Annotated in this window: 52 protein-coding genes and 7 tRNA genes (2 of these 59 only partly in view); 33 read left to right on the top strand and 26 right to left on the bottom strand. The window is 33.1% G+C overall.

The annotated features are described in order from the left end of the window. Window positions 1-776, bottom strand: the 5' portion of a protein-coding gene (locus SOM12_RS01775; protein ID WP_320492176.1) for an SRPBCC family protein. 412 nt of this gene lie to the left of the window's left edge; only the first 776 of its 1,188 coding nucleotides appear in the window; its start codon is at window positions 774-776; its stop codon lies off the left edge, out of view. Between the two features lie 416 nt (window positions 777-1,192). Between SOM12_RS01775 and SOM12_RS01765 the strand changes: the two genes are divergently transcribed. Beyond that, entirely contained in the window at window positions 1,193-1,573 is a 381-nt protein-coding gene (locus tag SOM12_RS01765; RefSeq protein WP_057116704.1) for a nucleoside triphosphate pyrophosphohydrolase family protein, read from the top strand. 289 nt (window positions 1,574-1,862) lie between these two features. Here the strand turns inward: SOM12_RS01765 and SOM12_RS01760 are convergent, their stop codons facing one another. Then, window positions 1,863-2,933, bottom strand: a complete 1,071-nt coding sequence (locus SOM12_RS01760) for a branched-chain amino acid aminotransferase (RefSeq protein WP_095928928.1) — start codon at window positions 2,931-2,933, stop codon at window positions 1,863-1,865. A 308-nt stretch (window positions 2,934-3,241) separates the two neighbouring features. Between SOM12_RS01760 and mnmD the strand changes: the two genes are divergently transcribed. Continuing rightward, the gene (mnmD, locus tag SOM12_RS01755) at window positions 3,242-3,904 is read left to right on the top strand and encodes a tRNA (5-methylaminomethyl-2-thiouridine)(34)-methyltransferase MnmD (protein WP_095928927.1); all 663 of its coding nucleotides are present in this window, start codon (window positions 3,242-3,244) and stop codon (window positions 3,902-3,904) included. Window positions 3,905-4,070: 166 nt separating this feature from the next. Further along, window positions 4,071-4,268, top strand: a complete 198-nt coding sequence (locus SOM12_RS01750; protein WP_095928926.1) for a hypothetical protein — start codon at window positions 4,071-4,073, stop codon at window positions 4,266-4,268. A gap of 30 nt (window positions 4,269-4,298) precedes the next feature. On the opposite strand, the gene SOM12_RS01745 is transcribed toward SOM12_RS01750, so the two are convergent. Further along, on the bottom strand, window positions 4,299-5,243 hold the full coding sequence (locus tag SOM12_RS01745) for a LysR substrate-binding domain-containing protein (RefSeq protein ID WP_095928925.1): 945 nt from the start codon (window positions 5,241-5,243) through the stop codon (window positions 4,299-4,301). Between the two features lie 107 nt (window positions 5,244-5,350). Here SOM12_RS01745 and SOM12_RS01740 point away from each other — a divergent pair, with 107 nt between their 5' ends. The 4 genes from SOM12_RS01740 to can all read left to right on the top strand — a co-directional run bounded on the left by SOM12_RS01740 (window position 5,351) and on the right by can (window position 8,715). Then, window positions 5,351-5,830: a Dps family protein gene (locus tag SOM12_RS01740; RefSeq protein WP_095928924.1), complete on the top strand. Its 480-nt coding sequence runs from the start codon at window positions 5,351-5,353 to the stop codon at window positions 5,828-5,830. 122 nt (window positions 5,831-5,952) lie between these two features. Further along, window positions 5,953-6,234: a hypothetical protein gene (locus tag SOM12_RS01735; protein ID WP_253251777.1), complete on the top strand. Its 282-nt coding sequence runs from the start codon at window positions 5,953-5,955 to the stop codon at window positions 6,232-6,234. 83 nt (window positions 6,235-6,317) lie between these two features. Next, on the top strand, window positions 6,318-7,964 hold the full coding sequence (locus SOM12_RS01730) for a SulP family inorganic anion transporter (RefSeq protein ID WP_320492175.1): 1,647 nt from the start codon (window positions 6,318-6,320) through the stop codon (window positions 7,962-7,964). A 115-nt stretch (window positions 7,965-8,079) separates the two neighbouring features. After that, window positions 8,080-8,715 (top strand): carbonate dehydratase, encoded by a 636-nt coding sequence (gene can, locus SOM12_RS01725; protein WP_095928921.1) that lies wholly within the window; start codon window positions 8,080-8,082, stop codon window positions 8,713-8,715. 40 nt (window positions 8,716-8,755) lie between these two features. Here can and SOM12_RS01720 read toward each other — a convergent pair whose 3' ends face one another. Together SOM12_RS01720 and SOM12_RS01715 are read right to left on the bottom strand one after the other, a co-directional pair. Continuing rightward, the gene (locus SOM12_RS01720; protein ID WP_320492174.1) at window positions 8,756-9,958 is read right to left on the bottom strand and encodes an LETM1-related biofilm-associated protein; all 1,203 of its coding nucleotides are present in this window, start codon (window positions 9,956-9,958) and stop codon (window positions 8,756-8,758) included. Window positions 9,959-10,067: 109 nt separating this feature from the next. Further along, the gene (locus tag SOM12_RS01715; RefSeq protein WP_095929096.1) at window positions 10,068-10,595 is read right to left on the bottom strand and encodes a superoxide dismutase family protein; all 528 of its coding nucleotides are present in this window, start codon (window positions 10,593-10,595) and stop codon (window positions 10,068-10,070) included. A gap of 213 nt (window positions 10,596-10,808) precedes the next feature. On the opposite strand from SOM12_RS01715, the gene SOM12_RS01710 reads away from it, so the two are divergent. From SOM12_RS01710 to SOM12_RS01695, 4 genes are all read left to right on the top strand, one after another. After that, complete coding sequence (locus SOM12_RS01710; protein ID WP_320492173.1) at window positions 10,809-11,234, top strand: META domain-containing protein; 426 nt, start codon at window positions 10,809-10,811, stop codon at window positions 11,232-11,234. A 4-nt stretch (window positions 11,235-11,238) separates the two neighbouring features. After that, the gene (locus tag SOM12_RS01705) at window positions 11,239-11,751 is read left to right on the top strand and encodes a DUF4251 domain-containing protein (RefSeq protein ID WP_320492172.1); all 513 of its coding nucleotides are present in this window, start codon (window positions 11,239-11,241) and stop codon (window positions 11,749-11,751) included. Window positions 11,752-11,795: 44 nt separating this feature from the next. After that, window positions 11,796-12,710, top strand: coding sequence for a transporter (locus SOM12_RS01700; protein WP_320492171.1), 915 nt, complete (start codon window positions 11,796-11,798; stop codon window positions 12,708-12,710). A gap of 82 nt (window positions 12,711-12,792) precedes the next feature. Then, window positions 12,793-13,278, top strand: coding sequence for a hypothetical protein (locus SOM12_RS01695; RefSeq protein ID WP_095928916.1), 486 nt, complete (start codon window positions 12,793-12,795; stop codon window positions 13,276-13,278). Window positions 13,279-13,332: 54 nt separating this feature from the next. Here the strand turns inward: SOM12_RS01695 and SOM12_RS01690 are convergent, their stop codons facing one another. From SOM12_RS01690 to SOM12_RS01650, 9 genes are all read right to left on the bottom strand, one after another. Continuing rightward, complete coding sequence (locus SOM12_RS01690; RefSeq protein ID WP_320492170.1) at window positions 13,333-14,424, bottom strand: glycoside hydrolase family 18 protein; 1,092 nt, start codon at window positions 14,422-14,424, stop codon at window positions 13,333-13,335. A 228-nt stretch (window positions 14,425-14,652) separates the two neighbouring features. After that, window positions 14,653-16,458: an acyl-CoA dehydrogenase family protein gene (locus SOM12_RS01685; protein WP_320492169.1), complete on the bottom strand. Its 1,806-nt coding sequence runs from the start codon at window positions 16,456-16,458 to the stop codon at window positions 14,653-14,655. Window positions 16,459-16,513: 55 nt separating this feature from the next. Beyond that, entirely contained in the window at window positions 16,514-16,864 is a 351-nt protein-coding gene (locus tag SOM12_RS01680) for a four helix bundle protein (protein WP_095928913.1), read from the bottom strand. Window positions 16,865-17,020: 156 nt separating this feature from the next. Beyond that, complete coding sequence (locus tag SOM12_RS01675) at window positions 17,021-18,202, bottom strand: acetyl-CoA C-acyltransferase (protein ID WP_320492168.1); 1,182 nt, start codon at window positions 18,200-18,202, stop codon at window positions 17,021-17,023. Between the two features lie 32 nt (window positions 18,203-18,234). Then, window positions 18,235-18,615 carry a four helix bundle protein gene (locus SOM12_RS01670; protein ID WP_180858257.1) on the bottom strand — a complete coding sequence of 127 codons (381 nt, stop codon included), beginning with the start codon at window positions 18,613-18,615 and terminating at the stop codon, window positions 18,235-18,237. Window positions 18,616-18,645: 30 nt separating this feature from the next. Further along, entirely contained in the window at window positions 18,646-21,036 is a 2,391-nt protein-coding gene (locus tag SOM12_RS01665; RefSeq protein ID WP_320492167.1) for a 3-hydroxyacyl-CoA dehydrogenase/enoyl-CoA hydratase family protein, read from the bottom strand. Window positions 21,037-21,155: 119 nt separating this feature from the next. Then, window positions 21,156-21,614: a MarR family winged helix-turn-helix transcriptional regulator gene (locus SOM12_RS01660; protein ID WP_095928910.1), complete on the bottom strand. Its 459-nt coding sequence runs from the start codon at window positions 21,612-21,614 to the stop codon at window positions 21,156-21,158. A gap of 221 nt (window positions 21,615-21,835) precedes the next feature. After that, window positions 21,836-22,873 (bottom strand): WYL domain-containing protein, encoded by a 1,038-nt coding sequence (locus tag SOM12_RS01655; protein ID WP_320492166.1) that lies wholly within the window; start codon window positions 22,871-22,873, stop codon window positions 21,836-21,838. Window positions 22,874-23,150: 277 nt separating this feature from the next. Further along, window positions 23,151-23,765, bottom strand: a complete 615-nt coding sequence (locus tag SOM12_RS01650; protein WP_320492165.1) for a hypothetical protein — start codon at window positions 23,763-23,765, stop codon at window positions 23,151-23,153. A 288-nt stretch (window positions 23,766-24,053) separates the two neighbouring features. Here SOM12_RS01650 and SOM12_RS01645 point away from each other — a divergent pair. From SOM12_RS01645 to SOM12_RS01610, 8 genes are all read left to right on the top strand, one after another. Next, window positions 24,054-24,170 (top strand) — tRNA-OTHER (locus SOM12_RS01645). Window positions 24,171-24,417: 247 nt separating this feature from the next. After that, window positions 24,418-26,658, top strand: coding sequence for a hypothetical protein (locus SOM12_RS01640; RefSeq protein WP_320492164.1), 2,241 nt, complete (start codon window positions 24,418-24,420; stop codon window positions 26,656-26,658). Window positions 26,659-27,038: 380 nt separating this feature from the next. After that, window positions 27,039-28,460: an RtcB family protein gene (locus SOM12_RS01635; RefSeq protein ID WP_320492163.1), complete on the top strand. Its 1,422-nt coding sequence runs from the start codon at window positions 27,039-27,041 to the stop codon at window positions 28,458-28,460. A gap of 484 nt (window positions 28,461-28,944) precedes the next feature. Continuing rightward, on the top strand, window positions 28,945-29,745 hold the full coding sequence (locus SOM12_RS01630; RefSeq protein WP_320492162.1) for a TatD family hydrolase: 801 nt from the start codon (window positions 28,945-28,947) through the stop codon (window positions 29,743-29,745). Between the two features lie 197 nt (window positions 29,746-29,942). Continuing rightward, the gene (locus SOM12_RS01625) at window positions 29,943-31,730 is read left to right on the top strand and encodes an ATP-dependent nuclease (protein WP_095928904.1); all 1,788 of its coding nucleotides are present in this window, start codon (window positions 29,943-29,945) and stop codon (window positions 31,728-31,730) included. Further along, window positions 31,720-33,792, top strand: coding sequence for a UvrD-helicase domain-containing protein (locus SOM12_RS01620; RefSeq protein WP_172426865.1), 2,073 nt, complete (start codon window positions 31,720-31,722; stop codon window positions 33,790-33,792). The genes SOM12_RS01625 and SOM12_RS01620 overlap by 11 nt, the downstream gene beginning before the upstream one ends. Before the next feature lie 4 nt (window positions 33,793-33,796). Continuing rightward, complete coding sequence (locus tag SOM12_RS01615) at window positions 33,797-34,018, top strand: hypothetical protein (protein ID WP_095928902.1); 222 nt, start codon at window positions 33,797-33,799, stop codon at window positions 34,016-34,018. A 304-nt stretch (window positions 34,019-34,322) separates the two neighbouring features. Then, complete coding sequence (locus SOM12_RS01610) at window positions 34,323-34,604, top strand: hypothetical protein (protein ID WP_320492161.1); 282 nt, start codon at window positions 34,323-34,325, stop codon at window positions 34,602-34,604. A 62-nt stretch (window positions 34,605-34,666) separates the two neighbouring features. On the opposite strand, the gene SOM12_RS01605 is transcribed toward SOM12_RS01610, so the two are convergent. The 12 genes from SOM12_RS01605 to SOM12_RS01550 all read right to left on the bottom strand — a co-directional run bounded on the left by SOM12_RS01605 (window position 34,667) and on the right by SOM12_RS01550 (window position 44,091). Beyond that, complete coding sequence (locus SOM12_RS01605) at window positions 34,667-35,149, bottom strand: hypothetical protein (RefSeq protein ID WP_320492160.1); 483 nt, start codon at window positions 35,147-35,149, stop codon at window positions 34,667-34,669. A gap of 70 nt (window positions 35,150-35,219) precedes the next feature. Continuing rightward, on the bottom strand, window positions 35,220-35,744 hold the full coding sequence (locus SOM12_RS01600; protein ID WP_320492159.1) for a hypothetical protein: 525 nt from the start codon (window positions 35,742-35,744) through the stop codon (window positions 35,220-35,222). A 488-nt stretch (window positions 35,745-36,232) separates the two neighbouring features. Beyond that, window positions 36,233-36,466 (bottom strand): hypothetical protein, encoded by a 234-nt coding sequence (locus tag SOM12_RS01595; protein ID WP_095931884.1) that lies wholly within the window; start codon window positions 36,464-36,466, stop codon window positions 36,233-36,235. A gap of 312 nt (window positions 36,467-36,778) precedes the next feature. Further along, a complete protein-coding gene (locus tag SOM12_RS01590) occupies window positions 36,779-37,219 on the bottom strand; it encodes a hypothetical protein (RefSeq protein ID WP_320492158.1) in 441 nt (146 codons plus the stop codon). A 97-nt stretch (window positions 37,220-37,316) separates the two neighbouring features. Then, window positions 37,317-37,874 carry a hypothetical protein gene (locus tag SOM12_RS01585; protein ID WP_320492157.1) on the bottom strand — a complete coding sequence of 186 codons (558 nt, stop codon included), beginning with the start codon at window positions 37,872-37,874 and terminating at the stop codon, window positions 37,317-37,319. A gap of 104 nt (window positions 37,875-37,978) precedes the next feature. Further along, window positions 37,979-38,578, bottom strand: coding sequence for a hypothetical protein (locus tag SOM12_RS01580; protein WP_320492156.1), 600 nt, complete (start codon window positions 38,576-38,578; stop codon window positions 37,979-37,981). Between the two features lie 11 nt (window positions 38,579-38,589). Beyond that, the gene (locus SOM12_RS01575) at window positions 38,590-40,110 is read right to left on the bottom strand and encodes a hypothetical protein (protein ID WP_320492155.1); all 1,521 of its coding nucleotides are present in this window, start codon (window positions 40,108-40,110) and stop codon (window positions 38,590-38,592) included. A 27-nt stretch (window positions 40,111-40,137) separates the two neighbouring features. Continuing rightward, the gene (locus tag SOM12_RS01570) at window positions 40,138-40,356 is read right to left on the bottom strand and encodes a hypothetical protein (RefSeq protein ID WP_320492154.1); all 219 of its coding nucleotides are present in this window, start codon (window positions 40,354-40,356) and stop codon (window positions 40,138-40,140) included. 180 nt (window positions 40,357-40,536) lie between these two features. After that, window positions 40,537-41,241, bottom strand: a complete 705-nt coding sequence (locus tag SOM12_RS01565) for a hypothetical protein (protein ID WP_320492153.1) — start codon at window positions 41,239-41,241, stop codon at window positions 40,537-40,539. Further along, a complete protein-coding gene (locus SOM12_RS01560; protein WP_320492152.1) occupies window positions 41,238-42,122 on the bottom strand; it encodes a hypothetical protein in 885 nt (294 codons plus the stop codon). The genes SOM12_RS01565 and SOM12_RS01560 overlap by 4 nt, the downstream gene beginning before the upstream one ends. Further along, the gene (locus SOM12_RS01555) at window positions 42,106-42,276 is read right to left on the bottom strand and encodes a hypothetical protein (protein ID WP_320492151.1); all 171 of its coding nucleotides are present in this window, start codon (window positions 42,274-42,276) and stop codon (window positions 42,106-42,108) included. The genes SOM12_RS01560 and SOM12_RS01555 overlap by 17 nt, the downstream gene beginning before the upstream one ends. Before the next feature lie 12 nt (window positions 42,277-42,288). Beyond that, window positions 42,289-44,091 carry a type VI secretion system Vgr family protein gene (locus SOM12_RS01550; protein ID WP_320492150.1) on the bottom strand — a complete coding sequence of 601 codons (1,803 nt, stop codon included), beginning with the start codon at window positions 44,089-44,091 and terminating at the stop codon, window positions 42,289-42,291. A 567-nt stretch (window positions 44,092-44,658) separates the two neighbouring features. On the opposite strand from SOM12_RS01550, the gene SOM12_RS01545 reads away from it, so the two are divergent. The 14 genes from SOM12_RS01545 to SOM12_RS01480 all read left to right on the top strand — a co-directional run. Beyond that, window positions 44,659-45,093 (top strand): hypothetical protein, encoded by a 435-nt coding sequence (locus SOM12_RS01545; protein WP_320492149.1) that lies wholly within the window; start codon window positions 44,659-44,661, stop codon window positions 45,091-45,093. Between the two features lie 157 nt (window positions 45,094-45,250). Then, window positions 45,251-50,317: a DUF4132 domain-containing protein gene (locus SOM12_RS01540; RefSeq protein WP_320492148.1), complete on the top strand. Its 5,067-nt coding sequence runs from the start codon at window positions 45,251-45,253 to the stop codon at window positions 50,315-50,317. A 146-nt stretch (window positions 50,318-50,463) separates the two neighbouring features. Continuing rightward, on the top strand, window positions 50,464-51,180 hold the full coding sequence (locus tag SOM12_RS01535; protein WP_320492147.1) for a DUF434 domain-containing protein: 717 nt from the start codon (window positions 50,464-50,466) through the stop codon (window positions 51,178-51,180). Window positions 51,181-51,235: 55 nt separating this feature from the next. Continuing rightward, the gene (locus SOM12_RS01530; protein ID WP_320492146.1) at window positions 51,236-52,615 is read left to right on the top strand and encodes an SDR family oxidoreductase; all 1,380 of its coding nucleotides are present in this window, start codon (window positions 51,236-51,238) and stop codon (window positions 52,613-52,615) included. A gap of 77 nt (window positions 52,616-52,692) precedes the next feature. Further along, window positions 52,693-52,765: transfer RNA gene (locus tag SOM12_RS01525), tRNA-Trp, on the top strand. A gap of 122 nt (window positions 52,766-52,887) precedes the next feature. Then, window positions 52,888-52,961, top strand: a tRNA-Ala gene (locus SOM12_RS01520). Between the two features lie 109 nt (window positions 52,962-53,070). Next, window positions 53,071-53,141: transfer RNA gene (locus SOM12_RS01515), tRNA-Ser, on the top strand. A gap of 894 nt (window positions 53,142-54,035) precedes the next feature. Beyond that, window positions 54,036-54,109, top strand: a tRNA-Arg gene (locus tag SOM12_RS01510). 20 nt (window positions 54,110-54,129) lie between these two features. Further along, window positions 54,130-54,202 (top strand) — tRNA-Asp (locus SOM12_RS01505). Window positions 54,203-54,434: 232 nt separating this feature from the next. Beyond that, a tRNA-Leu gene (locus SOM12_RS01500) sits at window positions 54,435-54,520 on the top strand. Window positions 54,521-54,547: 27 nt separating this feature from the next. Further along, on the top strand, window positions 54,548-55,120 hold the full coding sequence (locus SOM12_RS01495; protein WP_320492145.1) for a hypothetical protein: 573 nt from the start codon (window positions 54,548-54,550) through the stop codon (window positions 55,118-55,120). Window positions 55,121-55,259: 139 nt separating this feature from the next. Beyond that, window positions 55,260-55,808, top strand: coding sequence for a 3'-5' exonuclease (locus SOM12_RS01490; protein WP_320492144.1), 549 nt, complete (start codon window positions 55,260-55,262; stop codon window positions 55,806-55,808). Between the two features lie 12 nt (window positions 55,809-55,820). Further along, complete coding sequence (locus tag SOM12_RS01485; RefSeq protein ID WP_320492143.1) at window positions 55,821-56,606, top strand: hypothetical protein; 786 nt, start codon at window positions 55,821-55,823, stop codon at window positions 56,604-56,606. Between the two features lie 766 nt (window positions 56,607-57,372). After that, window positions 57,373-57,671: the 5' end (the start) of a slipin family protein gene (locus SOM12_RS01480; RefSeq protein ID WP_320492142.1), read on the top strand. It continues 799 nt past the right edge of the window; 299 of the gene's 1,098 nt are visible here — the first part of the coding sequence; the start codon lies at window positions 57,373-57,375; its stop codon lies off the right edge, out of view.

Below are 57,671 nucleotides of genomic sequence, written 5' to 3'. Positions count from 1 at the left end.
GAAATTTCTTTATTAATAGGCAAACAAATTGAAATCTTTGCCAAACCTGTTTTAGTGTCGTACGTGTGATAAATAATGAATGGTTTTCCGCTTGCTGCTAAGCCATTTGTTTCACTAAAGTGAATAAGCTTCGGAATTACAATCCTAGCATTTTTGCTTACTTTGGCAATCTCACTAGTAAAAGTCTGTTTTATATAAGGTGTTTCTGTTTTCTTAACCACTCCGTCTACTGTAACGGCGTAAGTTTTCGTTTCGTAATCTAAATTTTTGTCAATATTAGCCAAACTTTTTTCGTAGATAGTTCCTATAACTCTGTCTGAACCTCCATGTAATGCGGTATAAATTTTAAACAGAAAGCTCATTGTTCCTTTTCCTTTCCAGGTAACTTTTGTTTTTCCGTTCAAAGTATCTTTTAAAGTCCAGTTTACATCAGCTTCAGTACCGTCAAATTGCATTTTTTGGTCAATGCTTTCGCCATCTTTTGTTTTAAGAATAATAGAATTTCCTTTTCCATCAGCACCATCCCAATAAAATGTCGCACCATTTCCGCTAGTTTTATTAGCGTATGTCATTTTTATAGAAGGATCTTCAACCGACCATGATTCAAAATCTTCGTAATTTCTAAAGTCGTTTAGGTAGTTATAAACCGTTGTACGAGGAGAATTGATGACTTTACTTCTTTCTACAGAAAAATCCCCTTTCTGAGTAGCAACAAAAACAGTAAGAGCAACAAAGCTTAAAAGTGCAAAAAGAAATAAATACTTTAGAATTTTCATGGTAGGCTGTTTGGTTTTGGTAAAGTTATAAATTTATCATGAGTCTTACTAATAACCCATAATGATTAGGTTTTATTTTATTGCGACCAGAATAATTTATCTTTTCAAAAATATTTTAATTACGAACAAAAGGACAATGAAAAGCAGAAAGGCAAGGAGTACTTTGTAATTTCCTTTATAAAAGACTTTGTGTAATTTTAAATCTTTTCGATAAGCAAATATCATAATGATTACAAAAACGATAAAAAAACATATTCCAAATTGTATTTGACCTTGACTAAACATAGTTATAAAAATTTTTGGCAAATTTAAAGATTTGTAAACGATTTGCTGCTAAATTGCCTTTTCATTTCCTTCAATAAATTTCAGATTTATAAGAAACTGACTTAAATTAGCAAAAAAAAGAAAACAACTATATGAAAAAACAACTTGACGCCGTAACTGAATTTCACACTGCTTTTAAAATTGGCCACAGCGCAACTCCAATTGCCGATGTAGGAGCAGAGAAAAAACTACTTCGTTATAATTTAATGAAGGAAGAGAATGAAGAGTATTACGAGGCGGTTCAAAATAATGATTTGGTTGAAATTGCAGATGCACTTGGAGATATGATGTATATTTTGTGCGGAACAATTATCGAGCACGGACTTCAAGATAAAATTGAGGCCGTTTTTGATGAAATCCAACGTAGTAATATGAGTAAATTGGGTGAAGATGGAAAACCAATTTATCGCGAAGACGGAAAAGTGATGAAAGGCCCAAATTATTTTAAACCTGATTTTTCGAAATTGTTGTAAAGAGGATTAAACGCAAAGAACGCTAAGTTTTTTTTCAGCAGTTCTTATGCAAATGCAAAGTTCGCAAAGCTTTGCGTCATTTTTGTCATTTCGACGAAGGAGAAATCTTCGCAAGAAACTCCATATAGCTAATCGACAATCTTTGTCGAGCTACTTGCGAAGATTTCTCCTTCGTCGAAATGACAAGATTGAGTTTAATCTTATCTCCACGATAAAATTTAATAATAGACAAAATAAAAAACCCGATAAAACTAAATTTATCGGGTTTCTTATTTATATGGTTTTGGGATTATTGAACTTTAACTGTCCATCCAAAAGTATCTTCAGAAAGTTTGTTTTGAAGACTAGTTAATTTTTCTTTTAATAAAGAAGCATAAGAATCCTCAATTGGAGCCATTTCATAATACTCATCTTTATAAGAGAATCCTTTGATAACGCTAATAACTGCAGCAGTTCCTGCTCCGAAGATTTCTTTTAGAGATCCGTTTTTAGCCGCTTCAACCAATTCTGAAACAATTACTGGACGAACGTCAACTTTTAGACCTTCTTTTTCAGCCATTGCGATCAAACTTTTTCTGGTAACACCATCTAAAATTCTTTCGCTTGTTGGAGCTGTTAATAAAGTATCGTTGATTCTGAAGAAAACGTTCATTGTTCCCGCTTCTTCTAATTTTGTGTGTGTTGCATCATCAGTCCAAATAACTTGTTGGAAGCCGTCTTTGTTTGCCAAGTTAGTTGGGTAAAATTGAGCAGCATAGTTTCCGGCAGCTTTTGCAGCACCAATACCACCATTTGCAGCTCTACTGAAATGTTCAGCAATGATCACTTTTACTTCACCTCCATAATATGCTTTTGCAGGAGAAAGTAAAATCATAAATTTATATTCGTCAGAAGGATTTGCGATAACTCCAGGACCTGTAGCAATCATAAACGGACGAATGTACATACTAGCTCCGTTTCCTCTTTGAATCCAGTCTTTGTCTAATTTCAATAATTCATTTAAACCATCCATAAAAATAGCTTCAGGAACTTCTGGCATTGCCATTCTTACAGCAGATTTATTAAAACGGTTAAAGTTTTCATCTGGTCTAAACAACCAAACATCATTATTGTCATCTTTATAAGCTTTCATTCCTTCGAAAATTGCTTGTCCATAATGGAAGACTTTTGAAGATGGATCCATTAAAATTGGCGCATAAGGCTTAATGACAGGATTTTGCCATTGTCCGTCTTTAAAATCGCATTCGAATAAATGGTCTGTAAATACAGCACCAAAACTTAAGTTGTCAAAATCTACTTCGTTTATTTTTGTAGAAGTAGCTTTAATGATTTCAATTTTGCTTGTTTGAGTTGTACTCATAGTTATGTAAGTTTTTTGTGAGATATTCTTCACTGTCAGAAATCTAAAGTGATGATATCATGTAAAATAGAATTTATTGAATGCAAAATTACGTAAAAATCTGTAAAATACTTGGCGAAAATTCATTATTTGCTGGTTTTGACTGAGATTTATTTATCCTATAATAAACTCAAATATTTAATTGCTTTTTATAAAGATTTTATGAAAAAAGTATGGTTTTTTAAGGCTTTACGCATTAGTTTTGATTAAATTTGATTATTAAAATGGCTTGAAAACCAATAAAAAGCTAGTATAAAATTCTGAAAAAAGTGAAAAGAGAAATAATTAAAACGCTAGATGGCTCAACTACAATTCGTTTACCAGAGTGGGATGAGTGCTATCATTCTAAACATGGTGCAATTCAGGAAGCGAAGCACGTTTTTATTAAAAACGGTCTTTCGTTATTTGAAAATCCGATAAGTATATTGGAAATAGGTTTTGGGACGGGTTTGAATGCTTTTATAACTTTTTTAGAATCTGTTAGAAAGAAGCAGGCTATCGATTATGTTGGGGTTGAAGCTTATCCGGTAGATGCAGATGAGATTTTGGAAATGAATTATGCGGAAGAATTAGAAGCATCGGAATTTTATAACATTTTTGAAAAAATGCATAAATCGGAATGGAACGAAAAAATAGAAATTTGCGATCAGTTCTCGTTAACCAAAAGAAAACAATTTTTTCACGAAATAAACGATTTTGAAATTTTTGATTTGATTTATTTTGACGCCTTTGGTTATCGAGTGCAACCAGAACTTTGGAGTACTGAAATTTTTCAGAAAATGTACAACAGTTTAAAGCCAAACGGCGTTCTTGTAACTTACGCAGCCAGAGGAGTTGTTAAAAGAAGCATGATTGAAGTTGGATTTACTGTAGAAAAATTGGCAGGGCCTCCAGGGAAAAGAGAAATGTTTAGAGCCTTTAAAAACGTTTAAATGAGTTATTTAGAATAATTCTACATTGATTTATATGTTTTAAGAAAACGTATTCGTTGCTAAAGTTTTTAAAAAAATAAGTTAAAAGTAGAAATTATGTTAGTTATTTGTTTAAATTTGGCTCGAGTTTAAAAAAATAGATAACCCCCGAAAATCTTATTTTATTATGTCAAAAATGATGTTTGATTACACGAAATCAATACTTGAAAGAGTTAGTTTCGATCCGATACTTTTCTGCAAAGAGTTAGAAAAAGCTATCAAAACACTGTTACCTTACGAAATGGAACAATTGCAAGAGTGGTTACTTAATTTCGTTGTTGGAAAACCAGAATTAAAACAAAGTCTACAACTAATTAAAGTATAAAAGAAAGGAGCCAAATTGGCTCCTTTTTTATTACGCTTTCTTTTGTAATGGACTAATGATTTGAACATTCTGAAAAACTATTGCGCCTTTTACAACGCCAGCAATTGTAGATCGTAATGCGTCAATGATTTGCATTTTTAATTCGCTCTTTGGGTAGATCAAACTTACCTCTCGAGCAGGTTTTGGCTCTTTAAAATTACGGAGCTTCAGTTTGTCGGATTCTTTTAAGTCTAATGTGTGCAAGTACGGAAGTAACGTTGTGCCAAGGCCTTCGTCTGCCAATTTAATTAAGGTTTCAAAACTACCGCTTTGAATCTGGAAATTGTTTTGGTCGGCGTCTGAGACATTTTTGCATAAATTTAAAATACCATCTCTAAAGCAATGTCCGTCTTGCAATAAAAGAATTTCATTCAGATTTAAGTCGGCAACTTCAATTTCTTCTTTCTGGAAACTTGCGTGGTGTTCTGGTATATAGGCGACGAATGGCTCAAAATACAAAACAATTTCTTTGATTTTTTCGTCTTCTAACGGAGTTGCGGCAATCGCAGCATCCAAATGTCCATTTTTTAGCTTTAGAATAATTTCCTCTGTATTCAACTCTTCGATTAAGAGTTTTACTTTCGGATATTTTTTAATGAAGTTATTCAAAAACATTGGAAGAAGCGTAGGCATAATCGTTGGAATAATACCTAAACGAAATTCTCCGCCAATAAAACCTTTCTGCTGTTCTACAATATCTTTTATACGATCAGCCTCGTTTACGATATTTTTAGCTTGATTTACAATTTTCTGTCCTATATCAGTAAGCTGAATTGGTTTTTTACTTCTATCGAAAATTAAAATATTAAGTTCTTCTTCGATTTTTTGTATTTGCATACTTAAAGTTGGCTGTGTTACGAAGCATTTTTCAGCAGCAAGAGTGAAATTTTTATGCTCAGCCACCGCTAACACATATTGCAATTGAGTTATAGTCATGTTGATAGTAATTTGTGATGCAAAAATAAGAAAATATAATTTTTATTTATGTTTATTTTAGTAAAGTTACTCTAAATTTGTAGTAAATTAGTGTAAAAAAATAGATTATGAAGACGAATATTTTAGGATTACCAGTAAAAGAATCAGAATTATTAGTAAAAGAATTGAATGTGCTATTGTCAAACTTTCAAGTGTACTATCAAAATTTGAGAGGAATTCACTGGAACATTCGCGGAAAGCGTTTCTTTGATTTACATGTAAAGTTCGAAGAATTGTATACCGATGCACAATTGAAAATAGATATGATTGCAGAAAGAGTTTTGACAATTGGAGGAACGCCTCTGCATACTTTTGAAGATTATATTAAAAACAATAAATTGACAGTTGGAAAGAATATTTCTAATGATGAAAAAGCGGTTCAGTTAATTGTTCATTCTTTATCAGATTTATTAAAAATCGAGAGAGAAATCTTGAACAAATCTGACGAAATTAATGATGAAGGAACCAATTCTATGATGAGTGACTTCATTGCTGAGCAGGAAAAAACAATTTGGATGATGAATGCTTGGTTAGAAGAAACTTTGTAAATAATTGTTTTTTAAATAATTAAAAGCAGAATGGAATGAAAATTGCATTCTGCTTTTTTGTTTATGTTAAATTTCTATGAAAATCTCTTTGATTTTATTTGTTTAACGCTATTTTTGCTTTGATGAAATATATAGCTCGCATATTATTATTCATATTTATTGCCTTCTTATCGACCCCGACAATTGTTCAGGCGATTAAGAAAGGAAATAATACAGCTATATCTTTTAGTATTGCTGAAGAAGAAGTGCATAAAGAACTTAAAAATGTAGTTCATCCAACTATTCTTGAGCATGAAGTTTTGATTCCGGTTTACATCGAGAAAAAAACGATTATTTCTGAAAACATTGTCAAACTAGACAACATCTCTCCGAGCATCTTTGCTCCACCACCTAACGTAGCATAATACTTCCGATTATTTCGAACTTTAGCCGCATTTCTATCGAGATGGGGTAAATCTTTAATGAATAATTTTTTTAGTATTATATTATGACAAAAAAAATCAATCTTTTTGCCAACCTTAAATCTGATTTTGCTTCAGGTTTAGTGGTTTTCTTGGTGGCTCTTCCATTGTGTTTAGGTATTGCAATGGCTTCTGGAGCACCATTATTTTCTGGAATCATTGCTGGTGTTGTGGGTGGTATCATTGTAGGATATTTGAGCCAGTCACATATTAGTGTGTCAGGTCCAGCTGCTGGGTTAACGGCTATCATTTTAACCGCAATTACCGATTTAGGAGCTTTCAATGTATTTTTAATGTCTGTTTTTATTGCTGGATTAATTCAATTAGCATTAGGATTTTTAAAGGCTGGAAGTATATCGAACTATTTCCCAACAAACGTAATTGAGGGAATGCTAGCGGGTATTGGAATTATTATCATTTTAAAACAAATCCCTCATGCTTTTGGTTATGATGCAGATTTTGAAGGAGATCAGGCTTTCATTCAAAATGATGGAAGTAATTCTTTTTCATTTCTATTTGATGTCTTAAATCATATTCATTTAGGAGCTGTAGTAATTTCAGCAGTTTCATTGGTAATTTTATTAGCTTGGGATAAAGTTCCTTTCTTAAAAAGAATAAAACTAGTTCCTGGAGCTTTGGTTGCTGTTATAGCCGGAGTAGTTTTAAACGAAATATTTGTATCTACAGGAAGCACTTTGGCAATTGCAAAAGAACATTTGGTTTCTTTGCCAGTTCCAAAATCTTTTGAAGACTTTAAATCAATTATAATTACCCCAGACTTCACTGCTATTACAAATCCGCAGGTTTGGGTGGTTGCTATTACGATTGCCATTGTCGCTTCTATTGAAACGCTTTTGTGTATTGAAGCTTCTGATAGAATGGATGTGCAAAAACGTTACACTAATACCAATGTAGAGCTTAGAGCTCAAGGTGTTGGTAATATGGTAAGTGCTCTTTTAGGAGGTTTGCCAATGACTTCTGTAGTAGTAAGATCTTCTGCAAATAACAATGCAGGAGCAAAATCTAAAATGTCTGCCATTATTCATGGTGTGCTTTTATTAATAAGTGTATTGTCTATACCAGCAATTTTAAACAAAATTCCATTGGCAACATTGGCTACTGTTTTGATTTTGGTGGGATATAAATTAGCAAAACCAGCAACCTTTATGCATTTCTGGGAAAAGGGGAAATACCAGTTTGTACCTTTCATTGCAACTTTGGTCTTTGTTGTTGCGACAGATTTGCTAAAAGGTGTTGCGTTGGGAATTGTTATCAGTATCATTTTTGTTCTTAGAGGAAACCTGAAAAGGGCTTACGTTTTCAAGAAAGAAGAATATGAAGATGGGGATATCATTCATATTGATTTAGCGCAGGAAGTTTCGTTTTTAAATAAAGCGGCAATCAAACAAACATTGGCTGAAATTCCAGAAAATTCGAAAGTAATTATCAATGCACATGATACGGAGTATATTGCGCATGATGTTTTGGATTTAATTCGTGAATTTAAAGAAACTAGAGCTATCGATGAAAACATCAAAGTGAAGCTTAAAGGATTTAAAGAAGCATACGAATTAGAAAATACGCCAGAAAATAGTAACCATGTTACGATTGAGCATTATTATGATGTGGCAAAAAGAGAACTGGTTAAAAAAGAAGTTGTTAGAGGAGAATAATTAAAAATTGGTGTTTTTAAGGAAGATGAAATGTCAAATTTTAGGTAACTTTACATTTAAGTTCATTTTTTGAGACTATTATAACTTAGAAATTACCACACAAAAAAATAAAAAAATGAGAAAATTTTATGAGCAGTTATTAGAAAACAATAAAAAGTGGGTTGAAACTTCTTTAGCAAAAGATCCTAATTATTTTGCTGATTTGGCAAAAGGACAATCGCCACCTTTATTATGGATTGGATGTTCTGACAGCCGTGTTCCTGCAAACGAAATTGTTGGTGCAAAACCAGGTGAGGTTTTCGTTCACCGTAACATTGCCAATATGGTTGTGCACTCTGATATGAACATGCTAAGTGTTCTGGATTATGCTGTAAACGTTTTGAAAGTAAAACATGTTATTGTATGTGGACATTACGGATGCGGAGGTGTAAAAGCAGCAATGGGACATCAGTCTGTTGGAATTATTGATAACTGGCTTCGTCATATTAAAGATGAATATCGTTTACATGATAAATACTTAAACTCTATTGAAGATGAAACAGAGCGTTTTAATGCTTTTGTTGAAATCAATACTAAAGAACAAGTTTACAATTTAGCGAAAACATCTATTGTGCAGAATGCTTGGAAAAATGGCCAAGATTTAATGCTTCATGGATGGGTTTACGGATTAAATTCTGGTTTTGTAACTGACTTAGACGTAAATATCGCTTCAAATGATGAGCTAGACGAAGTTTACCAATTAGATCTTTAATAGATACAAATAGAAATCGCCCTCAAAAGGGCGATTTTTTTTATTCGTTTTCGTCTAAATTTTCATTAAATGCAGACGGAAGCATTGTTGGGATAAACTTAATTAGAATTGGAAGAAGTAAGCTTCCTCCTGGAAGTAAAAATATGGTTAGCGACGGAATGGTTTTACAAATGTCCAAAAGCTGTTTTTTTACCTTTTTCTTTTCCTTCGCATCCAAATCTCTTGTTGTAGAATAGGCGAGCAGCACCATCAATTCCTTGCTCTGTACAATCTCCTTAATCAATCTGTTTTTGTTTCGTATGATTAGTTTGACTACACTGTGCGTCATTTGGTCATAAAAATGTTTAACAGGATTTGAATAATTAAAGTACGGAATTTTCTTTTTGTGAGTTGTAATAAAAGTATTGGTTGTATCCATGCTTTGCGTTACAAAATCATCAGGAACTCCCATTGTTGAACCTAAAGAATATAGGAAATACGATTCTTCATTTTCTACAACTCCATCACTCCACAAAGCCATTCCGGCCATATCGATTAAATAGTACTGTTCAAGTCTATTTTTAAAGTATTCTAGATTTAAAGTCTCCAAAGTCTCCACTGTAACTTTTGAAAATTTTGAATAACGTATGGAAGCTTCAAAAAGTTTAATTAAAAGATCGTCATGCTGAGATTTTACTGTTTTGGTTTTTAAAGCCAAACCAACAATTCCAAGAACCGTTTCTTCAATTCTTTTTAAATATTTTTCAGGAATTTCTCCATGCTCTAAATATTGTCTAAAGGCCAGAACATCAATAAACAATAAAGCGTTTGTCACCAAATGCGAGAAGTTTTTGCTAATGATGCTATCATTCGTTTGAACTCTTTGGTCAATAATGTTTTCCAGAGATAGAGAAGGAGTATCTTTTGGCAATAAAATTTTAAACAAATTAAATCCTTCTGGATTCATTTGCTTATAGAACTTTAAAACTTCAGCAATAAAATGTATAGGTTCCGAATTTCTTTTCTCTAAACAAAAGACATGATAGAGTGTGTTAAGTAAGGCAACTTTTGAAATTTCGGTTTTAAACCAGCCCTTTATCGGAATTGGTACTTGAGAATCTATGGCAATAATATGTCCGTAAATAAACCCTGTTTCTCTCACTTTATAGTAAAACGAATCCACAGTTTCAAAAGGAATTGCTTCTGAAAACTTCTGTTCACTAAAAAATTTATCGATCCAGCCTGGTGCTGATGGGTTAATCATGGACTTAATTTTGCTGATGCAAAGCTATGCCTTTTTCTTGTCTTAGGATTCATTTTAAAATTAAATAACCGCTAGATTTTGTTAAAAATAGCGGTTATTCAAATTTTTCTTATTTAATGATTCCTGCACAAGCAACTCTTCCTCCTGCATTTCCAGTTGGCTGAGTGGTAAAATCGTCTGTTCCTGCGTGTACGATTAAGCCTTTTCCTAGAACATCTTTATTACTGTCTCCACATCCAATACACCATTCGTCAGTAGTTAAAGTAATAGATCCGTTACCTTTTGCATCTGCGGTAAAGTTTCCGATATCACCTTTATGATATTCCCCAACTCCCCATTTTCCATGTTTTTTGAAAGTCGGATTCCAGTGTCCTCCAGCAGAACTTCCGTCGGCAGAACTACAATCTGCTTTTTCATGGATATGGATGGCGTGCACTCCAGGTTCTAATCCTGTTATTTTTGCTGTAAAAGTTACTTTACCATTTTTTTCAACAAAAGTAGCAGTTCCGGCAACTTTACTATTGCTTTTTGGCTCTAATGCAACAGTTAGAGTTTTAGCATCATTTGATTTGTTATTTGTTTTACAGCCAATGATTAAGGCAGTAATTATAGCGAAAGAAACAATTAGTTTTTTCATATCTACGGGCATTTTTAATTAAAGATTAAGTAAATTTAACATAAAATAACGGAATTGATTGCCTCTAAAAGTTAAAAAAAAGTCAAACTATACGTTATAATTTGACATCGATTGAGTTAAAACCAAAAAATATTGTTTAAATTCGTGTAGGTTTTTAACGAATAATTTCTGAAAACCATTTATCTAATTCGCTCACATTTAATCCTTAATGTTATGATGAAAAAGATTTTTACTCTCGTTTTTATTAGTTCGTTTTTAATTTCTTGCAAATGCGCAAAAACGGATGCAGTTTCTAAGCTTGATGGAACTTGGGAATTAAATTATGTTGCAGATTCCCAAACTTTTGATGTTTTATACCCAAATAAAAAGCCAACTATTGTCTTTAGTATCAAAGAGAGTCGTGTTTCGGGAAATAATGGCTGTAATTCTTATACAGGAAAACTTAGCGCGACAGGAAACAAAATAGATTTTACACAGCCAATGGCGGTAACTAAAATGATGTGTTTGAATGGTAGTCAGGGCGAGCAGGTGTATATGAGTACGCTGCAGAAAATTACATCATATGGTATTACAGATGATGGTAAAACTTTGAATTTCATTTCCGGAGATATTGCGATGATGCGTTTTACTAAAAAATAGTTTTATGAAAACTAAATTATATGTCTTCCTGTTTCTGATTGCTTTTAATTTTTCAGTTTCTGCACAAGAAAAGACAAAAAAAGAACTCAAGCAAGAAAGAGAATTAAAGAAACAAAACGAAATTAAAGCACTTATCGATTCTCAAAACTTTGTTTTTGAGGCTCAAAAAGCAACGCCTCAAGGTGGTCGATTACTTCAATTGGACTATAATACGTATTTTTTAAAGTTTAAGGCCGATAGTGCAACTTGTGATCTTCCTTTCTTCGGACGCGGTTATAATGTTGGCTATAATAGTGATGGTGGAATAAAATTTGAAGGGAAGCCCGAGAATATTAAAGTCGAAAATAAAAAAAATAATACTATTCTAAAAGCAACTGTAAGAGGTGCTAGCGATGTATACGATTTAACGTTTTCCATCTTTTATAACGGAAACACAACGCTTTCTGTAAGCAGCAATAATAGAGGTCCAATTAGTTATGATGGGGTAATATACGCTCCAAAAACAGCAGAGAAATAATGATTTAATTCAATACTAAACTTGTCACAAATTCGTCTGAATATATGGTAAGAATCTTTTTATGGTTATTAAAGTGGCAGTTTTCGGTTTTGTTTTTCTTTTTTTGTGTATTCACCATGTTGGGTCAGGATTTGGAACCCAGAGCTTATGCTAATGTTCCTAAAAGTCTAAACGTAATTGCGGCAGGGTATGTTTTCATGAATGGAAATGTACTCACAGATCCTTCTTTACCCATAAAAGATTTTACACTTCAAAGCCATAATATGGCTGTAAATTATATCAAAACTTTTGGGTTGGCAGATAAACTGGCTCGTATACAGGTAGGACTGCCTTTTACTTTTATGGACGGATCTGCTGTAATTAGTGATCAGCTGGTTACTGGCTCAAGAATAGGTTTTGCAGATATGAAAGTGCGTTTTGGAATTAATTTGCTAGGTTCTCCTGCACTTGATAAATCTGAATTTAGAAGTTTTGAGCAAAAAACAATTCTTGGAGTCAGTTTGGTTACTTCAATCCCAACAGGAAGATATTATGGCGATAAACAAGTAAACATTGGAACAAACCGCTGGGCTTTTAAGCCCGAAATAGGGGTGTCGAAACGGTTTGCTCACGTTTATGCCGAGGCCTATGGCGGGGTGTGGTTTTATACGGATAATAATGATTATCTAGGAAAAAAATTAGAGCAAAAACCAACCTGTAGTCTTCAGGCGCATGCAAGCTATTATTTTAAAAACCAAATGTGGGTTGGTTTTAATACGACTTGGTTTTTTGGAGGTCGAACTATTGCTGATGGAGTTTCAGATGAGAGTCAGATTGATAATTGGCGAGTGGGGGGAACTTTTTCTACTCCAATTGCAAAAGGGCAGTCCGTTAGATTTCAATATCATATTGGAGCCTATACCAACAACGGACTAAATTATTATGCTCTGTCAGCGGTTTACCAATATTCATTTTTTTAAAACCTGTTGATCGTTTAATATGTTTAAAATCAGTATATTTGAGTATGCATAAATTTTTAAAAACAAATTTAAAATTAAAACTATGAAAAAATTAGGACTTATTCTTATCATGGCGGCAGCCTCGTTTTCATCTTATGCGCAGTCTTCTTACAAGGAAGATTTAGAAGTAGTACAAAGTGTTTATGGAAAATCTAAAGCTGAGCTGGTAAAGCAGTACATGAATTTATCTGATGCGCAGGCAACAGCTTTTACTAAAGTTTACGATAATTATGAAACGTCGCGAAAAGCTCTAGGGCAGACTAAGTTTCAACTAATAAACGATTATGCGGCCAATTACGAAACTTTAACCGATGAAAAAGCAGATCAATTGGCTAAAGCAACTTTGAAAAACCATATTGATTATGAGAAATTGTATTCTAAAACTTATAATCAAGCAAAAAAAGCGATTGGATCTATTAATGCAGCAAAGTTTATTCAGCTTGAAGTATATCTTCAAACCATAATAAGAAGCGAAATTTTAGAAGCAATTCCGTTTATTGGAGAAATAGATAAGAATAAGGTGCAGTAATCTTATACGACTTATATAAAAAAAGGGAATCATTATGATTCCCTTTTGTATTATTTATTGTTTTTTGACTTTGTAAATCTCATTTACCATTCCGTCACGGAAACTATCTAGAGTAAGTTCCCAAAACATAATTCCACCTAACTTTTTAGCTTTTACATATTCTGCTTTAGCTTTAATAGACTTTAAATCATCTGATGTAGCAAAAGTTTTAGTTGATGCATTGTACCAATATGGCGCTTGAGCTTTTTCATCATAAAAATATTTCCAGCCGTTAGCCTCTGTGTATGTTGTAGCGTAGTTTTTAAAATCAACTCCTTGAAAGTGCTCTCCAGCTTGATACAATCCGTTATTGATGTTTTCTACGTTTTTCCATTGTCTAGTATAGAATGCACCTCCAATTACTAATTTTTCAGCAGGAACGCCTGCTTTTAGTAAAAACTCAACAGCTCTATCTGTAGATTCTTCTTTTGGATTTGTGCTGTATAATGGTGTGTGATGACCTGTAACTTTTGAATATCCGTTAACTAAATCGTAGCTCATGATATTAATGCGGTTTACATAAGGAGCAACAGCTTTCCAGTCTATAGATTCATCTAGACATTTTTGAAAACCTCCCGCAGCAAAACTCAATTCATATTTTTTTCCTAATGTTGAGCGTAAAATTTTAAGAAGTTCTGTAAAATTAGGTTTATCAGCAGGTTGGTATAAATGTCCAGGAAGCCCTTCAATTGATGGATATTCCCAATCTAAATCTAAACCATCAACTTTGAAATAATCGCTTACTTCTTTTACAGATTTTGCAAATTTTAAGCGCCCTTCAGCAGTTGAAAATGCTTCTGAGCATGGCTCACAGCCTCCCCAGCCACCAAGAGATAAGATAATTTTAAGTTGCGGATTTTTTGCTTTAAGCGAAACTAAATGTTTGATAGTAATAGAGTCTTTTGCCGAATCGACACTTAATTTCCCATCTTTTAGATGGCAAAAACTAAAGATAATCTGGTTTAATTTTCCAACCTCATATTGGTCAATAAGTTGAGAATCGCCAGTATAGTAGGCAATGATGTCCATTTTTTTGTTTTTCTGTGCGAAAGTAGTAGTAATACAAAAGCACAATAAAAATGATGCAATTAGGTTAATTTGTTTCATTATTTTGTTTTTTATAGTTTTTAGAATGTTAAATATACTGTAATACATTTAATATTTAACATCAAGAATGCTCTAGAAAGTCAATTTTAACGAATATTTTGCAAATTTCTGCAAAAATATTGCGTCTTGTAAGTGATGTCTTTCACTGGAAATAACAAAAAAATAAGCCCGCGCAGTTTCGGACTTGCGCGGGCTTAAACAAATTAAAAGCTAGAAACTATCTTGATATTAGAAGCAGTAAGTATCTTCTGCTACTAATTTTGCTGCAATTTTTTCTCTCAATGCCACAACGTTTGGCAGGTTAGTGTATTTAGTGAAACGTTTAAGTCCCATTAACATCATACGTTGCTCATCACCTTCAGCGAAAGAAGCAATTCCTTCTTTTCCTCTTAAGTTTACGATATCTACAGCTTTGTATAAATATAATTTTGCCATAGCGATTTGCTCTTGAACTTTATCTTCTCCTTGAGCTTTTGCTAATTTTTCAGTTCTCAAAATTGTACTTTCAGCCATGTAGATTTCGATTAAGATATCAGAAGCCGCCATTAACAATTGTTGGTGAGCATCTAATTCAGGACCATATTTTTGAACAGCGCTACCAGCAACCATTAAGAAAACTTTTTTCAAGTTAGCTATGATTACTTTTTCTTCTGCGAATAATTCAGAGAAATCTGGCGTGTCAAAAGATGGAATTCCCATTAATTCTTCCTGAACTTTCATTGCTGGTCCAAGTAAATCAACATGACCTTTCATTGCTTTTTTGATCAACATACCTACAGAAAGCATTCTGTTGATTTCGTTCGTTCCTTCGTAGATACGAGCGATACGAGCATCTCTCCAAGCACTTTCCATTGGAGTGTCTTCAGAGAATCCCATTCCACCAAAAATTTGAATTCCTTCGTCAGAACAAGATTGAACGTCTTCAGAAACGGCTACTTTCAAGATAGAACACTCGATCGCATATTCTTCAACACCTTTCAATTCTGCTTCTTGGTGACTTGTACCTTCAGCTTCACGAGCAGCGATTCTGTCTTCGATATCTTTTGCAGCACGGTAAGAAGCACTTTCTCCCGCATAAGCATTAGTTGCCATTTCAGCTAATTTAGAACGGATAGCTCCAAAAGATGAAATAGAAGTATTGAACTGAATTCTTTCGTTAGCATATTTTACAGCTCCAGAAGTAACTCTTCTTTGCGCATCTAAACAAGCTGCAGCTAGTTTAATACGACCAACGTTTAACGCGTTCATTGCAATTTTGAAACCGTTTCCTCTTTCAGATAACATGTTTTCAACCGGAACTTTTGTTTCGTTGAAGAAAACCTGACGAGTAGAAGAAGCACGGATTCCTAATTTATGCTCTTCTTCATTCATAGAAATTCCGTTTGAAGGATCGTTTTCTACAATGAAACCTGTAATATTTTTATCATCTCCAATACGAGCAAAAACGATGAAAACGCTACAGAAACCTGCATTCGAAATCCACATTTTTTGTCCTGTAATTAAATAATGAGTTCCGTCTTCAGATAAAACTGCTTTAGTTTTTCCTGAGTTAGCATCAGATCCTGCGCCTGGTTCAGTTAAGCAATAAGCTCCAAACCATTCTCCAGTAGCTAATTTTGGAACGTATTTTTTCTTTTGTTCTTCAGTACCGTAAAGTGTAATTGGCATAGTTCCAATTCCTGTGTGAGCACCAAAAGCAGTTGAGAAAGAACCTGTTGCTCCAGAAATGTAGTCACAAACCAACATTGTAGAAACAAATCCCATTCCTAATCCGCCGTATTCTTCAGGAACCGCAACTCCAAGAAGTCCTAGTTCACCAGCTTTACGCATAGAAGATTCTGTATAAGCGTAATCTTTTTTCTCAAAACGATCTTTATGCGCCCATAATTCTTTGTCAACGAACTCTTTTACAGAGTCACGCATCATTAACTGCTCTTCCGAGAAATCTTCTGGTGTGAAGATGTCCTCGCATTTTGTTTCTTTAACTAAAAACTGACCACCACGAGTCACGTTTTTTTCGATTGTATCTGCCATTTTGTTTTTGTTTTTTATGAAAGAAAATAGAATATAGAGTACAGAAAATAGACTTTTACTTTAGTCCGTTTTGAAAACCCATTGTCATCCTTTGGAATTCTTCTATTTTAATTTCTAATTGGTTAAATTGTATCTCGTTTATATATTTTCTATGTTTAGCAATCAATAATTGTGTAACTAGTTCAAATGAAGAACCAAGAGAAATGTCTAAAAAGTGACTAAAAGACTTATCAGTTCTGGAAGATCCTTCAGCAATATTACTAGGCATCGAAACCGAACATCTGCTTATTTGAGAACTCAAATCGTATCGTTCGTGTTTTGGAAATTCTATTAATACATCTGAAATTTCATTAGCAATTGAAATTCCAATCTTCCAAATCTTTAAGTTCTTATAATTGTGTCTCATGTTTTTTTGAGTCAATTTAAGAAATTAAAATAAAAAAGTAAGATTAGTACTATGTTTATTTTGTTTTTTGAAACATTTTATAACTCCAAAAAAGTCACTCTCTATATTCTCAAAGAAAAACATCTATTCTCTTTATTCTATATTCTATTCTCTTTTTTAAAGAACTTCGTAAACCCCCGCAGAACCTTGTCCAGTTCCCACACACATAGAAACGATTCCGTATTTATTACCTCTGCGTTTCATCTCATCAAATAACTGAACAGAAAGTTTAGCTCCCGTACATCCCAGAGGGTGACCTAAAGCGATTGCTCCACCGTTTACGTTTACGATATCTGGGTTTATATTTAATTCTCTAGTAACTGCTAAAGCTTGTGAAGCAAAAGCCTCGTTTAATTCAATTAACTCAATATCGTTTAATGTTAGACCAGCTTGTTTCAAAGCTTTCGGAATTGCTTTTACAGGACCGATACCCATAATTCTTGGTTCAACACCAGAAGAAGCAAAGTTTACCAAACGCGCTATTGGCTCAAGATTTAATTCTTTTACCATTTCTTCGCTCATGATTAAAACGAAAGCAGCACCGTCGCTCATTTGAGAAGAGTTACCAGCAGTTACACTTCCGTCAGCAGCAAAAACTGGTTTTAAACCTGCCAAAGCTTCTTTAGAAGTTCCAGCTCTTGGTCCTTCGTCTTTGTTTACAACGTATGATTTTGTTTCTTTTTTACCGTTTTCATTAATGAAAGTCTGCTCAACAGTAATAGGAACGATTTGTTTGTCAAATTTTCCTTCTGCCTGTGCTTTCAAGGCTTTCATGTGAGAGTTGTAAGCAAACTCATCCTGATCTTCTCTTGAGATTTTGTATTGATTAGCAACCGCTTCAGCAGTTAAACCCATTCCCCAGTAGTAATCTTCGTGACCTGCAGCAGCAACTTTATAATCCGGAGTTGGTTTGTAACCTCCCATCGGAATATAACTCATACTTTCTGCACCACCAGCAATGATACAATCTGCCATTCCTGATTGGATTTTTGCAGTTGCCATTCCGATAGTTTCTAATCCAGATGCGCAGTAACGATTTACTGTAACTCCAGGAACATCTTCAACTTTTAATCCCATTAAAGAGATCAAACGTCCAACGTTAAGTCCTTGTTCTGCTTCTGGCATGGCATTTCCTACCATAACGTCATCGATACGTTTTTTATCGAAATTAGGCAGTTCATCCATCATAAACTGGATCGTTTCTGCAGCTAATTCGTCAGGTCTTTTAAATCTAAAAACACCTTTTGGAGCTTTTCCAACTGCTGTTCTATATGCTTTTACTATATATGCTGTTTTCATAAATGATTGTATTAAGATTGGAGAATTAAGTATTAAGATTTTCCAATTGTTTTGTTGATTTTATCCTTTAGTGATCTTTGAAATGAAAAATTCATATTCGAAACTTCTACTAATTGATTAATAGTTGGTTGAATTAAATCTTCATTAACAAGCTTAAGTCTTTTTGCAAGTATTAATTGGGTTATTAATTCAAAAGTTGAACCATTTGCAATTCCTAAAAAATGCATAAATTCTTTATCTGAATTTCTACCTGAACCTTCAGCAATATTTGAAGGAATAGAAACAGCACATTTTTTTATTTGATGAATTAAATTGAATTTTTCATCATTTGGCAGCAATGCTGAGATTTCATAAACATAAACCGCTATATCCATTGCTTTTTGCCAAATCTTTAATTTTTCAAACTGGTGCATTTCTTAATACTTAATTCTTATTACTTGATACTAGTTTCTCAAAGGTTTTCCTTTAGTTAACATATATTGAATTCTCTCTAAAGTCTTACGTTCAGTACAAAGAGATAAGAAAGCTTCACGTTCGATATCTAATAAATATTGTTCAGATACTAAAGTTGCTTCAGATAAATCACCACCCGCCATTACATAAGCCAGTTTGTTAGCGATTTTCTTGTCGTGTTCAGAAATGTATTTTCCAGCTTGCATTTGATCTGTTCCTACTAAGAACATACCCAAAGCTTGTTTTCCTAAAACTTTAATATCGTTTCTTCTGATTGGCTGTGTATAACCTGCTTCAGCTAATAACAAAGCATGTTTTTTAGCTTCAGCAATCTGACGATCTTTGTTTACTACGATAACATCTTTTCCATGTTGAAGAAGTCCGGTATCAAAAGCTTCATAACCAGAAGTCGAAACTTTAGCCATAGCGATTGTTAAGAAATACTCTTGAAGAACGTTCAATTCCACATCATTTTTGCGGAATAAATCAGATGCTCTTAAAGTCATTTCTTTAGAACCACCACCGCCAGGGATAACTCCAACACCAAATTCAACTAATCCCATATACGTTTCTGCAGCAGCTACCACTTTATCAGCATGTAAGCTCATTTCGCATCCACCACCAAAAGTCATTCCGTGAGGCGCTACTACAACTGGAATAGAAGAGTAACGAACACGCATCATGGTATCTTGGAACAATTTAATTGCCATGTTCAATTCATCATATTCCTGCTCAACTGCCATCATGAAAATCATTCCGATATTAGCCCCAACAGAGAAATTCGCTGCTTGGTTTCCAATAACTAAACCTTGACATTCTTTTTCAGATAAGTCGATTGCTTTATTGATAGCTTGTAGAACGTCACCACCAATTGTATTCATTTTAGATTGGAATTCTAAGTTTAAGATTCCGTCTCCTAAATCCTGAATGATTGCACCGCTATTGCTCCAAACTTTTTTGCTTTCGCGAATGTTGTTTAGGATAATGAATGAATCTTGTCCAGGAACTTTTAATTGTGATTTTGTTGGAATGTTATAGAAATAAGTTGCTCCTTCTTTTACAGAGTAGAAACTTTCGCTTCCAGAAGCCAACATTTCAGTAACCCATGCAGCAGGCTCTAAACCTTCCGCTTTCATGATTTCAATTCCTTTCGCAACACCAATAGCATCCCAGATTTCGAATGGACCATTTTCCCATCCAAAACCAGCTTTCATGGCATCGTCAATTTTGTATAATTCGTCTGAGATTTCAGGAACTCTGTTTGATACATACGCAAACATTCCAGCGAAACTCTTACGGTAGAATTCTCCCGCTTTGTCTGTTCCTTTAACTAAAACTTTAAAACGATTGATTGGTTTATCAATAGTTTTAGTTAATTCAAGAGTAGCAAAATTTGCTTTTTTCGCAGCGCGGTATTCTAATGTATCTAAGTCTAAAGAAAGAATATCTTTACCTACTTTTTTATAAAAACCTTGTCCAGTTTTGCTTCCTAACCAATTATTTTCCATCATTTTGTTGATGAAATCAGGAAGTTTGAACAATTCGTGTTGCTCGTCGTTAGGGCAGTTTTCGTAAATACCGTTGGCAACGTGTACCAAAGTATCCAAACCAACAACGTCAACAGTACGGAAAGTAGCTGATTTTGGACGACCGATAACTGGACCAGTCAATTTATCAACTTCTTCAATTGTTAATCCCATTTCTTTTACTAAGTGGAATAAACTTTGGATTCCGTAAATACCAATTCTATTTCCAATAAACGCCGGAGTATCTTTAGCAACAACAGAAGTTTTTCCTAAGAATTTAGATCCGTATTCGTTTAAGAAATCCAATACTTCAGTAGAAGTTTTTGGACCAGGAATAATTTCAAATAATTTTAAGTAACGCGCAGGGTTAAAAAAGTGAGTTCCGCAAAAGTGCTGTTGGAAATCTTCGCTTCTTCCTTCACTCATAAAATGAATTGGAATACCAGAAGTGTTAGAAGTAACTAAAGTTCCCGGTTTACGGAATTTCTCGATTTGTTCAAAAACTAATTTCTTAATGTCTAAACGCTCCACAACAACCTCGATAATCCAGTCAACATTGGCAATTTTTGCCATATCATCTGTCGTATTTCCAGTTGTGATTCGGTTTGCGAATTTCTGACTGTAAATAGGAGATGGTTTTGATTTTAATGAATTCGCCAAATGTTCGTTTACCACACGGTTGCGAACGGCTTTACTTTCAAGTGTTAATCCTTTTTTAGCTTCAGCTTCGGTCAGTTCACGCGGTACAATGTCCAGAAGTAAAACTTCGACACCAATGTTAGCAAAATGACAAGCTATACCTGAACCCATAATTCCGGATCCAATTACAGCAACTTTTTTAATTGTGCGTTTCATATTTGTTAATTTTGTTTTCTATTTGTCAAATATGTTATCGCCTTTTTATTAATTGGAAAAAACTTTATTGTGGGCGATTTCATAATTTGTTACTATTTGTTTGTAGGAGGAAAAGAATATTATTCTTTTTCTGTGTTTTCTGTTTGATTAAATATGTTTTTATCGTGAATCAGTTCGTTGATAATTTCAGAAACTTCGATAAAATGATTCAGCTTTTCTTCCGAAACATGTTTTCTTACCATTTCATTAAACTTCAGAACCGTATTTTTAGATAAATCTCTTTTTTCTTTCCCAAAATCGGTCAGATAGATTAAAACACCTCTACCGTCGCTTGGGTTCTTTTTGCGAACAATCAAACCTTTTTCTTCCATAGATTTTAAAGTTCTTGTCAAGCTGGTGGCTTCCATACCCATTCTAGGGCCCAGAGCCGTTGACGGAGTTCCTTCTTCCTTGTCCATACTTAAAAGAGCAAACCCTGTCGCCATTGTTGCGTCGTATTTAGCTGCTTCTTCATTATACATTCTTGAAACAGCTTGCCATGTCGCTCTCAAAATATAATCTATCGTTTTATCTTTCATAGGTAACTATATCGATTTCAAATATAATTAAAAAATACTATGCATGCATATAATTTTTTAATAATTTTTTGGTTGGTTATAAAATATCCCTGATTTAGAGGGTTTTGGTTGTTTATTTTAAGTGTAATATACTATTCTTTTTTTAGATTTTAACATTTTTAATGCGGTAAAAATCCTTTTTTAATTTTTAAAAAGCATTTATTTCTGTATTCTGCAAAAAATTATGCATTTATTTCAGTTGGTTTTTCAGAATCGTAACGGGAAATGGCATCTAGAAGTATCTTTTTCATACGATTTCTCAGACTTTCGGGCCTTAAAATCTCCAAACAGCTTCCAAAACCTAGAAGAAGCCGTTCCATTTCATAATTGATTATTACATATATATGTATAATAACACTGCCGTCTTCATTTTCTTTAATTAATCGCTGCGAAGTGTGTAAAGGTTTTGTAAGTACGTAGGGCGCATTCGAAGCATCGACCCACAATTCGATTCTTCTAGCTTTTAATCCTGAATTAACCGTTACGCCAATTACATCTTTATAATAAATGTCAGCGTCAAAATCTTCTTCTAAATAAGGAAGATTAAAATCGTAATCAATAGAAATAATTCTATCCAAAGCCAAATTGGTAATCGGCTGTGAGGCTTTTTTCTTTCCGACTAAAAACCAGCGATTATTAAACTCTTTTAGTATAAAAGGATAAAAATGAAATTTCGTTTCTTCTCTGGATTTAAAAGATTTATAAGTAATAATGAGAACCATTTTCTTGATAATCGCCTGATATATTTCGTCCAGATAATGAAGCCCTTTTAGTTTCTCATTTTTATCCAGATAAATAACAGGTTTGGTATGCGATTTCTCGGCGTAGATTTTATCCTCTAACCGCTGTAGAATATCCGATACATCATTAAATAAAGAGAAATCTTTAAACTGTTTTAGCATAGAAACCGTTTCGGTCAAAACATTCATGTCGGTTTCCGTTAGCGGAATATCGGTTATCGAAAAATCTTCATCTTCATATTTATAATACTTTTTATCGTAAACCACGATCGGAGCATTATAACCCAATTTCTCACTTCGCATCAGCTGAATATCCATTTGAATGGTTCGCTTACTGATTGGATTTTGGCGTCCTTCATATTCAAATAATGCTTCAGAACAGCATTCGATTAAATCTTCGAGTGTCCATTGCCTGTATTTGTTCTGCAGACATTTATCGATCGTTTTGTATCTAATTAGGGCATTTTTGTTTTGTGACATTGCTGTGTGTGTTTTGCTCGCAATCCCGATAACTATCGGGAGCGAAGGCGCAAAGTTTTTATTTTTTTAAGCCACAGATTATGAGGATTAAAATGATTTTCCCCATTTTATGTCATCCTGAGGAACGAAGGATCACACAAGAAACTCTACAAAGATTGGCGATTCTCTTTGAGGAATATTGGATGTGATCCTTCGTTCCTCAGGATGACAAACTGTGCGTTTAATTAATACTTTAAATAAAAACTTTGCGACTCTGCGTCTTTGCGAGATTCAATTTTTAGTTTAATAACTCTATTTCTCTTTCAATATTAATTCTCGCTTTTCCCTCATACAAATTCCTAAACTCATCAGTCTGAAAAATAAATTCATTCTCCAGAAAATGCTTCAACGCTTTTGCGCGTCCGGGTTTGTATAGAAAATCAGGATAAATGCGATATTCTTTTCTAATTTGTTCAAAGTAGATTTTATAATCATCCCAATCTTTAGCGAGGATTTTCAAATCAAAATCGATTAACCAATTAATGTCTTCAATAGAATTATACTGATGTTGTTGCGTCGCACAAATCGCATCAAAAACCAATTGTTTATTTAAATTGATATTTTCAGGCAAAATTGCCAAAGCAAACTCAGCACTTTTAAGTTCGTTATCTTTTTTGGAAGCCGAATACACAAAATCATGATAAAAAATAGAAAATAATATTTCGTTTGGATTTTGAAGTTTATCGCGATACGTTTCAAAACCCTTTATCATTTCTTTTAAATGCGTAAGATTATGATAATGCCTTGATTTTTTGGAATATGCCTTTTCTAAATCCGTCCAGTTTTGCTGAATTTCATTTGCTGAAAAGCCGATATTCAAAAGTAAATCAGAATAAATTTCCTTTAAATTCATGTTGTTTTTTACTCAAATTTAAAATTCTTTTTTTACTGCGCAAAATAATTGCGTAGTAGTTTTGAAATCTTTGCTCAAGAAATAAAACAAATAGTATTTCTAATAAATGAAACAAAATTTTTACTACGCAAAATGACTGCGCACTAATTTTAAAATCTTTGTTCAAGAAATAAAAAACAAACGTTCATAGAAATAAAAAAAAAGAATAAAACAGGTCAAGTTTGAGTTACTTCGAAAACACTTTCCAATGTACACACTTACACCATTACCTTTTTATTTAATTATTATGAAGCAGTAGCTCAGCGGTAGAGCAGGTAGTTTTGAAATTATCCTGAAAAGGTCAATCAAAACTTACTTCGTACACTTCTAATGTCCGTGTCGTGGGTTCGAATCCCATCTGCTTCACAATTAATGGTCAATTAAAACTTACTTCAGACAATGGCTAATTTCGGTTCGAATCCGAACAAAGTTTTAAAATTATCATTAATAAAAAACGAGGGTCAAGATTAACTTACTTCTTCGCGGTAGCCCGCTCCATTTTAGCTTAGTTAATCAATTATCGTCAAATTTCAGGTCAAGTGTTTCTTACTTCAAAACTCTTTTAGGTAGAAATCAGAAACGCAATTATCTAAATTTTTAAAAATTAAAAAAAATGAAAACAAGAGAATTATTAAAAATCAGTTTACGTCAAAATGCTATTTTCATTCCATCAGAAATGATTACGAATGAAGTTAAAAATTTATCAGGAACAACATCCGTTTTGTTAGCCAATGTTTCAAAACTTGGATTTACATTTTCTGAATCTTTGCTTCACGCTTTAAACAACGTGAGCCCAACTTATAAAATCGAGGTTTTAGAAGTTCTAAGAGAAGTTTTAGGAACAGATAAAAACTGGACGCCATTGGTAAAAGAATGGAATGTTCCAACAGGCGAATCTGTTGTAGATCATATCATCACGTTTTTCGGAAATGTTTTTAAAACTAAAAACGGAACAGCTTTACAATGCGGACATATTATTCCGGATAATACTTTTCCATTAGAGAGATACAATGGTTGCCCGTTCTGTGGAACTCCGTTTGAATTTGGAAAACTGGAAAATATCGGACAAGGAAGCAAATTAAAAATGCTGGAATTGTGGACAGAAAAAGATTTAAATGATTTCTATATATCGTTATTGCAATCTAAAACCGCTTTAGACGCTACGCAAGTAGATAGTTTAAAAATGGCGATGCAATATTTGCCTTTACCAAAAACAGAAGTAGCAATAAAGGAAACTTTAATGCTCGTAATTGATCTTTTGATCGAAAACGGTAAAGAAGAAGAGGCTTCTGAGTTTTTAAAAACACCAACAGATATCTTACGATACTTATGGTATAAAAACACAGGAATGCTTCAGATTATTGAGCCAAAAACGATTATCAAAAGAACATCCAAAAATGCACAACATTTCCATAATGTTTTAGATACAAGTGTTCAGGCAAGAATTGCTTCTCAAAAAGATTTGAAACTAAAATATTCCCGAAAAGAATGTTTAATGGTAGCAAATTGGTTGAATAATATGAATATGGAAGTGGAGGCTATGTGCGAAACCATGCATCCAAAAAGAGGAATGTGGGTTCGTTTTATCCGAGCGTTGCGTTTGGCAGAATACAGCAAAAGAAAAGGGTTTGAGAAATTGAACTTTTTAATGGATGTGTTCTACAACCAAGTGTACGATGTTTGGCAAAGCAAAGTAGATTCGTCAAGATTGAAATTTGATGCCGATAAAACATTTGCATTATTGAAACAACGCCCGGGTTTATTTGCACGTTCGTTATTCTCAAACATGCTATGGTTTGGAGCAGACGAAACTATTGCTCATTTTGAAGAAATCATCGATAAAGTTCCGGCTCGATTGGTGTTTACTTTGAACATGTATGCTCAGAATTATTTTGATAAAAACATGCAGAGAAGTGTGAAACCTTTGGGCGGAACAAACAAACGAATTGAAGCAAACGCTTTATTGAAGTTGTACGAAGATTTTCAGTTGGAAGCGATGAAAAATCAAATCGAAGAATTGTGTCTTTTGGCCATGAAAAAACGATTTGCGAAAATTGTTAACACCAACAAAACAATCTATATCGATCCGCAATTGTTTAATATTCCGGTTTCTATAGGAGATCGAAGCGAAACCGTTCAGGATTTGCCAGTTGCTTTAATGGGAACACGTTTCCCAATTGAAGGAAACGAATTACGATTGTTTATGCAATGGGGTAAAGATTTGCCAGCGCAGCATTTAGATATGGATTTGAGCTGTCATATCGCTTACGAAAACAGTTCAGATATTTGTTCTTTCAGCCGATTGACGACTACAGGTTGTCAGCATAGTGGAGATATCCGAAGCATTCCGAATAAAATTGGAACTGCCGAATATATCAACATTAACATCGACGAATTGGCGAAAGCCAAAGCTAAATTTGTAACTTTTACTTGTAATGCGTACAGCAACGGAAGTATTACGCCAAATTTGGTCGTAGGTTGGATGAACAGCAAATACCCGATGAAAATTTCGGAGAAAACTGGTGTAGCATACGATCCGTCGTGTGTAGATCATCAGGTTCGTGTGACGCAAAATGTTGCCAAAGGTTTGGTTTTTGGAGTGTTGGATGTAGCCAAAAGAGAAATCGTTTGGTTAGAGATGACTTTCGGAGGTCAGGTTGTAGGTGGATTGGATTTCAAAGGCGTTCAGGCGTTGTTGGCAAAACTAAACAGCAAATTGAATATTGGTAGTTTGTTACAGCTTAAAGCGGAAGCTCAAGGTTTAACAATCACCGAAAATGAAATTGCCGATGAGGTTTATACAGCGCAATGGGCGATGAATCCAGCGGTTGTGACGCAATTGTTGGTGGATTAGTTGCAAAGTTGCAAAGTGACAAAGTGACAAAGGTTTGTAGAGGCGCACTGCTGTGCGTCTCCGCAAAGATTGGTAAATTTAATCTCGCAAAGGCGCGAAGACGCAGAGTTTTTTAAGTTTTTTATTAAACGTACTGTTTGTCATCCTGAGGAACGAAGGATCACACAAGAAACTCGACAAAGATTGGCGATTCTTTTTGAGGAATATTGGATGTGATCCTTCGTTCCTCAGGGTGACAAAAAAAGAGAAAAAAATCTGTTTAATCTGCAAAATCTGCGAGAGCCATCTCTTTCATAAGCAAAAAAACTTAGAAATAAAAAACTACGCAAAATGACTGCGCAGTAGAAATTAACCTTTGTACTATCAAAATAGAAAGAAAAATGAAAACACAAATAAACGGTACAGATATATTAGAATTAGGATTCCCAGAAGGAAAAATAATCGGAATCGCATTAAAAATAAACAGCAAAAGAAACGGATTCACAAGAGACGAAATGATTACCAATTTCAAAAACGTCTTAGAAACTCCGGAGAATTATATCGACGATAAAATCTTCAGCAAACTGGCTGTTGCTTTAATCGAAAAATCGAATGAAAAACCAGAAGATTTCATCGCTTTAAATCAGAATCCAAATGCATATTCAGCTTACGGATTGGATCATATCGAAGACGGAGCCAGAAAACAAATGGAAGTTGCCATGAAACTGCCTGTTACAGTTGCCGGAGCTTTAATGCCAGACGCGCACCAAGGTTACGGGTTACCTATTGGCGGAGTTCTAGCCACAAAAAATGCTATTATTCCGTATGGTGTTGGGGTTGATATTGGGTGTAGAATGGCGTTGTCAGTTTATGATATTGCGGAGGATTTTTACTTTGAAAACGAAGCCAAATTCAAAAAAGAATTAATTGCAAATTCTATTTTTGGAGCAGGTCACGGATTTCACGGTCAGTACAAATCAGATCATGCGGTTTTGGAAAACGATGCTTTTAATATGAATCCGTTTGTGAAGAACCTGAAGGATAAAGCATGGTCGCAATTAGGATCTTCGGGTGGTGGAAATCACTTTGTGGAATTCGGAATCATGGAATTTGCGCAAGACGATGCGGTTTTGAATATTCCAAAAGGAAAATACGTCGCTTTGTTGACGCATTCTGGTTCACGCGGAATGGGAGCCACAATTGCAGGACATTATACAAAAATTGCGAAAGACGAATGCAGACTTCCAGAAGTGGCCAAAAACTTAGCATATTTAGATATGAACTCGCAATTAGGACAGGAATATTGGCTGGCGATGAATTTGGCAGGAGATTACGCTTCGGCTTGTCACGAGATTATCCATAACAAAATGGAACGCGCTTTGGGTGCGACGATTTTAGCCAAAGTCGAAAACCACCATAATTTTGCCTGGAAAGAAATCTGGAACGGCGAAGAAGTGATCGTACATAGAAAAGGAGCAACTCCAGCCGGAAAAGGCGTTATGGGAATCATTCCGGGAAGTATGACCGCACCGGGATTTTTGGTGAGAGGAAAAGGCGAGGAGAACGCCATCAATTCGGCTTCGCATGGAGCAGGAAGACAAATGAGCAGAACTCAAGCTATAAAAAACATTACACAAACTGAAATGAAATCGATCCTGAGAGATCATGGTGTTACGCTTATCGGTGCAGGTCTAGACGAAGCCCCAATGGCGTATAAAGATATCAATCAGGTGATGGAAGCGCAACAGGATTTAGTTGATGTGGTTGCCAAATTTACGCCGAAATTGGTTCGAATGGCAGATGATGGGAGCAAAGAGGATTAGTTTCTTTTAAGATACTGAGGTTCTAAGATACTAAGGTTCTAAGGTTTCTCATTACAGCGATTAACCTCATTTTATGTCATTTCGACGGAGGAGAAATCTCCACAAGTAGCTCCACAACGTGAGTCCAATCTTTGTAGAGTTTCTCGCGAAGATTTGCTTCGCCTGTTCGCTATCGCTCGGGTCTCCTCCGTCGAAATGACAAACTTTGTGGTTAAAGATTTTTTCACGCAGATTTAAAAAGATTTAAGCAGATGCTCGCAGATTATTTATAAAAATCATTTTAAATCAGCTAGAATCTGCAATCCCGATAGCTATCGGGAGCGTGAAACAAAAAACTTTTCGACTCTGCGACTTTGCGAGATTAAAAAGAAAAACTTAGCATCTTAGTATCTCAGAACCTTAGCAACTTAAAACAATAATAACCAACACAAAGAATAAAAAAAACTTTGTGCCTTAGTGCCTTCGTGGCAAAAAACAAAAAAAAATGAAAACATATATAGATATCGGAATTAATTTGACCAACAAACAATTCCAAAACGACATAGACGATGTCGTACAAGACGCGCTCGACGCCGATGTATCGCAAATGATACTCACGGGTACCAGCGTACGAAATAGCGAAGAATCTGCTAAGATTGCGAGGCAGTATCCGGGCGTGCTGTACGCTACGGCGGGAATACATCCGCATGATGCGAAGAGTTTTGATGCGCAGAGTATTTCGAAACTCAGGAAATTATTAGAACTGAAACACGTAGTTTCGGTTGGCGAATGCGGACTCGATTTTGATCGTGACTTTTCGCCCCGAAACAAACAGGAAGAATGTTATAAAGCCCAATTAGAATTGGCGATTGAAGTACAGAAACCTTTGTTTTTGCACGAAAGAAGCGCTTTTAATTCTTTTATGAATATCACAAAAGACTATTTGCCGCAATTGCCAAAAGCTGTTGTGCATTGTTTTACGGGAACGTTGCAAGAAGCCAAAACCTATCTCGATAACGGATTTTATCTCGGTTTTACGGGAGCGATTTCTGATGCCAAGCGTTTCAGCCATTTAAAAGAAGTCATTCAGTACGTACCGCTCGACCGAATGATGATTGAAACCGATGCGCCGTTTATGCTTCCTAAAAATGTCCCGAACAGCCTTTTAAAGAAATACCACGAACGCCGTTGCGAACCTGCTTTTCTGCCGTATGTTGCCGGAACAATTGCACAGTTTAAAGGAATTACTTTGGATAAGGTTGCGGAGGAAACGACGAGGAATGCTAAAAGCTTTTTTGGGATTTAAAATATTAATTAGAAGATTATTTGTTGGCTTTTAAATTAGGTGTTTGTACTTGGTTTGAAGGCTTTTTGTTTGTATATATTTGAACATAAGGGTGTATTAAAGATTTTATATTGATTTATGGAAATCCGTAAAAATATTTGTAAGATATGATGCACCTTTGAATTAAGGTATATTTAAAAATTTAATAAAGTAAAATTATGTATTTATCTGAATTAAGGCTTTGGAATTTTAGAAAATATGGTTCTGAAAACCCATTTGATTTGAATAAACCAAATTTAATTGTTTCATTTAATAAAGGTCTAAATGTTTTAATTGGGGAGAATGATTCAGGTAAAACGGCCATTATAGATGCAATTAAATTAGTTTTAAAAACTCATGCCTACGAATGGATTAAAGTTGAAGAATCTGATTTTTATAAAAATTCTGACAAATTAAGAATTGAACTAGAATTTAAAGGCTTAAAGCCAAACGAAGCTAAAAATTTTATTGAATGGCTTGGATGGGAAGGTATTGGTAAAGAGGCGGAACCTATTTTAAGATTGATTTATCAAGTTGAAATTAAAGACGATAGAATTCAAGTAACAGATGTTAAAGCTGGTATGGATGAAACAGGTTATCCGTTAAATGCAGAAGCAAGAGAATATTTGAAAACTACTTATTTAAAAGCGTTACGAGATGCGGATAATGATTTAACAGCTAAAAAAAACTCAAGATTATCTCAAATTCTTAGAGAACACGAATCTTTTAAAAAGAAATCTAAAAGTGATGTACATCCTTTTGAATCTGAATTTAAGGAATTGAATTTAAAAATTGAAAAATGGTTTAAAACTGATGGAAATGAGAAACTTAAAAAAATTATTGACGATTTTTTAGTTTCATTCACTCATAAAGATAAAACATCGCGTATATCACTTGGAGACAGTGATATTAAAAGTATTTTAGAAAAAGTTTCTCTAGGAATATTAAACCAACAAAATCTTGGTCTAGGAACAATGAATCGATTATATATGTCGGCTGAATTGCTACACTTAAAAAAAGATAATTGGAACGGTTTAAGATTGTGTATGATTGAAGAATTAGAAGCACATTTACATCCACAAGCACAAATGAAAATTATTGAAGCACTCCAACAAGAAACGGAAGTTCAATTCATATTATCTACTCATAGTCCAAATTTAGCTTCAAAAGTTAAGTTGCATAATTTAATATTTTGTAATAACAATCAAGCTTTACCTTTAGGAGAAGTACCTAATGAAGAAAACGAAAGAACTAAAAAAGATAAGTATACCAAATTGGAGAAAAATGATTATAAATTTTTAGAACGATTTCTAGATGTGACGAAAGCTAATTTGTTTTTTGCCAAAGGAGTCATCTTAGTTGAAGGTTGGTCAGAAGAAATAATTTTACCTGTTATTGCTAGAAGATTGGGATATGACTTGACAGAGAAGGAAATCTCGATTGTTAATGTTGGTTCTACAGCTTACTTAAAATTCGCAAGAATATTTTTAAGGCAAAATCCAATCGAAAAATTAAATATTCCTGTCGCAATAATAACGGATTTGGATAATAGGCCAGATAGTAAAGACAATTCATTTTGCGCAATTAAAAAAGAAGAAAAAGAAAAGAAAATAGCTGAATTAGCGGATAGTTTCAAAAATACAAATGTGTTATTATCCTCTACAAGTGATTGGACTTTAGAATGGTGTTTATATAAATCAGAAACACTTTCTAAATTTTTTAAAGAATCTGTTTCTGAGATTCATTCTGGTACAGATGAGTTTAAAGATGGAAAATTCGAAGAGACTAAGTTTATATCTAAATTAAGAAAGGATAAAGGACATAGTCCGATAGATAAGGTTGAAGTTGCTTCTTTGTTAGCAGAAAAAATCGAAAAAGATTTGTCGCTAACAAAAGAGAATTTATCTAAAGATAAAAAAATGGAGTATATTATTAATGCAATAAAACATGTTTGTAATGAAAGTTGAAATAAATGATATACATATTAGAGAAGCGGAACATATCTTTATTGATGGAAATGAATTTGATAAAAAAGAAAGGATTCCATTTATTAAAAATCTACAAACTAGTGATCTTTTAGCTGTTCCAGGCAGTGGGAAAACAACTGCTTTAATGGCAAAACTTTATTGTCTTTCTAAACAACTTCCATTTAATGATGGTTCAGGTATTTTAGTTTTGGCTCACACTAATTCAACCGTTAATGAAATTGAAAAAGAATTAAAAAAGCATTGTCCTAATTTATTTCAGTATCCAAATTTTATAGGAACTGTTCAAAGTTTTGTAAATAAATTTTTGGCTAACCCTGCAAATTTTTTAAAATATGATTCCTATATAGCTAAAAACGATGATGATATATATAAAAAAGAAGTTGCGGATTTTTTTAATTATAAACTTAAATGGAAGCAGAATGGAGATACTTTTCCAAAACTAAAGAATCTCTTGTATGGTAAAGCAAATCACAATAGGACAAATCTTTCTCCAAATGAGAAGAATGAAAATACTATTGATTTTATTTTTTATTTAAAATTCGATTTAATTAGTAGAAAAATATTGTATGGTGAAAAAAGCAAAACCCTATATAAATTTGACGGAACTGCAAAAGATCATTATTTAGAAATTGAAAATTGGAAAGAAAGTTTGTTTAGAAATGGAATTCTGTCATATAGAGATTCCTTTTCATTGGCAAATTGGTATTTACATAATTTTCCTAATGTTAGAGAACAACTTCAGCATCGTTTTAAATATGTTTTCATTGATGAAATGCAGGATTTAGAAGAATATCAAATAGATATAATTGATAATATTTTTTTTACTGAAAAATCTAAAACTATAATTCAAAGAATTGGTGATCCAAATCAGTCAATTTACAATAGAGTTAAAGATGAGTGTGATTGGAAGCCAAGAAACGCTAGCTATTTAAATGGTTCAAACCGCTTAAGTTCTAAAAATGCTGAATTAGTAAATTATTTTACTTTTAGAAATGAAGAAGAAAAATTCAATGTTGTGGGAGAAAGAAAGCTTTTACAAAATGAAAAAGAGATTAATCCTCACTTAGTTTTATTTACTAAAGAAACCAAAGAACGTTTAAAAATTAAGTTTGAAGAAATAATAAAAAGCCATAATCTCCATAACATTGAAGAAAAGAAAAAAGGGTTTAAAATTATTGGTTGGACAGGAGAAAGAACAAACGAGAGTGATGGTAATTTATGTCTTCATACAGTTTTTGGCTACAATAAATTGAGTAAATCAAAAAAAGAAGATTTTGATTCACTGAGTAAATATCTTCAACTTTTTGATCAAGAGAAAGAAACGTTAGAAGGAGTTAGAAAATCAATACTAAATGCTCTAATTACTATATTGAGATTTGAAGATAAAAAATTAGTAAAGATAATTAGAGGTAGAACCGTTGAGCGTTTTTATACAAAAAGTGATCTAATTGAATACATTAAAGCATGCTCTAATAATGGGATTTATGAAGATTTTAAAGCTAAATTATTTGATTGGTGTTTTGATTTAGTTTCTACAAAAAACTATAGGCTTGTTTTTAATTCGGTTAAAAAATTCATTGAAAATGAATTTAAGGAATGGTTTGATTTAGAATTAAATCGTAAAACGCAGTTTTTTATTTTTGAATTTAATGATGAAATGAGAATTAAGAATAAAAAAATAGTTGAAGATAATTTAGGAATTGAAGTGACAACAGTTCATGCTGTAAAAGGCCAAACACATTGCGCTACAATGTATGTCGAGACGGCATATAAAAAGCCTATTTATGAAACTTTAAAGTTAAAAGAGGCTAGTTTAAATACATCAATAAAAAAACAAAAGTTAAAAACAATTCCATTGTACAAGCAAAAACAAAGTTGTGAAACCCCGACTGGTATAGAAGCTTTAAAAATGATGTATGTAGGTTTTTCTCGCCCAACTCATTTGTTATGTTTTGCAGTATTAGAGGAAAATGTAAAAGACGATTTAGATAAGTATAGAAATTCTGATTGGATTATTAATTCTGATTTAGTAAAAAAATAAAACTATGATAACAAGAAAGCAAATTGAAGAGTTAAGATTTGTATATAAACAAAGACTTATCAGTGGACAACTAGAGTTTGTAAATGATGAAATAAAAACAATGATAACTTTATCATTAGAGGGAACTGTTGGTGTTATTTGTAGAAATTATAAAAAAAGTTGGGGGAATATTAATTCAATTAATGAGGTCGAAAAGATTATTGAAAGTATTAAAAATAAAATTTAAGAAAACAGGTATTACTCAAATTAAAAATTACATCCATCAACAATAATTTTATCTTTGCTTTCAATCTTTACATTTGGCATTAAAATTTAAAAAAAAAAATAAAAAGTAAGTCATTTCTTTCTTTTTGAAATAAAAGAATATCTTTGTAATGCAAAACAATCAAAGGAGTAATCCTTAAACTTTTTAAAAGTTAACATAAACGAATACCTCGTCACGGTGAAGGAACAGGAAACTGTCCTAAATCATTCCTTTGAATGTTTTGCACACCTAAAGCGAGGTATTCGCGCATCTAAAATTTTCTATTATGCAAAAAGAAAATCAAAAACCAACACATCGTGATGTAGTGCCATCCGTACTTAATTTCCTTTCAGACGAATTGTTTGAGGGAGATTACAAAGAACAGCCCCTGTATTTGCAGGAAATCTTCGAGCTTTTAATGCATACAGAGTTTGGCGACGATATCAATTTAAGGCAAAAAATCCTGAGCTGTTTAAGAACCAGCCGTAATCTGGCAGAAACGTTATCGCCATTTTCAGAGAAGCAGATTCAGAAGGCTTGTGTAAGCAATCGTAAATTATCCGAATAAAAACTTAAACCCTGCAAATATCAATTTGCAGGGTTTTATTTTACTTGTTTATAGAATATACGTTAGAAAATTTTCTTATACTTATTTGTTCTTAAAGACAGTTTTGATTCAAATATTTTTTTCTCAATTACTTTTCCTTTCTGATCAACTTTAAAGCATAAATAAATATATCCATTTCCTACAGTTGAATACGAAAAACTATTTATTTCGATAATTATACTTGTATAATTTAATCTCTTTGATGCTACAATCTTAGTCGGAATAAGATTTGCAGAATCTCCAATAGTAATATTTTTAACATCATGATTATTTATCTCTACTATTGGATTTTGCGAAAATTTTAATTTTTCAATTAGCTTTTTTGTTAGCGACTTTTTATTGCATTCTGAGGTAATTGTATTTTCAGTTTTTAGGATAAGATTGATTTCATTGTTATACAGATTTTCGTGAATATGATAAATACTTGAAGAATCGTTAATTGGTATTCTACAGGATTCTATCTCCTTTTGAATAAAGTTAAATGTATTATTCTGTGCAATTATCATGTTAAAAAAAAGGCAGAAAAAAAACGTTACTATTCTCATAATTTACCTTTTAAAACTTAAATGTGTTTGTTTATTGATTATTGCTATCTAATAATGTTCTTATAGAGTCAATATCTGTTCTTTTGAAATTAGAAAGAGGAAAGCTTGTGTCAGTATATTTTAATGTTTTTTTGTATTGTTTCCATCCCCAAGACTCAACATTTATACTATCAACATAAAATTCATTAGCCTTGAATGAAATATAGGTTTTGGTATAAAAACTATTGTTTCCTGTAATATCTTTGGAGATAACAAAACCATTTTTAGTAGTGATTATTTCTTCATAATAAGTAGGTGTATTACACTTCAAGGCATTTTTATAAGTTTTAAAAACTTTACTTTTTCCATGTGTTGTTTTACTGATTAAAAGTATTGTAAAATCAAACTCTGAATTATTAGGAAAACAATCGTCATTACTACTTTCATAATAAGGTTTTAAAACCACAATTGTGTCTATTGTTTTATTATCGTCAAAATCAAAAGGAATAGGTTGGTCTCTATAATAATTTGAGAATATAATTCCATATTTGTTTTTGTAACCCTTAACTTGATCCAAACATTTTTTTTCTAACAAATTATTTTTTGGACTAAATAAAGTGTCGCTTGATAAATCATTTGAATGTAAAATCACATTTTTTTCAATTTTATTGTTGCACGAAAAAAAAATAATAGATATAAATAATATTTCATAATTATTAAATTTTAAAAGTGGTCCAAAACATTGTTCCAGATTTGAATCCTGTTGATTTTAAACTTTCATGTACTGCACTATTATTTTGTGAATTTGTTCTTGCCCCTGAAAAAAAACCGCTGGCGCGAGCGTCTCGCTCGTTCATTTGCAAGATTTGTCTATAATTCTGTCATTCTTTGTGTTCACGAGCGGGACGCTCACACCAGCAGGGGGGAAATCCGTAATTGAATAAAATTTATTTAGATAGTTAGTTAACAATAATATTGTTTGCTTCTAGATTCATTAAAAAAAACAAAACCCTCAATCTTCTTTCAAAGACCAAGGGTTTTAATTTTTTCAAAAAGCACAAACCTTTACTCCAAATCCAGATAAGGATCTAAAATTTCGGCTAGTTCATTGAGCCAATAGAAGCTGTCTCCAAGTTTGGCAGCGTTTAACTGAATGTTTTCTTGATCGTTTAGAACGCCCAAAGCGAGGGTTAGATTTACCTGTCTTATGGCTCTCGCCATATCGAGTGGGTCAATTCTGTCGTTGAAGAAATTCATTAGACCGATTTCGGCTTCTTTTGAAAGGGTTTTGGTACTCATAACTCTGTAATTTAGGAAATATAAAACCCATGTAGCTAAGGTGTCCTACGCTTACAGAAGCGTTACGGTTGTTTCCAATGCCGCCACCATACCACATGGGCAAGAAGTTTTTTAAGTATCATAATTCTGTAATTTAGGAATCGCAAATATATTAAAAAAGAAGTTGGTTTAATAGTATGAAAAGTAGTATAATTCTTAAAATTATTTTTCTTCAGCTATGGTGTAGATTAAAATCTATAGCATGAAACTATCCGATAGCGCAGAATGCAAATCTGCACTATCGTTGCGTAAATTTAATCGAAAGGTAAGATTTTATTGAAATAAAAATTCAAAATCCAGCAGATTATCATCAAAATTACTGGGATTATAGTAAAAGTCTAATTCATATTTTAATGCAAGTTTCATCCTTAATATTTCAGGCTCCATATAAACTTCATATTCTATTTTAAAAAGTTGACCTTTATGTGTTTTTTCTAAAATTATAAGATTCCTACTTATCTTATCTGATACTTTTTCTAAGTCTTCTTCATTTTCTATCCAGCAGTTTGTTTTTAAGACTAGCTCATCATATTTAATAATAATTTTATCTCCATGCCGTTTAAAATAATCTAATTTTTTTTTCTGTTTTTTTATTAATTTAATGATTTGATATTTATCGATAAAATATGCCGCAAAAAGGATTAAAATTATAAATATTTCTAAGAACCAAGGTAAGCCTGATGATATTCTGGTATAGAGAAAAATTGTGGTCATACTATATAAGTTTATCCCGCTAAAATTTAAGTGGTTTGTTATTTATTAATTAATTAATTAATTAATCATGAATACTATATATGTAAATACTCTTCATTTATTTACAAGGACCACCTATTCCAGCTTTATTCCATATTTCTTCATCTAAAAAATCGCCATTTTTATTATATTTTCTAATTTCCGTAGTATTGGGAGTTTCAATTGTTATTTTTTTCTCACCATTTGCTGTGATTATTACTATTTCAATAGTGTCGCCGCAATAATAAACATCACTATCTGTAATTAGATTGTCTGTTGAATCGTATGTAGTAGCTTTATATATAAATCCATCTCTAACGAGGTATTTAGTTGTAAAAATTTTACCACGTTTTAAAAAATTTTCATCAAGTTTTCCATCAATTTTGCCAGCCTTATTTACTGAAAATTTTGTAAAAAAATTATCGTATTTAATTATATAATTCCCTTCTTTTAATATTGTGTCTCGGGCAAGATCATAGCGATTTTTATATTTAGTGGCTAGAACCGAAAATTTAAAAGTTACTGAATTAGGTCTCACCTGAAAATTCTCTTTATTTAGAGGTAAATAATCAATATTTTTTTCTTGAGAGAAAACGAACTGTTGTGTTAAAAACACAAAGGCAATAATAAATTTCATATTTGTTAGTCTTTAATTTATTTTGCAAAATAGGTTACTATAATTTTGCCGAATTGTTTTTTTTTAAATTCTGCTTTTTAGCGTGATAAACTTTGTAAAGTCTTTTACCAATTAATTTTTTTTGAAGTATAAAAATTCTCATCCTTACCTCTCATTGCCTTAAAATCAATTGAATCTTGAACTTTATTTAAACTATTTATTATATCCTTGTTTTCAATTCTAAATTTATCATACGTTACTAATTTTACTGTGTCACCAATTTTTAAATGATCAATTGACTTATTAATTTTGTACTTTTTAAGTAAATTATTAGCTTCAACTTTGGAAATTAGACGATTTCTTTCTTTAATAATTATATCGATAAACTCGTCCTTTGGAATTTCATCAAAATTTAAATTATAAATTAGTTTTAATTTGTTTTTTTTATTGCAAACCTGATAATCAGTAATGTCATCTAGAACAACTTTCCCATTTGCACGATAACGCCAAACTATGTAACCCACATTCGAAGAATTTATAATAATTCTAAATTCAGTAGGGATACTTAAAACTACGCTGTCTTTCATTGAAGGATTTTTCAAACTTGGTATAAGCGTTACCATTTCTTTTGAATCTATTTGTTTGATTACTATAGGTTCTTTAGTTTGACAAGAGACTAATAATGCCAAGAGAATTAAAAGTAAAAATCTATGTCTTGTTTTCATGGTTCTGTTTATTAGTTTATAAAAATAGTATCTACGTATGTTAAATATTTATGGGTGTTTTCATCTTCTTTTGTGTAATGCAATAAGGTGAATATAAATTTACTTTTGTCGTAATTACTTTCTATATAATGTTTCTCTTTTAAATTGGTCAACTCTTTTAAAGTTTTGATTTCACCCTTTAATAATTTATCTAATATTTTTTGGTCAATTTCTAAACACTTATAATCTCCATATCTATCTGTATTAAACATTTCAGAACGCGCTAACTCATAAATACCTCGAATTCCTATGTCTTTTGCTTTTTCAACATCATGTACTACTATATTATCCCAAACTTCTTCAATAGGTTTGCTAATGCTTGGATAAACCACCGCATTTAAAAAGTCCAAAGGAACAAACATCGTTGTGAGGGTTTCCATTTTTCCATCCATGCCGAATTTGACAGTATCTATACAGTTTATAATAAAGTTCAATTTTTCAGCATTTTTTAATAGTGCATTACGTACCCCAACCTGTTTAAAATAATCCAATTGGCTTATGCCCTTAGTAGTTATAAGTTTTCCTTCTTTTTTGTAACCAAAATTGGCTGCTTGGGTAATTTCATACAATTCACCGCCATTGTCAAATACAGGTTTAGTGTAAATTCTACGACTGTATTCTAACTTGCCCATATTATTTACAAGATGCCCTTTTTTAAGTTGTTTTATTGCAATAGAAAATCTAAGTTTATCACTATGCTTAACCATTTCCTCTCGTAATTCGAACATAGCATTGTTTTTTATATTCTCACAAATCTTGTCCATTACATTCTCAAGTTCTTTTGATGGCTCCTCGGTGGCTACTATTCCTACTGAGAATACTATTATCTCTCCATCTGCAGATCTGATTTCTGGAAAACCATAACCTTCATAAGCTGGCTTTATAAACAAAGTGGTTTTTGAAGGATATACATTAAGAATGTTTGTATTCGAAGTCCATGGTTTACCGTTATATTCCCAAGTCCAATAAAAGTCCAGACAGCCATTCTTAAAACTTCCAAGATCTGCCACAAGATCATCATACCATTTTGGGTTTAGAAATAATTTAATTGTCATTTTATGAGTGCCGTTTATTTCTCTTACTACAGCATTTCGATAGACTTTTTTACCATCAAATGTATCGTCATCTGATAAAAACCAATTTAGTATATCTCCAAAATCTTCATCCCAAAGCTTAAATGTTATATTTGTACCAATTGGTATATTATTGCTAACGGTTAATTGAAAGTAAACCGTTTCTCCAAGATTTGACATAGGCTTAGTGGCATCCTTTTCCAAGTTTCTCATTCCCTCATAATCTGAAGTCCAACAGCCTGAAAAAGCAACTTCAGGTTCTTCCTTAACTGGTCTAGGATCGGGGTCTCCATAAGTGTATTCAGGGGCGAAATACTCGATACGCCCGTTTGAGTTTATTTCTATTTCGTTGGCAAATTCTCTTGTTGTTCCTCTTACTATGTAAGTTGCATTACCGCCAACACGTCTTGTTTTGGTCATTTCTTGAATTTATTATATCCTATCAATTTAATTTTGTCTTGTATCTTCGGAACTATTATTTTTTATAGTTGTATCTGAATGAAATTCATGTCCATTTTCACTTTGATTAATGCTTTTTCCAGAAACTATATAATTTTTGTTCTTTTTGATATCTTCTTTAGGTTTTGAGATATTAACTTCTTTCCAAAATATAGTAAGGCCATATTGAGCTGTCGACTGTAATCTAATTTTGTTTTTATTTTTCATTCCTCCATAATTCCTTTGTTGGAGCGAGTACATAAACTTAGTGTTCACGAGCGGGACGCTCGCGCTAGCAAGGGAAAGCTTTTTGCGGTATTAAATTTTTAATATTTAAAATAATATGTTTCAATTCTCATTTATTTTATTATTAGTCCCAAATCTTCTAATTCTTTTTTACTAAACTAACTACATAAATAGCTCTGGATTATATTTTAAAAAATAATGAGTATTACGCATTAAGCCATAATACCAAGTATCTAAAATATCATAATAAATAGAGTCGTTTAAATAGTTTGTGAATAATTCATAAGATTTATCCTTTTCGGAATATTGAATGCTTGTTTTATATTTGTTAATTATAAATAATGTTGGGTGTTCTTTTGAACTTAAATTATCTTCGATAATTATTCTTACGGGAATTTTAAGATTATCATAGTACTTTGTGATTTTTTCTTTCGAAGTTAAATCGGCTATTTGTTTTTGTGGTTTATCGGAAGTTAATACTATTATACTTTTGTAAAATAAAGTGTCATTTCTAAAGAGATAAGTTATAATTCTATTATTCAAATTATTTTTGAGATAATCTTTCATTTCTTTTTTCTTAAGTGAATCTAGTTTAAAAAGACTTCCTAATTGACTTGGACATATTTCACCTTCTTCGTTTTTTTGGGGTTTAACATTAGAGTACATATCATATTTTACTTGAAATTTCGTGTCTGTAACTTTATTTCCATTATAGTCATAGAAAGTTGAATATGAGTATTTATAAAATCCATTTTCAGCTAATTCTTTTTGAGTTACAAGTTCATTTGTATAATGGTTGATTCTATCAATTTTCTGACATGAATTAAATAGTAGTAATGATATTAATAGTAATGATATTACTTTCATTTTGTAGTTATTTTTAATCCATAATCTTCTAATTCTTTCAAAATGTCTTTTTTTTCAAATCTTGGTTGCTGTTCTCCTTGTTGGGATGATATATAGCCATTATTATTTTTTCTTTTAAATTCTTGAATTGTAGTTGTTTCATCCAAATAAACTGGTCCTTTTATAGGATAAGTATATTCTGCAAGACTGAATCTAGGCTCTACACTTAAAGCCATTCCTAAAATTTTCATTGCCGTATCTGCAATTACTGGTGCTTTACCTGGTATAAAACCAACAGCAGATGAGGTTATTCCTAACAAGTTTAAAGTTTTGTTTAGCTCATCACGGTTTTCTGCAACCTTAAGATTCGTATAATTAACATCGGTTCTACGGTTGCAAAGTGATGCCTGTTTAATATATTCATGGAATTTTTTTAAGACATAAATTTTCCCGCTTCTAAAGGTCACAGTTTTATTTTCTAAAATATTCTTGTGCAATTCTTTTGCATCTATACAGGCTTCTTTTTCTTTTTTTATTTTATATGAAGTATCAAGAAGATGTCTCTTTTCGGAGTAATCATAAATCAGTTTAAATTCTGTCAATACTTTTTCCCCATTTACTATTTTACCTTTATTATCCATATAAATAGTTAAAGCGCTTAAATAACATTTTCTGGGAACTTTATCTATATCGATATTTTTTGCCGAATCTGTAAAACATTTATTTAACTCTAATGACGTTAATGCTGTAATACAGTGTACTAAGTTAATATCACCACTTTTAAAAGCCATATTTATACTTTGTGTGTAGTACGCTCGTGACAAGTCTCTAAATTGATATTCTTCCCAAGGTTCTGGTACTTCGTCTGGTTCGTAATTGCCTAAACTAATTGATGTTCCCATTTTTTATAATTTTTTGTGTGCTGTTTAATTCAATATTTCCATATGTCGCAACTAATTTTATAGTGCCACTAGTTTTTTCTATTTCTTTTGCCATTACAACATGCCTTTTGTTTACTTTCAAAATGCTGTTTTTTGCATTTTTTATAATAGCCATGATTTTTAAAATTTAATTAAAATTGCTGTTTTCTCCACTATTGGCATGAATTGTTTTTGAAGCTTTTAATGTCATATCTCCATTTGTGGCATTTATATTTATCTTCTCTGCCATTTCAATATGTTCAGATGAATTAGTAGTTGTTTTTTGGTCAATAAGTTCAATTTTTTCATCACCTTTTTCTATAATATTTCCCTCTGCTTTTATAAAAATATCATTTCCTGCTTCTTGCGTCATATTGTTTCCTGCACTCATATCAATATCAGTTCCTGCTTTTACTGTTATGCTCTCGCTAGCCTCAAAAACAATATTTTTAGCACGAATTGTTATTGTTTCAGGAGAAGTCACATTAATGCTTTTTGTTTCTTCATTCATATGAAATTCATTCCCGCTTGGATCAGAAAGCCAGATGCCTACTTTTTCAATAAACTTGAAAAGCTGTCCAAAAGGGAGTTTCCAGCCTTTAATTCGGTTTTTTGAATCAAAGAAATCGGGCATTTCTTTTCCGTTATAAAAGGTGCCAGAAACAAAGGGGCGTTCTGCATTGTTGCCTTCAAAACTTACCTGAACTTCTTCACCAATTTCAGGCCTGAAATAAAGCCCTTTTCCAGAACCAGAGTAAGGCTGAACCACACGCATCCAATCGCTTTTGCTTGTCCAGCCATTCCAGAAAAAATCCACTTTTATGCGTCCCATTTTTTCAGGGTCGTTATTGTCAATTACTATTGCGGGCTGGCTTTCGGCGGTAGCAAATACATTTACGTCTGTGTAGTGCGGCGCTGCCACATCGGAGGGAATTGCTTTGAATTGGCAGGTGTAATTTCCGTTTACTTCAGAGCGGTGCGTAATTTCAACAGCCAGCAGGTGGTGCTCTACGTTCTTGTTTTCGATGAAAAAAGTCTGTCCCAAACCTATAGGCAGATAGGAGGTGCCGCTGTAAAATATGCTGTTGGCATCGCATGCAGCGGTCTGCATTTTCACCATTTCGTCAATTTCCTCTTTATTTTGGGCGTTGCTGGTATACGCGCCGTTTTCAAGTCCGGGTCTTACAATGTAAGGCTGCTTAAAGACGGCAAGCGATGCAAATCGGTCTTGGCTTCCTTCGGAGGTTTTTTCTGCACCATTTTTTATGCGTGAAGCGCTATTGTAGTCATAGCTGCTGAACGAGGTTTTATGCGAAACCAGATTGGCCTCGATACTAAAGTTATGCAGCGATGATTCGTTTATAAGCTTAATATCTGTGTTTTTAATCTGGCCAAACTGCATGCGCATTCCGTCAAAATAAAACCATTGGGCATAGCGTGCAGAAAGGCGTTTAAGAAAATCAAAGCTTGTTTCATTGTACTGAGTCTTAAAGCTGAATTCTTTTGTATAAGTAGGCACAATGGCTTCTCTCTGATAAAATTCTCCCGAGTTTTCTTCAGCAAAAATTTCGAGCCCAATCTGCTGGAGGCTTTTCTCGCGAAAGATTCTAGATTTTGGCATATCATCGAGAGCAACGGTATGGCTTGTTCCTGTTACGTGCAGTCCGGCGGGGCTTCCGTGCAGATCGATAGAACCTAATTTTGTAATTCTTCCTTTAGACATCAATCGGATGCCTTTTACTGTAAAGGTAAAAATGACCTCGCTGCCAATGTAATTGCCAAAAGCTTTTTCCTGATCCTGCGGGGCAATAATAGGTTTTCCTGTGTATTGCCAAAAGAAAGAAAAATGATGGTGGTCTGCCATTTTTTGGGAAAGCTCAAGATTGTAATAAATCACATTTTGGGTAAAGCCTTCTATGGTGATATTTACCTGTTCGGAGAATTTTGACATTTTTTAGAAATTTAAATAGTGTAGTGATTGGTTAAATTGAAATCTATTTTTTAAAGAACTTGGCATTGCCGAAAACCGATTCTTTGGCGGTCAGTTCTATGGATAAGAGCATTAGAATTTGCTCATGCTGTTACATTCTTCTTCGTTGATTTATAGTTTGCTAGAAAGCTCATGCTGTTAATTTTAAGGTTAATGAGATGCAATAGTTTTGTGATCCTTTATTCTGATATAGAGAAGGATAGGGGGATTTCTAGATGTAATTGGGTTTACTGCTGGTATATTCGCAGTACTTTTAGTGTGGTATTTGGTAAATATATAGTGAAGGGATAAATAAAGAATGCCTCTAAAAGACAAAAGAATAGCAGAATAAGGTTTTTGTTATGTGATTTAAGGTCAAAACGCTACAAATAAAAACCCAAACCCTGCCAATACCAATTGGCAGGGTATTTTTTTACAATCAAATAGTACTTTTAATTCCTAGATTTTTTAACATTTAAAAGACATTATTTTAAGGCCAAATCACTCTAAAATTCTTACATTACCCTTTCAAAATAAAAGCCGATAAAGATGAATATAAGCATCTCAGTTAAACAATTAGGAAAAAAACATCCGCTACTTCAGGAAAAGAATATAGATCTAGCAGTAGAAAATCCTATCATTACTACACTAAAACTCATAGAATCGATTGTTGACCATCAGGTACAATTGTTCCGTTCTTCATCCTTTGAGTTTGAAGACGAAGACAAAATCCATCTTCCCAAAGAAAATTATTTACCCATTCTTACCGATACCGGAAAAGTAGGTTTTGGCGCGCTGTACAATCACAATCAAGTAGATTTGGCCAAAGCGCAGGAAAATGCCATTGTAGCTTTCGAAGACGGTTTGTATGCTATTTTCTACGGAGACGATCAGCTGGAAATGTTAACCGAACAAATCGATTTATCTCAAAACAAATCCATCACTTTTATCAGGCTTACGTTCTTGGCGGGAAGCTATTGGTAGTTAAATTCCAAAAAGTAAATCCCAAATTCCAAAAGCGAATTCCAAATTCAAAAAAAAAAATAAACCCCAAATTCCAAAATTGTTTGGGGAAATCCTTCTACTTCGCTCAGGAAGACAAAGTGAAGTAATCTAAAATCAGAAATCTAAAATAAACAATATGACAATTGAAGATTTATTAAAAAGTAAAGTAATTGAAAATCCAATTAAGAGATTTAAAAAAGAATTGGAAGAAATTGTAAACAGCAATCTGGTTACAAAATTATTTTCTAAAACAAAACTAAAAAAAGAAGTGGCGGAGTTTGGTCTAGAACTCGTAAAACTTCAGGACAATTATTACAGCAATTATATTTCGCTGGGTTCTACAGAAGCCGAAAAGTTTGCGACTTTGGTAAAAGAGGATATATGGGAAGATCAAAATTACTACGATCTTTTGCTTTACTTTTTTGGCGAAGAAAATGCCGCATACGTCAAAGAAGCTTGGAGCAGATTGCCTCAAAAAATGTATCAGACGGGTTATACGCGAAGAGCATTTAGAGCACCAAATCATAAAAGTTATTTGCTGGTAAGTCAGATTAATTTTCTGCGTTCTTTACTAAACGGACCTTACAAATACAATTATCAGGACAGCACCACTTTTTATTATGATTTGAGTATTGAAGATGAAATTCGTTACGATACCGAGATTTCAAATACCATTACTAAATTCATAGTTTGGTCTGCTGCATTGGATTCTGGTAAGGAAGGACTTTTCCAATTATTTGAAGACATTATTTTCAATAAAGATGCACACGGAAAAGTGTCTAGAAATATCATCAAAGCCCTTTTAAACAGCGAAAAGCAGGGAAACTGGGAGTTGGTAGAAAAACTGCTTTTGGCGGCTCAACGTCAGGAAGGTTTGCGCCAGACGATTCTGGAAGCTTTAGACGAAACAAGCATTGGCGCTTTGCAATACATGATTAAAGTGCTTATTGATAATAAACTGACTCGTTTTTCATCGGTTGTAAGAGCGATTGATACGTGGACAGGTTTGGGTTGGGATTCTGAAAAAGAAACTACAGTTCGAAATATTATCGAGTTGGCTTCGGGTTATTTTTCAAAACCAGAAACGATTGCGACTGGCGTAAAAAGCAAAAATAATAACGAAGTCTATATGGCGCTTTGGGTTCAAGGTGTTTTGGATGTCGAGAAAACAGTTCCGTATCTGCACGAATTATTAGAAAAAGGTTCGGTCGAAAAGAAATCGCTGGCATTGAAATTTGCGGGAGAAACCAACGATCCTTATATCGAAATGCCTCTTTATTTTAAAGCGTTAGAAGATGAGAATCTGCAGGTTTTAGCGTTTGCCGTTCCGAGAATGAATGCTTTGTTGGAAGCCAATACAAAGTCGAAGTTTTATATCGAAAATGCAGATTATCCGAACTTCTTTGATAAAGTTTACAATCTTGCACAAAGCATTGCCGAAAAAGAAAAAACTTTTGAAGGAAAAGTATTTTCGTGGTTAAATGTAAAATTCGAAAGAGATACGCTTTATGCCGCAGCGATTAATTTGGTGGGCGATAATACCGAAAGATTAGAAGCGGTTTTGCAACATTTTGAAGGCTTCTCGATCAATTTAAGAGAGAAACTGACCAGAAATTTATTGGGAAGTTTTTACAGCTATTCGTATTACAGCAATCAAAACAATTCAACCAAAACAGAACCGACTGAATTTCAAAGAAATTTTGCTTTGCGAATTTTAAAAGACAGAGGAGAATCTCTTGTGGCTTCTGCGGTTAATGTTTTAAAAGATTTGAGTTTAACCGAAGAGGAATTGGCTGTTTTTCAGGAATTATTTAAACGTAAAAATTCTAATTTAAAAAAGAATCTAACAGCGATTCTGATTAAACAAGAAGATCAGAAAGTAGTCAAATTTGTTGATCAGACCGTAGAAAAAGGCGATTTGGAACAGCGTATGTCTATGTTGGACGTAATGCTGCAGCTTCAGAAAAACAATAAACTGACGGATAAGGTTAACGATTGGGTAAAAGATTATCTGCAAAGGCCAAAAATTACAGAGAAAGAAACCAAATTTATTGAGCAGTTAGAACCTTCAAAAAAGAAAGATCTTTTAAGCGCAGAAAACGGTTACGGATTTTTTACGCCAAACGAAATTTCAGTTTACGAATTGCCAAAACCAAAAGCAGATTCTGTGTATGCAAAAGCGGTAAAAGAACATCAGTACGGTTTCTCCAAATCGATGTCGCATATTAAAGACGAAATAGCGAAGCTTTATAAATTGTTTGAAGAAAACAGAAATTTTGAATACGAAATTGAAAACTACGATAATAGCAAATCGACTGTTTTATTGGGGAATTCTTTTAGACCATTAAAAAATATAAAAGAAGATAAGAATTCAGAATTGGCTGCAACCAATTATCCGTTGTATGAAGTTTGGGAAGAATGGTTGAAAAATTCAGGTTTAGTAGAACGTGATTTGTTTTTGCTAACGTTTGTAAGCAATTGCGATCGAAAAATCTGGAGAGATTTTCTAGAAAAGCATGTTTTTTATTATAAAGAATTACTGCCGCACCCAAACAAAAGAGGTTACGATTGGGATAATGCGATTCTGAATATTCTGAATGCGTTGCAAGTAAAATATGCTTTTGAAGAAAAAGTAGATTTCTTAATTGACGCTAGTAGCGCTTTGTATGCAGATCTTCCAGAATCTGTAAAAGAGTTTGAATACGTGCCAGGTAAAAATGAATATTATTACAATAACAACAACGGAAACGGTTGGCAAAGCCAGAACTTTTTTGATGTTTATCTAAACAGAATCGACTTAAGAAATGTAACTACAGAACAAGAAATTAAGATATGGAATCTGTACAGATGGAGACAGTTAAACGGACTGGAAAAAAATATTTCGCACTGTAAACCTTTTGTTCAGTTATATAGTGCTGCATTTGAACAAAAGTTAATTACCGAAGGTGAATTGTACGAAGGTATTTTGGAACCAGAAAGAATTTCATTTTTAACGGGCGGAACCAGAAATTATAGAAATCAAGGAAGCGAAGACTTATTGGTTAGATTTCCGTTCCTAGTTTCGATGATAGATAAAATTCGCGAAACATTTTTGGATGTTGAGGTTAAGAGAGGAGATTCTAATACTTCGGTAACGCATTTGGTACAGAGTTTCCAGAAGATTTTTGGTGCCAACCGTTTGGTCGAATTGATTACAGCGCTTGGTAAAGCAAGTTTATACAAAGGGTATATTTATTCTTGGAGTTATACCGATTTAACGAAACAGAAATTATTTAGCTTCTTACTGAAAAGATGTTATCCGCTAGAGACAGATACACAAGAAAGCTTTAATGCTTTAATTAAAAAAGCTAAAATCTCTGAAGAAAGACTGATTCAGACTGCTATTTATGCGCCTCAATGGCAAAAGTTTATTAGCAGTTATTTAGATTGGAATGGTCTGGACGAAGGAATCTGGTGGTTTCATGCGCATACCAAAACAGCATCTTACAGTGCTACAAATTCGGAATTAGAAAGTGAAGCGGCGAGATTTTCGACTTTAGATTTGCAAGATTTTAAAGATGGTGCCGTAGATAAAGATTGGTTTACATCGGCTTACAAAAAACTTGGAAAAGCAAAATGGGAAATGCTGTACGAATCGGCTAAATATGTAACAGACGGAAACGGCCACCGTCGTGCGCGTTTATATGCAGACACGATTACAGGCGATTTGAAAATTAGGGAAGTTACAGCCAAAGTAAAAGACAAACGTGATCAGGATTATTTGCGCGTTTACGGATTGGTGCCTTTAAGTAAAGCAAGTCCAGAAAAAGATATTTTGGCGCGTTACGAATATTTGCAGCAGTTTAAAAAAGAAAGTAAAGAATTTGGTTCGATGAAACAGGCGAGCGAAGCTTTGGCGATTCGTGTGGCATTGGAAAACTTAGCCAGAAATGCAGGTTATCCAGATCCAGTTCGTTTGACTTGGGCAATGGAAACCAAGCAAGTTCAAAATATATTATCAAAAGAAACCGAAGTGGTTTTAGATGATGTAACCATAAGTTTGGTCATTAATAATGAAGGAAAAGCCGATTTGGTTACCTATAAAGCAGGAAAAGAATTAAAATCGATTCCGCCGAAATACAAAAAAGACAAAGGAATTCTAGAACTGACGAATTACAGAAAAACGATGCGCGAGCAATGGACACGTTCGAGAAAAGGTTTGGAAGAAAGTATGATTCGCGGAGACGAGTTTTTATTCGCAGAAATGCAAAACCTTTTTGAGCATCCCATTATTTCACAACATCTAGAGAAATTGGTTTTTATTTCTAATGACAATCAGATTGGTTTTTATGTTGATGGAAGTTTAGTGACCGGTTTAGGAGAAATAATTTCGTTGAATCAAAGTCAGACTTTCAGAATTGCACACTGTTTCGATTTGCATAAAAATAATGTTTGGGTAGATTATCAGAAATATTGTTTTGACAATAAATTGCAACAGCCATTTAAGCAAGTTTTTAGAGAATTGTATGTTCCAACGCCAGATGAATTAAAAGAGAAATCGGTTTCAAGACGTTATGCAGGGCATCAAGTACAGCCGAATCAAACTTTGGCTTTATTGAAAACAAGAGGCTGGAAAGTAGATTATGAGGAAGGATTGCAGAAAGTTTTCCATAAAGAAGGCTATCAGGTAAAAATGTATGCAATGGCAGATTGGTTTTCGCCAGCAGATGTAGAAAGTCCGACTTTAGAAACTATCGAATTTCATTCTTTAAAAGATTATAAAAACATTGCTTTTGAAGATATCAATCCGAGAATTTTCTCAGAAGTAATGCGCGACATTGATTTAGTGGTAAGCGTTGCCCATGTTGGCGGAGTTGATCCTGAAGCGAGTCATTCTTCTATAGAAATGAGAGCAGTATTGTTAAGAGAAACACTTCGTTTATTTAAAATTAAAAATGTTGAAATTACCGGAAACCATGCCATCATAAAAGGACAATTGGCAGAATACAGCGTACATTTAGGAAGCGCGATTGTACATCAGGTTCCGGGTAAATATTTATCGATATTGCCAATTCATTCGCAACACAGAGGACGTTTGTTCCTTCCATTTGCAGACGACGATCCGAAATCGGCTGAGGTTATGTCTAAAGTTTTATTGTTTGCGAAAGACAATGAAATTCAGGATCCAACTATTTTAAGTCAGATTGATAAGACGTATGCTTAAATTAAAAATAGAAAAGGCTGTTCAATAGTAGAACAGCCTTTTTTAAATTCTAATTTTTTTTAAGATAAAAGATAAAAAGGCGAAGTAGTTGTAGTTGGTAACAAAAAAAGAACGTTACTTTATCAAAGCTTTAACTTCAATAAAAAATGACAAATCTAAAAAACCGGGGAAAAGAAGCCAGCGATGATGCGCTCTTCGGAACTTTAAAAATGCAACAGAGACTAAAAGAAGCTGTTGCAGATATGCACTACTTTCTTAGCAGAGGTTATGGCGAAAAAGCAACATTGGTTTTGGTTGGAAATCGCTACCGTTTAAATGCGCGTCAGCAACAAGCTGTTCGTGGAATGAGTGCTTCTCAAAGTCAGATTGTAGACCGAAAATCAAAGGAAATTCAAAATAAGGATCTAGAAGGGAAAGAAATTGTTATTGATGGTTTTAATGTGTTAATTTTGCTGGAAAGCATCTTATCAAAAGCCTATGTTTTTACAGGATTAGATGGTTATATAAGAGATTTGTCAAGTGTTTATGGAACTTATAGAAAGGTAAATCAAACTTCGCAGGCTATTGACATAATAGTGGATTTTTTTAGAAACGAAAAAATAAAAAAGGCGCATTGGTTGTTTGATAAGCCCGTTTCTAATAGCGGAAAATTAAAACAGATAATTGAAGAAATCGCTTTGAAAAATTGTTTAGATTGGAAAGTCGAACTAGTCAATAATCCTGATAAAGTTATGTCAGAAAGTAATCAAATTGCGATAACATCTGACGCGTGGATTTTAGATCATGCTTTGGCAAATTTTAATTTGATGAAATATGTTTTGACTCATCTCAATATAACTGAAACTATAATTTGTAGTGAATAAATAAAAAAAGAATGTTTTTTTTAATGAGGCCAAAGCTGTAATTCTTTAAAAAATAATGAAAGAAAACAATAACAACAATACCTATATTTTTGATGATGAAGAATGGAAAAGCTGTATAAAGGTTTTACAGGCTTTAAAAGACAATCCGTTGGAGAATCCTGACAACGATTTATTTGCGGGTTTGATTACCAAAATTCATAAAAATGCAAAAAAAAATATCCGAAGCGTCAGTTATACTTCAAAAAAGCAGCAGGATTTTCAGGTTAGTATAAACGCGACTATAGTATCAAAAGCTTTAAAAGGAGAAACATTATTTTCAGAAAAAGAAAATCCAGAAGAACAACAATTTACCGAATTAAATCTGCCTAAAAATTGTTACGCCTGTAATCGATCTTATAAGTTGGCCCATAGTTTCTACACAAGACTTTGTCCAGAATGTGCAGAAGAAAACTATGAAAAACGTTTTCAGAATATAGATCTAAAAGGAAGAAACGTAATTTTAACTGGCGGACGAGTAAAGGTAGGTTTTGCAACAGCTTTAAAATTATTGCGAAGTAATGCCAATGTTGTACTTACAACCCGTTTTCCTGCGCTTGCGTTAGAACAGTTCAAACTTGAAGAAGATTTTGATCAATGGGGAGAAAATCTGATTATCTATGGTCTGGATTTACGAAATCTAAATGCTATTAATGAATTTGTATCGTTTTATAAATCCAAATTTGAGAGTCTGGATATTTTAATAAATAATGCGGCTCAAACTATAAAATATCCAGATGAATATTATGTTCCATTAATTAGAAAAGAAGAAAACCTGCTTGGAGAATTTTCGGTAAATGTCCATCTGATTGCCAATAAAACTCAAGTAACATCAGAAGTAAAAGCTTTAGAGTATGGTTTTGAAGAACAAACTGAAATCGCAATTTCGCGTTTTGGACAACCTGTTGATAATCGGGATAAAACCAGTTGGAATTCTACTTTGGAAGAAATTAGCATGTATGAGCTTGTTGAGGTTAATCTGATCAATCAAATTGCGCCTTATTTCCTGATAAAAGAACTTAAACCATTATTTTTAAACTCAGCATTCGATGAACGTTTTATTATAAATGTGACATCTTCTGAAGGAATATTTAGTTATACTAATAAAACGATTTTTCACCCTCATACTAATATGACAAAAGCAGCACTGAATATGATGACACTTACTTCTGCAAAAGAATTTGCAGAAGATGCCATCTTTATGACCAGTGTAGATGTTGGCTGGATTTCGACCGGAGCAAAAGAAAGTCTGCGAAAAAAGCAGTTTGAAGAAGGATATATTCCGCCGCTAGATTCTGTAGATGGAGCCAGCAGAATTTTTGATCCAATCGTGCAGGGTATTAAAGGAAAAAGTATATTTGGGGTCTTGTTGAAAAACTACAAAGTTTCCAATTGGTAAAAGTTAGGATAGTAGTTTAATTGGAAAAATATTCCCCCCACAGGAAAAGTTTTGGGTTCGAGTCCCAACTATCCACTAGGGTGTTAGCTCAATTGGAAGAGCGTTCCCCACCACTGGGAAAGGTACAGGTTCGAGTCCAGGTGCACCCTTTTTTTTAAAGTTGCAAAGGTTCAAAGAGACAGAGTGACAAAGGTTTTTGTTTCTTAATTTTTGCTTCAAAACTTTTAAAAAAAAACTTTTTGTCTTAGCGCCTTCATGGCAAATAAAATATAAAGGTGTTAGCTCAATTGGAAGAGCGTTTACCCAGCAGGTAAGAGGTTGCAGGTTCGAGTCCAGGCACACCTTTCTTTTTTAAGTTACAAAGACGCATAGTTTCAAAGTGACAAAGGTTTTTTTGCTTCAAAACTTAAAAGAAAACTTCGTGTCTTAGTGCCTTCGTGGTAAATAAAAATACAAAGGTGTTAGCTCAATTGGAAGAGCAACTGTTTGCTAAACAGAAGGATGCAGGTTCGAGTCCTTGCACACCTATTTTTTATTATGCATTTTCGCGCTAATAAATTCCTAAAATATGCATTTCCATTTATCGAATTATATATTATTGAATATCAGTGTAATTAGATTATTTTTAAAAAAATATGTTAAAATTAATTTCATTGGGCAATTTAAATTATGACAAAATATACTACATTTGTGGCCATAATTAAATATTTAAAATACATATGACACTTTCAATCGCAAAATATTTTGACCACTTAGCAGGAGAACTTCCGGCTAAAGTATCAGGATGCAATATGTATTTTTATGAAATTAAAATGTAAAATTTAGAGTCAAACTCATCATAAAACAGAAAAGCGTCCTCAAAGTAGGGCGCTTTTTTTGTTTTTAACCACTTCGACTTCGTTCATTGTGACAATAAAATGGAATAGAAAGACAATAAAATGATAGAATATTAAACCATAACTAAAAAAACTAAAAAAATAATTGACAAAATGTTTAATGATTAAACCAAATAGCGAAATATAATCTTGAAAAGTAATCTGATGAGTAACAGTCATTTGATAAAAAGAGAAATCTGCACCAGTTTGCGGACAGGGATTTCTTTGGTTTAATTTTAAGTATAACTAATTGATAATCAGAAAAATAATCTTAAAAAATATTTGGAAATATGATTTTTTCGACATTATCTTTGCCGAACAAAATTGAAACACAGCGTTTCAAATAATAACAAGAATTTAAAATATAATACAGCATACAAAATGGCTTTACAAAATAAAATATCATACGGATTACCACTAAACGCAAGATTCGATCTTAGACGTTTGACAATGCAGGTGCATCAATATAGGCAATAGGATAGTTATATCACGTTGAATTTTGTAAAGCACCTTTGATCGGGTGCTTTTTTTATGCCCAAAAAAATGATTTTGTAGCTCAGTTGGATAGAGCGTCTGCCTACGGAGCAGATGGTCGAAGGTTCGAATCCTTCCAAAATCACTTGTTCTCTAGAAGGAACTGGCTCATTGGGGTTACTGGCTAACCTTCCCGACTGTCTCTCGGGAGAAACGGGTTCGACTCCCGTATGAGCCGCTTTTTTAAAGTTTCTAAGTTTCTGAGATGCTAAGATTCTAAGTTACTTAAATAGACCTGGGAAGATAACGGAGGTTGTTTACCCGCTTTGGATGCGGGAGGTCGCAGGTTCTCCCGATAGCTATCGGGACTGCTTCCCAGACTAATGAAATGGTTTTTAAAGTTGCTGAGATTCGGATTTAAAAGTTTAAAAAACTTAGTCCCTTAGCATCCTAGAACCTTAATTAAAAATGCAGGAATGGTGAAATGGTAAACACGGCTGATTTAGAATCAGTTTCCTGAGAGTTCGCCCCGATAGCTATCGGGACTCTTCCTGTACAAAATGAAGATTTAAAAAAAGATACAATGAAAAAGATAAGCACATTATTCGCCAAAGATCCTAATGATTTAGGAAGGGTTATAGATAAAATTAATATTGAAAACAAATGGGTTTTTGAAGGAGAAGCTATTGCAACCAGAAAATTTGACGGTACATCTGTCGCAATTATAGAGGGTGAAATATTTAAAAGGTTTGATGCTAAAAAAGGAAGAACAATTCCGTTGGGAGCAATTCCTTGCCAGGAAGCAGATCTAATTTCGGGACATCACCCACACTGGTTAAAATGTGATCGTTCAAAATCAGAGGATAAGCATTTCTTTGAAGGTTTTGATGGATTAGAAAATAAAGTTGATGGAACTTACGAATTATGCGGACCTAAAGTACAAGGAAACCCTGAAAATTTTGAGAAACATACATTGGTAAAACACGGAAGTGAAATACTTGATTTTGTAAGTCTTGATTTTGAGGATTTAGAAATATTCTTATCAGAGAATGACATTGAAGGTATTGTTTTCCATCACATTTCAGATGAGCGAATGTGTAAATTAAGAAAATCAGATTTTGGTATTAAACGAATGGAAGTGATGCTTAATGGATAGTAATAGTAAAGAGTTATTAGAGATTAGCAGTCCGTCAGTTCGGGTATTTTTATGAGATACGAACAACAATTTCAAAAAAAAGAAAATATCGGGAAATTGTGTATTTATTTAAAAAATAATAATTAATAATTTAGAAATCATGGTGTTATATGATAAAATTATAGTGATTGATATTGAAGCAACTTGCTGGGAATCTAAGGAGGAAACACTCTTAAATCAGAGAGAAATTATCGAGATAGGAGTATGCAAGTTAATATTATCGTCTGGAGAAATTGAAGATAAACAAAGTTTTTATATCAAACCAGAAGTTTCTCAAGTTTCTTCTTTTTGTAGCCAATTAACTGGAATTACAAATGAAAAACTACAGATAGAAGGAACTTCTCTTGAGAAAGCATTGAAGAAAATTAATTCCAAATATTCGGCAAAGTATAGAACATTTGCCGGTTATGGCGATTTTGATAAAGAAATATTAGAACAAGAATGTAAATCAAAAGCAATTGAAAACCCATTTAGAAATGACTATTTGAATATAAAGACACTTTTTAATTTAGTTTACCTTCAGGAGAAACCTAAAGGATTATTGAAAGAGCTAGAGTTAATAGGAGAATCTTTTGAAGGAGAGAATCATAATGGAGCGGATGATGCTTACAATGCAGCCAAATTGCTGTATAAAGTTTTAAAGAAATAAAAAATTAAAAAAATGAAAGAATTATACAACCGAATAGCTCTTGTTGGAATTGAACAAGAAGAGTATGATGTAATAAAAGCCAATTATTCAGGACATATTATTTGGCATCAGTCTATTCCTAAAATCGTAGTAAAAGATGAAGTGCTCTATATGGAAAAAGCCAATGGAGTTGGAATGCTTCCAGTTGATAAAGTGGTTTATTATGGAATTTACGATAATGATTTCGATTTTATTACTGGTTTAGCAATTTGGCAAGGAGACTGTTATCCGAATGCGGCGGCAATGTTGGATTGCCGATTTAAGATTCCGTGTCTCGTAAAAGCATTATCTCTTTCAAAATTTAGTGCACCTCGTGGGTTTATAAGTGCAGGGGCTTCTGTAACTATTGCAAATGATACGGTTGCCAAATGGGGTAATTGGCATTGCGGCGAGAATAAACATCGTTTTACAGGAGAATGGGAAAGCCAATTTACGGCTACAATTGAACCTTATTATGAAGGAGAAGCCGTTCGTATCATGATGATTGGAGATGTTTATTGGCAGATTAAATTAGAAGGAGACGATTGGTTAAAATCTATTCATCCTGATAACGCAGGTTTTATGCCTGTTGATGAAGATTTACTAGCAGATACAATTTATATAAAAGAAACTTTGAAGATGGATATGATTGGAAATGATTATATCGTTGGAAAAGATGGTTCTAAATATTTGTTAGAAGTAAATCATATTCCGAACATAACTCGATTTGATGAAGTAAGAGAAGCTTATTTATCGACGGTTATAGAATGGATTAATTAAAAAAAATATCCTGCGCAGAATAATTGCGCAGGATCATTTGAATCTTTGTTTTAGAAACAAAAAACGTTCTTAAAAAAAAAATGAATATCAAAGGAGACTTTGATTAAAAATATCAAACAAGCCTTGTTGGGTGTTTCTGTATAGCACCATTGTAGCAGACTTTTCGCGAAAGCGTATTATGTTTTTCTATGCAGCTTGGTTTGGAGGTTTTGATGGTTTTCCAAAAAATTATCGCACAAGGGATCTAAGGGTTGTGGGTTCGAATCCCATTCACAGTAATGTGGTAGCTCAATTTGGATAGAGCATTGGATGTGTTATGCAGGTTCGAATCCTGCACCGAACACGTTTCGGTTGGACGAATTGGTTAGTCGACGGGTCTCAAAAACCTGTAACAGTAGAGACCATCACTCTTAAAAAGATGACCATTAGAAAAAACTAATTTGTCTTTGTCAGTGAAATTAAGATTCTAGAATTTGATGTTTCACACTCTGATAAAGCCAGTGCGAATCGAAATGTGTTTTGAAAAGTCTGTTTTCTTTTTGATTTGATTGTTAAGAGAATTTGGGGATTCTTTCAATAAAATAGAATCAAAAACAACTCAGACAGACAAAGAACAAACTATTCGTCCGTTTTTCTTGGAGGAGAAAGACAATGAGGTTTTTTTATTAAGAAGAGAATAGAGAAAAGAGAATAGAGAAAAGAATAAAGAGTATAGAGGTTTAAGATTTTGGAACATGAAACTTTAAACCTTAAACAAAAAAATATTATGATAAAAAGAATTAAAATCGAGACTTACCAAGTAGGCTTGGTGTTCGAAAATAGAAAATTAATAAAAGTATTAGAAGAAGGATTACACTGGATTTTTGGAAACAAAAACATTATGATTTACGATCTAAACGGATCTTTTCAGGCTCCTTTTGAGTTGGATATTTTATTGCAAAATGAAGTGTTAGCATCTCTTTTGGAGGTTATTGAAGTTGCCGATAACGAAATTGTGTTGCAATTTGTAAAAGGAAATTTTAAAGAAGTTTTGGTGCCAGGAAAGTATGCTTTTTGGAAAGGAGT

Origin of the sequence: Flavobacterium sp. CFBP9031 (genome assembly GCF_034044945.1) — a bacterium.
GTDB lineage: Bacteria > Bacteroidota > Bacteroidia > Flavobacteriales > Flavobacteriaceae > Flavobacterium.
Note: the sequence above shows the minus strand (reverse complement) of the source record. Positions and strands in the feature narration are given on the sequence as shown.

Bases quoted from the DNA above. Each gene is read 5' to 3' on its own strand.
- SOM12_RS01765 (WP_057116704.1), top strand. From the start codon at position 1,193: ATGAAAAAACAACTTGACGCCGTAACTGAATTTCACACTGCTTTTAAA.
- SOM12_RS01760 (WP_095928928.1), bottom strand. From the start codon at position 2,933: ATGAGTACAACTCAAACAAGCAAAATTGAAATCATTAAAGCTACTTCT.
- SOM12_RS01750 (WP_095928926.1), top strand. From the start codon at position 4,071: ATGTCAAAAATGATGTTTGATTACACGAAATCAATACTTGAAAGAGTT.
- SOM12_RS01745 (WP_095928925.1), bottom strand. From the start codon at position 5,243: ATGACTATAACTCAATTGCAATATGTGTTAGCGGTGGCTGAGCATAAA.
- SOM12_RS01740 (WP_095928924.1), top strand. From the start codon at position 5,351: ATGAAGACGAATATTTTAGGATTACCAGTAAAAGAATCAGAATTATTA.
- SOM12_RS01735 (WP_253251777.1), top strand. From the start codon at position 5,953: ATGAAATATATAGCTCGCATATTATTATTCATATTTATTGCCTTCTTA.
- SOM12_RS01730 (WP_320492175.1), top strand. From the start codon at position 6,318: ATGACAAAAAAAATCAATCTTTTTGCCAACCTTAAATCTGATTTTGCT.
- can (WP_095928921.1), top strand. From the start codon at position 8,080: ATGAGAAAATTTTATGAGCAGTTATTAGAAAACAATAAAAAGTGGGTT.
- SOM12_RS01720 (WP_320492174.1), bottom strand. From the start codon at position 9,958: ATGATTAACCCATCAGCACCAGGCTGGATCGATAAATTTTTTAGTGAA.
- SOM12_RS01715 (WP_095929096.1), bottom strand. From the start codon at position 10,595: ATGAAAAAACTAATTGTTTCTTTCGCTATAATTACTGCCTTAATCATT.
- SOM12_RS01710 (WP_320492173.1), top strand. From the start codon at position 10,809: ATGATGAAAAAGATTTTTACTCTCGTTTTTATTAGTTCGTTTTTAATT.
- SOM12_RS01705 (WP_320492172.1), top strand. From the start codon at position 11,239: ATGAAAACTAAATTATATGTCTTCCTGTTTCTGATTGCTTTTAATTTT.
- SOM12_RS01700 (WP_320492171.1), top strand. From the start codon at position 11,796: ATGGTAAGAATCTTTTTATGGTTATTAAAGTGGCAGTTTTCGGTTTTG.
- SOM12_RS01695 (WP_095928916.1), top strand. From the start codon at position 12,793: ATGAAAAAATTAGGACTTATTCTTATCATGGCGGCAGCCTCGTTTTCA.
- SOM12_RS01690 (WP_320492170.1), bottom strand. From the start codon at position 14,424: ATGAAACAAATTAACCTAATTGCATCATTTTTATTGTGCTTTTGTATT.
- SOM12_RS01685 (WP_320492169.1), bottom strand. From the start codon at position 16,458: ATGGCAGATACAATCGAAAAAAACGTGACTCGTGGTGGTCAGTTTTTA.
- SOM12_RS01680 (WP_095928913.1), bottom strand. From the start codon at position 16,864: ATGAGACACAATTATAAGAACTTAAAGATTTGGAAGATTGGAATTTCA.
- SOM12_RS01675 (WP_320492168.1), bottom strand. From the start codon at position 18,202: ATGAAAACAGCATATATAGTAAAAGCATATAGAACAGCAGTTGGAAAA.
- SOM12_RS01670 (WP_180858257.1), bottom strand. From the start codon at position 18,615: ATGCACCAGTTTGAAAAATTAAAGATTTGGCAAAAAGCAATGGATATA.
- SOM12_RS01665 (WP_320492167.1), bottom strand. From the start codon at position 21,036: ATGAAACGCACAATTAAAAAAGTTGCTGTAATTGGATCCGGAATTATG.
- SOM12_RS01660 (WP_095928910.1), bottom strand. From the start codon at position 21,614: ATGAAAGATAAAACGATAGATTATATTTTGAGAGCGACATGGCAAGCT.
- SOM12_RS01655 (WP_320492166.1), bottom strand. From the start codon at position 22,873: ATGTCACAAAACAAAAATGCCCTAATTAGATACAAAACGATCGATAAA.
- SOM12_RS01650 (WP_320492165.1), bottom strand. From the start codon at position 23,765: ATGAATTTAAAGGAAATTTATTCTGATTTACTTTTGAATATCGGCTTT.
- SOM12_RS01640 (WP_320492164.1), top strand. From the start codon at position 24,418: ATGAAAACAAGAGAATTATTAAAAATCAGTTTACGTCAAAATGCTATT.
- SOM12_RS01635 (WP_320492163.1), top strand. From the start codon at position 27,039: ATGAAAACACAAATAAACGGTACAGATATATTAGAATTAGGATTCCCA.
- SOM12_RS01630 (WP_320492162.1), top strand. From the start codon at position 28,945: ATGAAAACATATATAGATATCGGAATTAATTTGACCAACAAACAATTC.
- SOM12_RS01625 (WP_095928904.1), top strand. From the start codon at position 29,943: ATGTATTTATCTGAATTAAGGCTTTGGAATTTTAGAAAATATGGTTCT.
- SOM12_RS01620 (WP_172426865.1), top strand. From the start codon at position 31,720: ATGAAAGTTGAAATAAATGATATACATATTAGAGAAGCGGAACATATC.
- SOM12_RS01615 (WP_095928902.1), top strand. From the start codon at position 33,797: ATGATAACAAGAAAGCAAATTGAAGAGTTAAGATTTGTATATAAACAA.
- SOM12_RS01610 (WP_320492161.1), top strand. From the start codon at position 34,323: ATGCAAAAAGAAAATCAAAAACCAACACATCGTGATGTAGTGCCATCC.
- SOM12_RS01605 (WP_320492160.1), bottom strand. From the start codon at position 35,149: ATGATAATTGCACAGAATAATACATTTAACTTTATTCAAAAGGAGATA.
- SOM12_RS01595 (WP_095931884.1), bottom strand. From the start codon at position 36,466: ATGAGTACCAAAACCCTTTCAAAAGAAGCCGAAATCGGTCTAATGAAT.
- SOM12_RS01590 (WP_320492158.1), bottom strand. From the start codon at position 37,219: ATGACCACAATTTTTCTCTATACCAGAATATCATCAGGCTTACCTTGG.
- SOM12_RS01585 (WP_320492157.1), bottom strand. From the start codon at position 37,874: ATGAAATTTATTATTGCCTTTGTGTTTTTAACACAACAGTTCGTTTTC.
- SOM12_RS01580 (WP_320492156.1), bottom strand. From the start codon at position 38,578: ATGAAAACAAGACATAGATTTTTACTTTTAATTCTCTTGGCATTATTA.
- SOM12_RS01575 (WP_320492155.1), bottom strand. From the start codon at position 40,110: ATGACCAAAACAAGACGTGTTGGCGGTAATGCAACTTACATAGTAAGA.
- SOM12_RS01570 (WP_320492154.1), bottom strand. From the start codon at position 40,356: ATGAAAAATAAAAACAAAATTAGATTACAGTCGACAGCTCAATATGGC.
- SOM12_RS01565 (WP_320492153.1), bottom strand. From the start codon at position 41,241: ATGAAAGTAATATCATTACTATTAATATCATTACTACTATTTAATTCA.
- SOM12_RS01560 (WP_320492152.1), bottom strand. From the start codon at position 42,122: ATGGGAACATCAATTAGTTTAGGCAATTACGAACCAGACGAAGTACCA.
- SOM12_RS01555 (WP_320492151.1), bottom strand. From the start codon at position 42,276: ATGGCTATTATAAAAAATGCAAAAAACAGCATTTTGAAAGTAAACAAA.
- SOM12_RS01550 (WP_320492150.1), bottom strand. From the start codon at position 44,091: ATGTCAAAATTCTCCGAACAGGTAAATATCACCATAGAAGGCTTTACC.
- SOM12_RS01545 (WP_320492149.1), top strand. From the start codon at position 44,659: ATGAATATAAGCATCTCAGTTAAACAATTAGGAAAAAAACATCCGCTA.
- SOM12_RS01540 (WP_320492148.1), top strand. From the start codon at position 45,251: ATGACAATTGAAGATTTATTAAAAAGTAAAGTAATTGAAAATCCAATT.
- SOM12_RS01535 (WP_320492147.1), top strand. From the start codon at position 50,464: ATGACAAATCTAAAAAACCGGGGAAAAGAAGCCAGCGATGATGCGCTC.
- SOM12_RS01530 (WP_320492146.1), top strand. From the start codon at position 51,236: ATGAAAGAAAACAATAACAACAATACCTATATTTTTGATGATGAAGAA.
- SOM12_RS01495 (WP_320492145.1), top strand. From the start codon at position 54,548: ATGAAAAAGATAAGCACATTATTCGCCAAAGATCCTAATGATTTAGGA.
- SOM12_RS01490 (WP_320492144.1), top strand. From the start codon at position 55,260: ATGGTGTTATATGATAAAATTATAGTGATTGATATTGAAGCAACTTGC.
- SOM12_RS01485 (WP_320492143.1), top strand. From the start codon at position 55,821: ATGAAAGAATTATACAACCGAATAGCTCTTGTTGGAATTGAACAAGAA.